The sequence below is a fragment of the Aliiroseovarius sediminis genome (genome assembly GCF_022678485.1).
In the GTDB taxonomy this organism is placed as follows: Bacteria; Pseudomonadota; Alphaproteobacteria; order Rhodobacterales; family Rhodobacteraceae; genus Aliiroseovarius; species Aliiroseovarius sediminis.
The window spans coordinates 230687-285808 of the sequence record NZ_JALBYP010000038.1 but is presented as its reverse complement, the minus strand read 5'-3'; the positions used below and the strand labels follow the sequence as shown (position 1 = coordinate 285808).

Below are 55122 nucleotides of genomic sequence, written 5' to 3'. Positions count from 1 at the left end.
AACTGGTCGAACTGATCCGCGGTATCGCGACGGACGAACCGACCTTCAAAGCCTGCCACGAGGTCGTCGAACGTCTTGGCAAGACCGCCGCCAGCGCCGAGGACTTCCCCGCCTTCATCGTCAACCGCATCCTGATGCCGATGATCAACGAGGCGGTTTACACACTCTACGAAGGGGTTGGGTCCGTCAAAAGCATCGACACATCGCTGAAACTGGGCGCCAACCATCCAATGGGGCCGCTTGAACTGGCTGACTTCATCGGGCTGGACACCTGCCTTGCGATCATGAACGTGCTGCATGACGGCCTGGCGGATACGAAATACCGCCCCTGCCCTTTGCTGACCAAATATGTCGAAGCGGGCTGGCTGGGTCGTAAATCGAAGCGCGGATTTTATGACTATCGCGGTGAGGAGCCTGTGCCGACGCGCTAGGTCCGTCCGTTTTCACCCAGCGCCAGCGTATGCGCCCTGAGCCATGTCATGAAACCGCGCGGGTTAGTGTGCAACTTCTCCATCTGCTCATCGCTCAAAGCTTCGCCGACAATTGGTTTCTGCGGCCGGTTACAGCTTCGCACGATCTCGTGCAGCAAAAGGGCCTGCCGCATCGTCGCCGACAAGCGGTTGGCCATTTGATACCAGCGCGAATTCGCACCGGGAAAGAAAATCGGTACGACTTTCGCGCCTGAACGACGGATCAGTTGGGCGGTAAAGACGTTCCATTCCCGCTCGATCGCGGGGCCGGTCAGGCTGTCAGATGACGCGACCACGCCCGACGGAAATAGGGTAACAAGCCCCCCCGCCTTCAAATGCGTCATGGTCTGCGCGCGCATCTGAACCATCTTGGTCTGCGCGTCGGGGTCATGGGGAAACGGCACCGGGATCATGTAAGACGATGCCACCTGATCCAGCCCATCCAGAACCGAGCGGCTGAGGATGCGATAATCCTGTCGCCGCCGCCCGATCAGTTCGGCCAGAACCATGCCATCGACCAACCCGTGGGGGTGGTTGGCCACCACGATCACAGGGCCATCGGGTGGGATATTGTTCAACTGTGCCTTGGGCGTGTCGACGCGGATGCCCATCACATCCAGACACGCGCCCCAGAACGCCTGCCCCTTTGGCGCGCCGCGCCGTTCCAGCTTGCGCACCATTCGCAGGATCGAAATCTTGCCTGTCAGCCATTCAACCACGCGAATGACCAACGATTGCACCGGATTGTTCAGCGAGTTGGCATAGGTCAGACTGCGGCGGTCATAATGGTCATGGGACAAGTCATCCTGTCCCCTATCGGCCATGTCGCGGTCGACGTTGTTCACTACATCCTGTCCCATTCTCACCACACGACCTCATCAAACCGCGCACGTTACATGCCTTCGCCGAATTTGCTGGCGACAAGGTCGCTCAGGGCGTTCATCAACTCAGCCGCCTGCGGGCCAGATGTCTCGACCTGGATCGTCGTGCCTTGCGACGCGGCCAGCATCAGCAACCCCATGATCGAATCCCCCTCGGCATCAATGCCATCCTTCGAGACGCGCGCCATGGCGTCATGGTTTTCGACAGTATCAACAAATTTTGCGGATGCACGTGCATGCAGCCCTTTGACATTTTTGATCTCAAGCTCACGACTGGTGCTCATGCATTACAACTCCTGTATACCATCGATACAGTCGATGTATTTTCGCCCAGCCGCAAGCGCCTTGCGCGTCGACATGTCAACCGGAAGGTGCCGGGTCTTGGCAAGCTTGACCAGCATTGGCAGGTTGGCACCATAAAGAATTTTGCGCTTGGGCTTTGCGCAAGCCGGCAGCGACAGGTTCGCAGGCGAGCCGCCAAACATATCAACCACAACGACGACACCGTTGCCTTGATCGACCGCGTCCGCGGCTTCCGAGATTTCGGCCCGCTTGTCATCCCGGTCACAATCCGCCGCGGTCGAAATAGCGCGCACACCTTCTTGCGGGCCGACGACATGTTCGACCGCAGCCAGATATTCCCTCGCAAGCCCGCCATGCGCGACGATCACGATGCCGATCACGCTCGTTACCTCGATTGCTTCGACGCCTGCCCCGCTTCGGCCCGGCGTTCCAGTTCCCTATGTCTAATTGACACCTGCCAGCCCTTGTGTGCAAGCGTCTTTGCCAACCTTTCCGTAAGGGTAACCGAGCGGTGTTGCCCTCCGGTGCATCCAAACCCGATCGCAAGATGGGATTTGCCTTCATCGCCATAGGCGGGGATCAGGAAATCAACCAATTCCGCGACGCGGGTAAAGAATTCATCAAACCTGTCGTCTTGCGCGACATAGTCGGCAACCGCTTGGGCGCGGCCATCCAAGGACCGCAATGCAGGTTCCCAATGGGGATTACGCAAAAATCGAGCGTCCAAAACCATGTCCAGCCCCCGCGGCACGCCGCGTTTGTAAGAAAACGAATGGACCGACACAGCCAGGTTTTCCGCACCCGACTGCGACAGCCAGCGCATCAGTTCTTCTTTCAGGTCATGCGGCGACAGCTCGGACGTGTCGATCAGAACATCGGCCCGCCCGCGCACGGGTTGCAGCAACTCGATCTCACGCGTGATCCCATGATCGGGCGTTTCGGCAGGCGCCAAGGGATGCCGCCGTCGCGTTTCCGAATACCGGCGGATCAACACATCGCGCGAGCAATCCAGATACAACACATCAACATCGTGACTATCGTCTTCGCGCAAATCCTCGATCACCTGCAACATCATCTCGGTCGAGAAGTCGCGGTTGCGCACATCCACGCCCAACGCCAGCGGATGATCCAACGCAGGCCCGCCCAGCACCCGACCAATCAGCGACAGGGGCAGGTTGTCGATGACCTCGTATCCGATATCCTCAAGCACACGAATGGCAGTCGTCCGCCCGGCGCCCGAAGGCCCGGTGACCAGAACAAGCTTCTGCCCGGTGTTGTTTTGTTCATCCGTCATCACTGTTGCCTATGTGGTGTCAGAATACCTGCCATGGTGAAGCAGGTTATAGATAGCACTAGGGAAATAGGCCGCATCAACCCGTAAAACAAGGTCGATGTCGCATCCGGCAACGGTTGTGAGCCTCCGTGATCGCGGGTGACGGGCGACTTCGTCCTTGGACATGTCAACGACAAGTTGAAGCGTGGCCGTTTGCATCCAAGGGACGTGTATCAGGCCCACGCCGCGCGCCTCGATCACACCTTGCAATCTGTCGGGGGCATGGACCGTCACCACGTCACCTTCTACCGATACGCGCGTCAGATCATCAGCCACCAGCCGGGCACCAAGCCCGATCAGTTGCAGCGCCAACGAGGATTTTCCAGACCCTGACGGGCCAACAATTAACGCGCCCGCATCACCAACCGCGACCGAGGTCGCATGGAACCGCTCCGCACCCTGCTGGCTGCCCCCCGTCACACCGGCAAACCAACCACAAACCGCGCTCCCAACGGGTCCGAGGTTACATCGGCATCGGTGGGCCGGATGTTCTCGGCCCAGATCACACCGCCATGCGCCTCGACGATCTGTTTTGAAATCGCCAGCCCCAAGCCCGAGTTGTTGCCAAACTGTTTTTCGGGACGTTCGGAATAAAAGCGTTTGAAAATATTGCTCAAAGCCTGTTCGGGAATGCCCGGCCCGGTATCTTCGATCACCACCAGAACGCGGTTTTCACGCCGGCGGACCCAGACACGGATGGCATCGCCTTCGTCGCAGAAGCTAAGCGCATTGGTGATCAGATTGACGAAAACCTGCGCCAGCCGCGCCTCAAGCCCGCGAATGACGATGGGATCAGGGGGCATGTCGGTGATGAACTCAACCCCTTTGTCCCGCCCCTCGTTGCCCAAATAGTCGGACAGGTTGCGCAGCATTTTCAGAAGGTCGAAAGCTTCTTCTTCCTCCTTCACCAATTCGCTGTCCAATCGCGACGCATTCGAGATATCGCTGACCAGCCGATCCAGACGGCGCACATCATGCTCGATGACTTCCAGAAGCTTTGTCCGCTGTTCATCCTTGCGTGCAACCCGCAGCGTGCCAATGGCGGACCGCAGACTGGCTAACGGGTTCTTGATTTCATGCGCCACATCGGCTGCAAATTGTTCGTTTGAATCGATCCGGTCATAAAGCGCAGCCACCATGCCTCTTAGTGCGCCGGACAGGCGTCCGATTTCATCGGGGCGAGCCGTCAGATCAGGAATGCGCACGCGCCCGGTTCGCACGCTGTTGGTGTCTTTGTCGCGCCCCAATTCGGCGGCGGTGGCTAGGTCTGCCAGTGGGTTTGCAATGGTCGACGCCAGAACAAGGCTCAGGCCAATTGACACAAGGATCGCAATGACGAACATCTGCAACAACTGCTCGCGTTCAGCCCGGACAAGCTGGTCCAGCTCGCCCGCTGCACTGGTGATTGCGACCACCCCCGCAGGCCGTCCGTCTTGCAGGATCGGCGTGGCCACGGAAAACACCGTTCCGCCGTTTTCATCGACCCCGTTGGACACCCGCGTCTTTCCTTTCATGGCACCCGGATACAAGGTGCGTGCCATGACCTCGGGATCCAGCGGCAGATTTTGCCCCGCGCCCTTCGCGACGATACCTGATACGGCCTCCCATACCGAATTCAGAAGGTCGGTGATGACGGTCGATCCAACACCGCGCCGAAGCTCGTCTGTGGGGTCAGGCTCAGTTTGCGGCACCCCGACCGAACGCGCAATCAGCCCGTCGTTTGCATCAAAGACAAAGACTTCAAGGCCAACGGGCAGTTGCAAATCCATCAGCGTTTCGGAAAAATCGGGCTCTACCGCTTGGGCGGGAACAATCGGCTTGGGATTATCATCCGTACTGGCAGTTGGCGCGTTACCCGCACCTCCGGCCGCTTCAGGCTGTTCGGTCGCCGCCTGAATATCACTTGCTTGCTCTAACTGGGCCTCAAACACATCGGCGATCAGTTCCGCCTCGACGACCAATCCACGCTCTCGCTGAATCAAAAGGCTGTCGCGGAAAGGGTTTAGATACAGAACACCAGCAACCAAAACCACCAACCCAAGCAGGTTGAAGGTTATGATCTTGCGGGCCAGAGGCGAGCGGTTGATCGAGATCAGGTTGCGCTGCGCCCGCGTGGCGCGCATTTCGTGATCCATCTCGCCGGTTGGCGAAACCCAGTCTTCCCCTAGAACCAGATCGCCTTCGGATGCGGTCTTGGTGTCCTTCACCCTTTTCACCATATTCTCAGGCGCACCCGGCGCTATTCCTCGTTATACCGATACCCGATACCATAAAGCGTTTCGATTGCCGAAAACTCATCATCCGCCGTCCGCATCTTCTTGCGCAGGCGTTTGATATGGCTGTCGATCGTGCGGTCATCCACATAGACCTGATCGTCATAGGCCACGTCCATCAACTGATCGCGGCTTTTGACAAAACCGGGGCGCTGCGCCAGTGCCTGAAGCAGCAGAAACTCGGTCACGGTCAGTGACACGTCCTTGCCCTTCCACGACACCGCGTGGCGCAAGGGGTCCATCGTCAGATCACCGCGCACCAGCGATTTGCTTTCCTCCACATCGCCCGCGTCGTCGCGCGCGATCACCTCTTGCCGGCGCAGCAGCGCGCGGATGCGTTCGACCAAAAGGCGCTGGCTGAATGGCTTGGTCACGTAATCATCCGCGCCCATACGAAGGCCCAGCACCTCGTCGATTTCATCATCCTTCGAGGTCAGGAAAATCACCGGCATCGTGCTGGTTTTCTGGCGCACACGTTGCAACAGATCCATCCCGTCCATTCGGGGCATCTTGATGTCCAGAACCGCCATATCGGGCAATCGCAGCATAAACGCGTCATACGCGCTTTGACCATCGTTATAGGTTTCCACTTCGAAGCCTTCGGCTTCCAGGGTCATTGCAACGGACGTAAGGATGTTTCTGTCATCATCCACCAGAGCGATTCTTGACATTGTGTCTCCTTGCGCTGCTTGTTTCGGCAAATTTCCGGCATTGTCCTGTTTTAAGCCATGCGAATCAACAACGAACTGCGAATTGCGCGTCCTGACGTTAACAGCGGCAACGTTTCGCACCGAAAGTTGGCGAAATTACGGCAGGTTGGCGCAACCGGCTGCGCAACATGATTGCGCAAACAGACGCTTGGTTGCGCTAACTGCGTTAAAGCGGCCTGTTCCATCTGAAAGGCACCATGCTATAGCGCGACTATCGGCCCTCGTTCACATGAGGGTTGGCGCGCGCGGTGGGTGCCGCGCGCTCGCATGTGAAACCAAAACACGCCGGACGCAGACGGACCGGCGACTGGAGCATAAAATGACCACTGGACGGGTGAACCCAGAACGCCGCTTGGAAGATCAAGGCATCAAGGGGCTGGGCAATGTCTATTACAACCTGATGGAGCCTGCTCTGATCGAGGCCGCGCTTGCGCGGGGCGAAGGGGCGCTGGGTCAAGGCGGTGCGTTTCTGGTATCGACCGGCAAACACACGGGCCGGTCCCCCAAGGACAAGTTTGTCGTCAAAACCCCGAATGTCGAGCCGCATATCTGGTGGGAAAACAACCCGCCGATGGACCCTGCAAAATTCGATGTTCTGTATGAAGACATGCTGGAACACATGAAGGGTGGCGACTACTATGTTCAGGATCTGTTCGGCGGCGCCGACCCCGCATACCGACTGGACGTGCGCCTGATAACGGAATTGGCCTGGCATAGCCTGTTCAATCGTCACATGCTGCGCCGCCCCGACCGTGATGAACTGGACGAGTTCGAGCCCGAATTCACCGTCATCAACTGCCCGACCTTCAAAGCCGACGCCGAACGTCACGGCTGCCGGTCGGAAACGGTCATCGCATTGAACTTCGACCGCAAGATTATCCTGATCGGCGGCACCGAATATGCGGGCGAGAATAAGAAATCCGTGTTCACCTTGCTGAACTATATCCTGCCGGGAAAAGGCGTGATGCCGATGCACTGCTCGGCCAACCACGCCAAGGGCAACCCCGTCGACACCGCGATCTTCTTCGGCCTGTCCGGCACCGGCAAAACCACTCTGTCCGCCGATCCTGATCGCACGCTGATTGGCGATGACGAACACGGCTGGTCGGACACAGGCACCTTCAACTTCGAAGGTGGCTGCTATGCCAAGACCATCAACCTGTCTGCCGAAGCCGAGCCCGAAATCTACGCCACGACCACCAAGTTTGCGACCGTGATCGAAAACATGGTCTATGACGAAGAAACCAAAGCTCTGGATTTCGAGGATGACAGCCTGACCGCCAACATGCGCTGCGCCTATCCGCTGCATTATATCGCGAACGCGTCGAAATCGGCCATTGGTGGGCACCCAAAGAATATCATCATGCTGACCTGCGATGCGTTCGGCGTGCTGCCCCCCATCGCGCGGCTGACACCTGCGCAAGCGATGTATCACTTCCTGTCCGGCTTCACGTCCAAAGTCGCCGGCACCGAGAAGGGCGTGACCGAGCCGGAACCCACATTCTCGACCTGTTTCGGCGCACCCTTCATGCCGCGCCGCCCGGCCGAATATGGCGCGCTTCTACGTGACAAGATCGCCAAGCACGGTGCGACGTGCTGGTTGGTCAATACCGGCTGGACCGGCGGCGCCTATGGCACCGGGTCACGCATGCCGATCCGCGCCACGCGCGCCCTGTTGACCGCAGCACTGGACGGATCGCTTGCGAAGTCCGAGTTCCGCAAAGACGACAATTTCGGCTTCGAAGTGCCCATCACGGTCGAAGGCGTGCCGGATCTTCTGCTGGTCCCCCGCCGCACATGGCATGACGCAGACGCCTATGACGCTCAAGCGCAAAAACTGGTCGATATGTTCTCAGAAAACTTCGTGCAGTATGAAAGCGATATTGATGACGATGTGAAGGCCGTGGCACTCGGCTGACACCGGTAAAACAGATTGAAAACGCCTCGGCCTCGTGCCGAGGCGTTTTTGCATGGCCTCTACGAAAAACGCCAACAGCCGCCGCTAACCCACCAGCCCCTTGCGGATCAGGTTCAGCCCGGCAACTGTCAATACGATCAGTGTCATGCGTTTGAACGTGGCTTGCGGCATCTGGTCGTGCACCAGCCCACCCAGAACCATCCCCGCCAACGACGGTACCAGCATCGCAACGGATAACGGGATCGTCTGCGCGTTCAGCACGCCGGATTTCAAATGCGCCAGAAACAGCGCAGCCGCCCCCAGCCCGTAAATGACCCCCTGCACGCGCATTTGTTCCGTCTTGGGCGTGTTGATCGCGGTCAGATAGGCAATGGTGGGCGGTCCCCAGACACCCGACATGCCCCCGGTCATCCCAGCAAAAGCACCGATCAGGCTTTCGTCCCGAACGCGGTTCTTTTGCTTCAACTGCGGGTTCCACGCACTCAGCTGCAGCAGGCAGAACGCCACGACAGGCAGACCGATGATGATGAACAGCAGCTCTTGCGACAACACGCTGACCAACTGGGCACTGATCACCAGGAAAATCAGCAGGGCGATCAGGAAAACGCGGAATTTCGCGACCGCCTCCCACGCGGCATGCACGCCGTGGCGAAATGCCTGATAGCCGTTCGTGACCACGGTCGGCACGATCAACGCGGCCAGCGCCACATCGGCAGGCAGCACCGTCGCCAGCCCCGAGATCATGATCAGCGGCATTCCAAAACCCACCGCCCCTTTCACGAACCCTGCAAACAAAGCGACCGAAACGATCAGCAGCAGCGCGATCTGCGGAAGCTCAGTTACTATTCCCACGGGCTTTCCCCTTGCGTCGCATCCTGTTACCCCGTTCTAACGAAGCGGCGCGGCGGCTGCACCATCAAATCGCTGCGTCACATTTGTTCGCTCACGGTTGTTTTTGTGTATTTTTATTGCGCTGCGCGTGCAAAGTGATTATCTCTCTGCAGGTGCATAATGCCTTACCGAATCCCGGCCACACCGTGACAGGAGACAGCGATGACAACCCCCCTGATCGACAATCTTTTGACCGTGACCGCAGACGCGCTGCCTCCGGTTGATACCGTGTTTACCGCTGCCAAATCGGCGGTCCGGGACATGGTTATTGACGGCGAAAAGATCTCGGCGGCGAAGCTCGAAGACCATCAGGCCGCCGCCCATGCCCTGTCTTGGTTTGCCACCTATGCTGAAAGCCTGCGTCAGATGCACGCCTGGGCCAAAGGTCTGAACGACGCCGGCAAACTGGGCGAGATGGAGCAATTGATCCTGCAAATCGCCTTCGGCGAATACCTGACCCAGATCAGGGGCGGCATCATGATGAGCCAGAACGAATTTGCCCGCCTGTCCGATATGGACGTGGATGGGGCCGCACTGGATACCGACGCTGTCAACACCCTGATCGCTGGTGGCAACACCCAAGCCGCCCGCACAAGGTTGGTGGACCTGATGCGCGACAACGCGGGACATGCCACTTTCGGCGCATCCGGCCTTGATGACGAGCTTGAGATGATCCGCACCCAATTCCGTCGCTATGCCGATGACCGCGTTGCCCCGCACGCGCATGACTGGCATCTGAAGGATGACTATATCCCGATGGAAATTCTGGAAGAGCTGGCCGAAATGGGCGTTTTCGGCCTGACCATCCCCGAAGAATACGGCGGGTTGGGGCTGTCCAAGGCCTCAATGGTGGTGGTGTCCGAAGAGCTCAGCCGTGGCTATATCGGTGTCGGCTCGCTGGGCACCCGATCGGAAATCGCGGCCGAGTTGATTTTGGCGGGCGGAACCGACGCACAGAAGGATCATTGGCTGCCCAAGATCGCGTCCGCCGAGATCCTGCCGACCGCCGTGTTCACCGAACCCAACACCGGATCTGACCTTGGCAGCCTGCGTACCCGCGCGGTCAAGACCGCCAATGGGGATTACGAGGTGACGGGCAACAAGACCTGGATCACCCACGCCGCGCGAACCCATGTCATGACGCTTCTGGCGCGCACTGATCCCGCATCCACCGACCACCGCGGCCTGTCGATGTTTCTGGCCGAAAAACAACCCGGCGATGATGACAATCCCTTCCCCACCGAAGGCATGACCGGCGGCGAGATCGAGGTGCTGGGCTATCGCGGCATGAAGGAATTCGAACTGGGGTTCGACAGCTTCAAGATCAAAGGCGAAAACCTATTGGGGGGCGAAGAAGGTCAAGGCTTCAAACAACTGATGAAAACGTTCGAGGCCGCCCGCATCCAAACCGCCGCACGTGCCATCGGTGTGGCCCAGAATGCGCTGGAAATCGGGATGCAATATGCCGAAGACCGCAAGCAATTCGGCAAGTCGCTAATCAATTTCCCGCGCGTTGCCAACAAACTGGCGATGATGGCGGTGGAAATCATGGTCGCGCGGCAACTGACCTATTATTCGGCTTGGGAAAAGGACAACGACCAACGTTGCGACCTTGAAGCAGGCATGGCGAAACTGTTGGGCGCGCGCGTCGCCTGGGCCTGCGCAGACAACGCGCTGCAAATTCACGGCGGCAACGGCTTCGCGCTGGAATACCAGATCAGCCGCGTGTTGTGTGATGCACGTATCCTGAACATCTTTGAAGGAGCGGCCGAGATTCAGGCGCAGGTCATCGCCCGCCGTCTTCTGGGCTAAGTCGCGCGACGGGGTGACGTCGCGGCAATGACCCGCTCACTCGGCACAATTACACAGGATGCCCTTGCACATGCTTCACGCTCAACCCAAAGGTTAGACAGCCTCCCCAAGATCAACAAATGAGGCCTTGTATGTCACAAGTGCAAACACGTCTGAAAGCGGAAGACTGGATTGATGCAGGTTTTCGCGCCTTGGTTTCGCAAGGACCACAAGCGTTGAAGGCCGAACCCCTTGCCCGCGCCCTGAACACAACGAAGGGGTCGTTCTATTGGCATTTCAAAGATGTGCCAGATTTTCACGCCCGGCTGCTTGCCGCGTGGCAGGACCAGACGGCGGACGCTATCGCGCAAACCATCGCGCAAGAGGATGATCCGGTAAAGCGGTTGTATCGAATTGGGGACAGTGCCGGATCGGTCAGCCGTAAACGCGCCGCAGCAAAGGCCGAACCCGCCATCCGCGCCTGGGCCTATGGTGATGCGCGGGTCGCCAAGACGGTGCAACATGTTGACGAAAAGCGGATGACGGCCCTTCAAGACATTCTGAGCGACCTTGACCTGACCAACCCCGATTTTGCGCACATCATCCACGGGGCTTGGATCGGGCTTGCCGCCCGATCCACCGGACCCAAGGACAACCGAAACGCTATGTCGACCCTGATGGCCGCCATTCTTGCCCTACGGGACGCATAGTCGCGTTGGCAACCGGTGCCATCATCCATAAGATGGCCGCATGAAAAAGACACTGTTGATCACCGCCACGTTTGCTGCCCTGTCACTGATGGCGTGCAAAGATGAAACAATCTCGGGGTTTGCCGACCGCAAGGCTGTTTGGAAACTGCTGGAACTTGACCGAAAGCCGTTCGATGCTGACGCGACAATCGCGTTTCCCAAACCGGGGAAGATCGTCGGCCAGGCGCCCTGCAACAGCTATTCGTCCGAACAGAAAGCCCCCTATCCATGGTTTGAGATCGGGCCCATCACCGCAACCCGCATGACCTGCCCTGCGCAGGCTGAAGAAACGCGGTATTTCAACGCCCTGACTAAAATGCGCCAGATCGAGGTACAGGGCGACATGATGATCATGTCGAACGAAGCCGGGCGGCAGATGGTGTTTCTGGCGCAGCGCTGATCGTCACCCCACCCTGTCCTGAACTTCCCGCTTTAGCCTGTCGATCAGGCGCGCGCGCGCCTCGGGCAAGGGCTTGTTTCCCAGCGAATGCGCCAACCAGTGGGTCATAAAAAAACCTGTCGTCCGAAGCCCCGCCACGACGTTGTCGCGCCCGCCGGTGCCGGCGCCCAGCAAGTCGGGCGGTAAAGGCAACAGGCGGTCGGCCCAGTCTCCTGCGCCTTCGACGGACACCGCCCGCCCGGTCTTGGGCGAGACATAGGCAAGATCATCCATCCCCCCCGTCACCGCGCAGGCGCTCAGATCCAGCCCGAACCCCAACTCATCCAGTACGGCAAGTTCCCATTTCAGGTAAGCGGTCGGCCATGCCTCGTTCGCCCCCAACAGATCCAGCATGGCTTGGGTTTGGCGGTAAAGGATCGGGTGCGCCTCGCGTTCGGGCAGGGCAAAGGTCAAAAGCGCGGTGATGGCGTTCAGCCCAGCAAGGGCCGTGCGGTCAGACAGAACCGTTGCCCGACTACGCAGGGGTTCGACGCTATAGCTGCCGATGTGCTCTTCCAGCCGTGCCCGCCACGCAACATCCAACTGCGCGCCGGGTTGCAGGATCGGCGCGATTTTGCGGCTGGTGCCACCACGCACAACACCCGCATGACGACCGTGCTTTTCCGTGAACACATCAATGATAACTGACGTTTCGCCGTGTTTGCGCACGGACAAAAGCGCGCCTTGATCCCGCCAATCCATGCCTGTCACCCTCCTGCGGTCAGACTAGCGCGCGGGGCGCTGTTGGCAATGGGGTCAGTCGGACAGGCCGGGTTCATCCAGCAGATGCCGCCCGGCACGATCTTCGACCTCGATCACCCACAGGTCGGGGTCAAAGCCCTTCTGGCGATTCAACGCCGCGTCAACCTCGGCCTCATCCCCTTCGGCCAGAGCGATCCAACGCCGATCCCCGGTCATCAGGTCGAAACTACGCTGATAGGCCACCGCCTGCCCGTTCAGCGTGTTCAGCTTGACCAGCACCGCACCGGCGGTCGCATCGCCTTTTTGCGTGATGAAGGCGGGGATGTCAGACAGGCGCAAGCGCGTCAGATAGGCCGCGACCCACAGTTCAGCGGTCAGTCGCGTCAAGCGTTCCCGTCCTTGAAGTTAAGGCCCATTTCCGAATACCGCTCTTTTTCATCCAGCCAGTTGGGGCGCACTTTCACTTGCAAAAACAGGTGGATCTTGCGGCCCATGAATTCTTCCAACTCGGCGCGGGCGGATTGGCTGACGGCTTTGATCGTCTCGCCCTTCTTGCCCAGAATGATGCCCTTATGGCCGTCGCGGGCGACATAGATCACCTGATCGACACGGGCCGAACCATCCTTGCGTTCTTCCCAGTTCTCGGTTTCGACCGTCAGCTGATAGGGCAGTTCCTGATGCAGACGCAGGGTCAGCTTTTCGCGCGTCATTTCGGCGGCGATCATGCGCATGGGCAAATCCGCGATCTGGTCTTCGGGATAGAGCCACGGCCCTTCGGGCAGTTGATCGGCCAGCCACTCTCGCAGGGCCTGCACCCCGTGACCCTTTTCAGCCGAGATCATAAAAGTTTCGGCAAAATCAAATCGGTCATTCAGGTCTTTCGCCAACCCCAGCAAAGTTTCGGCCTTGACCCTGTCAATTTTGTTGATGGCAAGGGCGACAGTGCGGCCTTTCCCAATTTCATCCAGCCCCTCAAGAATGCGTTTCACGCCCTCGGTCACGCCGCGATGCGCTTCGACCAACAGAACGGTGATATCAGCATCCGCAGCCCCACCCCAAGCCGCAGCAACCATCGCGCGGTCAAGGCGGCGGCGCGGCTGAAACAGGCCGGGCGTGTCCACGAAAACGATCTGCGCGTTACCCTCGATTGCCACGCCACGAATGCGCGCGCGGGTCGTTTGAACCTTGTGCGTCACGATCGAGACCTTGGCCCCCACCATCTGGTTCGTCAGCGTCGATTTCCCGGCATTGGGCTCACCGATCAGGGCAACAAAACCGGCACGTTGCGGTTGGTCTGTCATTGTTTGCTCTCCAACTGCTTTAGCAGTGTGCGGGCAGCTGCTTGTTCAGCGGCGCGTTTTGAATTGGCTTGGGTTTCTGCTGACCGTCCGTTGGACAGTTCAGCCTTAATGGTAAACATCGGTGCGTGATCCGGCCCTTCGCGGCCGGTTTCCACATAGCGCGGCGGCGGCATCTTGCGCGCTTGCGCCCATTCCTGCAACGCCGTCTTGGGATCGCGCGCATCGTCTTCGACCCGGTCGATCCGGTCGCCCCATAGGTTGCGTATCATGGTCTGAGCGGCATTCAGCCCCCCGTCCAGATAAACGGCTGCGATCACCGCCTCCATTCCGTCGCCCAACAGGGCCAGCTTGCGCCGCCCACCGGTTTTCATCTCGGACCGGCCCAGCTTCAGAACCGCGCCCAGATCGACCTGACGGGCCACATCGGCGCAGGTTTCTTTGCGCACCAGTGCGTTGTAACGCGGCGCCAGCGTACCTTCGGGGGCGTTGGGGTCGGCCCGCAACAATGTTTCCGACATCACCAGCCCCAAGACCCGGTCGCCCAGAAACTCCAACCGCTGATTGTCAGGCCGCGTGGCAGACGAAAACGAGCCATGCGTCAGCGCGCGGATCAGCAGTTCGGGGTCTTTGAACTCATACCCGATGCGGCCCTGAAAGGCGCGAAGATCGCCGGACAGTTTCACTCGATCGCCTTAAAGAACCGGTCAGAGCGCCAAGTCCAGAAATAGAACAACCGCTTACCCGCCGCCGAAAACATGATGCGATCCGCGCGACCCAGCAAGTATTCAGCAGGCACAAAGCCCACGCCACCCGCGTTCGGGCTGACACGGCTATCAGTCGAGTTGTCGCGGTTGTCGCCCATGAAGAAATATTCGCCCGCCGGAACGGTGAACACGTTGGTATTGTCCAACCGCGTGTTGCGCACATTCAAGACCGAATGGGTGACGCCGTTCGGCAGTGTCTCAATCGTCTTTTCCTTGATGCAGTTGCCGCCCTCGCCGACTGGGCTGTTGGCGCATTGCGGGAAGGTGGCGAACCGGCCTTGCGCGCGTTTGATTTCCTCAAACGTGCCGTCGGGAACCTGCGTGGCCTCTTCGCCATTGATAAACAGGACGCCATCCTTCATCTGGATCTTGTCACCAGGCAGGCCGATCAGACGTTTCACGTAATCGGTGCCAAGGGACGGGTGACGGAACACCACGACATCGCCGCGTTCAGGTTCCGAGCCGAACAACCGGCCCGAGATCGGACAGGACGAGAACGGGCAGGAATGCCGCGAATAGCCATAGGCCATCTTGTTCACGAACAGGAAGTCGCCGATCAGAAGCGTGTCTTTCATAGACCCGGTGGGAATCCAGAAGGGCTGGAAGAACAGCGTGCGGAACACGCCCGCGATGATCAGCGCCCAGAAGATCGTCTTGATCGTTTCCCAGATGCCGTCTTGTTTCTTTTCAGCCATGTTCACGTCTGCCTCTTTCATCGGACCGATCTATGCCAGCCCATTGGGGGTGTGTGGCGATATGAGCGGATGCGCGGGCAGTGTCAAGTTTCGCAGGGCGCATCACGCCTTTGCAGGCGCCTTTTCGATGGGCCGCGCCTCGATCACCACGAAGGCCTGCGCCCAGGGGTGATCGTCGGTCAGGGTGACGTGGATGATCGCCTCGTGCCCGTCCGGGGTCATTTCAGCCAGCCGGTCGGCAGCCCAGCCGGTGACGGCCATCACGGGTTGCCCGGTGCGCAGGTTGCTGACCGCCATATCCCGCCAGCTGATCCCCATCGCAAGCCCAGTGCCCAGCGCTTTTGAGCACGCTTCCTTGGCGGCCCAGCGCTTGGCCAGAGTGCCAGCCTCGTCACGGCGGCGGGCGGCTTTGGCCAACTCAATCTCGGTGAACACGCGATTGCGGAACCGGTCGCCAAAGCGGTCCAGCGTGCCTGCGATACGCTCGATATTCGCAAGATCGGTGCCGATACCAAGGATCATCCAGACCTCCTGCGGCGGCGGGCGCGAGTGTCAGCCACGCGCGTCATCCATCAAGCGACGCATTTCGGCAATGGCGTCGGGCAGACCGCGAAAGATCGCTTCGCCGATCAAAAAATGGCCGATGTTCAACTCCATCACCTCGGGCATGGCCGCGATGGGGGCGACGGTGTCATAGGTCAGGCCGTGGCCTGCATGTACCTCAAGCCCCAGCGAATGCGCCAGCGCCGCGCCTTCGCGCAGACGCGCAAGCTCGGCGTCACGTTCATCAAACCGACCCTCGGCGTGCAGGTCGCAATAGGCGCCCGTGTGCAGTTCGATCACCGCTGCACCAACACGGGCCGACGCGTTGATCTGGTCGGGGTCGGGTGCAATGAACAAAGACACGCGGCACCCCGCGTTCCGCAAGGGGGCGATGTAGTCGGCAAGCCTTTTGTCCTGCCCTGCGACCTCCAACCCACCTTCGGTGGTCAGTTCCTCGCGCTTTTCGGGCACAAGGCAAACGGCGTGGGGTTTGTGACGAAGCGCGATGGCCTTCATTTCATCCGTCGCGGCGCATTCGAAATTCAGCGGTGCCGACAGTTCCGCAACCAGCCGGTCAATATCGTCGTCCCGAATATGCCGCCGATCTTCACGAAGATGTGCGGTGATGCCATCGGCCCCGGCCTTTTCTGCCAGCTTCGCGGCGCGCACCGGATCAGGGTAAGCCGAGCCGCGCGCATTGCGCACCGTTGCCACGTGGTCAATGTTGACGCCCAAGCGCAGTTTTCCGGTCTGATCGTTCATGTCGCGTCCCTTTTGTTCATTCGGCCACCTGTGAACCCCAGTCTTACGTTTTTTCGCGCGGTGTGCCAGCCTCGTCAGGGCCTGCCTTCAGACGTTTCTCATACCGCTCTTTCAGCTTCTTGATACGGCGGCGTTGATAGGCATGGATGACGGGGTTGGACAGCGCATAGCCAGCGAAGGCCGCTATCGTGCCCGGAATGATGCAGCCCACAAGATAGGGCAGGAACACGCGGTCGTAAAAAACGGAAAAACGCGCCCAATCTACGTCCTTTCCGGTAATCGGCGCCGTGATATTGGACCAAAAATCCGACGTGGCAGCAGCGATTTGCGTGATGATTTGCGGCAGGTGGATACTGGACGGCTGCCCCAGAATATAGTTGCCCAGATTGACTGACACTTCAGCGATCAGCGGGAATGTCAGCGGGTTGCCGACAAAGGTCGCCAGAAGCGATGCCAGCACATTGCCCCGGATGATCCATGACAAAATCGCTGCGGTCAGAAAATGAAGCCCGAAGAACGGCGTAAAGGACGCGAATATCCCCGCCGCGATGCCGCGCGATATCCGGTGCGCGGGGTCCGGCAGACGCCTGACGCGATAGATCACATAGCGTGACGCCCGATACCAGCCGCCCCGTGGATAGAAGAATTCCGCAATAGCACGCAGGTATGAGCGCGGATTTCTTTTGAACACGGATGATCCCTTTCGGCCAGAATTGGCAAGTTACGGTTTGCGTGCGATATCCCTGTGCCTGTGCACTTCGGCAACATTGGTATCTGCTTCCAATGTCAGCATGATGGCATGGAAATGTTCTATATCGCGCAAATCGACATCAATAAGAAGGCGGTAAAAATCAGGCTTTCGGTCAAGGAATTTCAAATCCGAGATGTTGGCCTTTTGCTCGCCAATCAGCGAGCAGATGCGCCCCAGAACCCCGGCATCGTTGGAGATCGTCAATTCGATACTGACTGTGTGAATGGCCGGATGTTGGCCGGAATGCCAATGCAGATCAACCCAACGCGCACTGTCTTCGTCCACATCCGCCAGCGCGTCGCAGTCGATTGTGTGGACCATCACGCCCTTGCCACGATACGTAATGCCGACAATGCGTTCGCCCGGCACCGGCTGGCAACAGTCCGCGCGGGCGAAATCCTGCCCCGTTTCCAACCCCACCACGACCGAGTCACTGTCGACCTCTGCCTTGGCCTCGACGCTTTCAGGATAGAGGGCGGCGACCACATCCCGCGCCTGCAATTCAGCAGACCCCAGCCGGGCCAGCAGTTCGTCGACATCCTTCAGGCGCAGTTGTTTTGCGGCAGTGGCCAACGCCTTGTCGGTCGCTTTGCGCCCTACATGTTCGAACGCAACCCGCGCCAGTTCGCGCCCCAGACGGACGTATCGTTCGCGGTCGACACTGCGCAAACGTTTGCGGATCGCGGCCTTGGCCCGCCCAGTGACAACAATATCCAACCATGTCGCCTGAGGGCTTTGGCCTTCAGCGGTCATGATCTCGACCGATTGTCCGTTTTTGATGCGGGTCCAAAGCGGCACGCGGATGCCGTCAACCTTGGCGCCCACGCAACTGTCACCGATCCGGGTGTGAATCGCATAGGCGAAATCCAGCGGCGTTGCCCCCCGCGGCAGCTTTTCAACCTCGCCCTTCGGAGTGAAACAGAAGACCTGATCCTGGTACATCTCAAGCTTCACATGCTCAAGAAACTCGTCGTAATCCTCGGCGGTATCGAACCGTTCGGTCAGCGATGAAAGCCACTTGGCCGGGTCAACCGCAAAAGGGTTTTCCGTGCGAATACCGTCCTTGTATGACCAATGCGCGGCCACGCCGGTTTCGGCCACATCGTTCATTTCCTGCGTTCGGATCTGCACCTCGACCCGTTTGCCATCGCGCCCGGATACCGTCGTATGAATTGACCGATAACCGTTGGATTTCGGCTGACTGATATAATCTTTGAACCGCCCAGGAATGGCCCGCCAGCGTTGATGAATGACGCCCAGCACACGATAGCAATCCGCCTCGTTTTCCGTGATGATGCGGAAACCATAGATATCGGACAGGCGCGAAAAGCTCTGGCTTTTTTCCTGCATCTTGCGCCAGATCGAATGAGGTTTCTTGGCGCGCCCGAACACCTCGGCATCTATTTCGCCCTTATCCAGCTCAAGCCGAATGTCGCTGGTGATTTTCTCGATCACATCGCCGCTTTCCTTTTGCAGTCGCAAAAACCGCCGCATGATCGAGTTACGGGCTTCCGGGTTCAGCACCCGAAACGCAAGATCTTCCAATTCTTCGCGCATCCATTGCATACCCATGCGACCGGCCAGCGGGGCATAGATATCCATCGTTTCGCGCGCTTTCTGCACCTGCTTGTCAGGCCGCATCGCGCGGATCGTGCGCATGTTGTGCAGGCGGTCGGCCAGCTTGACCAGGATCACCCGAAGGTCCTTGGACATGGCCATAAATAACTTACGGAAGTTTTCGGCCTGCTTCGTCGCGGACGAGCTTAGCTGAAGATTGGTCAGTTTGGTGACGCCGTCGACCAGTTCGGCCACCTCGGGCCCGAACACTTGCGCAACATCGCCATAGGTGGACCGGGTGTCCTCGATCGTGTCGTGCAAAAGGGCGGTGATGATCGTGGCGTCGTCCAACTGCATGTCGACCAGAATTTCAGCCACCGCAAAGGGATGGGTGAAATACGGTTCGCCGGAATGTCGGGTCTGTCCGTCATGCATGCGCGCGCCGTATTCATACGCCGCACGCAGCAAATTGCTGTTGGATTTAGAATTATACCGACCGATCCGTTCGATCAGCCCATCAAGATCAAGGTCCAGATCAGGAAGGTCGTGCATCCGGTCCGCCACCCCGCGGAGGTCAGAAATCGGCTTAGCCCTGACCCTGTGCTTCCATCAAAGCCCGAAGAAGTTTTTCTTCCGACAGGTCATCATCGGCGGGTTTGTCAGCCGCTTCAGCCCCCATCAACAGCGCCATGCTGTCTTCTTCCGGCTCGTCAACTTCGATCTGGGTCTGGTTGCTTTCGATCATGCGCTCGCGCAGCTCGTCAGCCGTCTGCGTTTCGTCCGCAATCTCGCGCAATGCGACGACGGGGTTCTTGTCGTTGTCGCGGTCTACGGTGATCTGGGCACCCGCCGAAATCTCGCGGGCGCGGTGCGACGCGAGCATCACAAGCTCGAACCGGTTCGGGACTTTATCTACGCAATCTTCAACCGTCACGCGGGCCATAATCAAACTCCATTCCTTGCAAGGGGATGTGAACCGCTTATCTAGGGCCGTTGCCCGGCAGTTACAAGCGAAAACACCGCCCCGTCAGGGCGCAACATAGGGCTGAACCCCCTTTTTTTCAGCGTCCGGCAGCGCGGCAACCATTTCGCGCACCGTTTTGCCGATGATCGGATGGCGCCAATCGGGCGCGATGTCGGCAAGGGGAATCAGTACGAAAGCACGATCCTGCACACGCGGGTGGGGCAAGATCAACTGTTCGGGCGCCAGTTTCTTCTGATCCTCCAGCGGCATATCCATCCAATGCTGCAACAGCGCCCGGTCCGGCAACACCACGTCGCCACACGCGATCAGGTCCATATCCAGCGTGCGGGGCGCCCAACGCGAGGGGCGCTCACGCCCAAACCGCACCTCGGTTTCGTGTAGGAATTGCAGCAGATCATGGGGCAGCAAATCGGTCTGAACTTCAATCGCTGCGTTCACAAAATCGGGACCAGCGCCGGGGGGGAAACAAGGCGTCTTGTAAAAGTCGCTAATTTTGGTGATTCTCAGATTACTTTGCGCTATAAAATCAACTGCGTCGTGTATTATTTTAGCCGATTCTCGTGTAGTTGACGTTGCGTTACTTCCGAGTGAAACTAGTCCTTTTGGACAGGTTGTTTGTATTTTATCTGCTTGCGGCATCGCATTGATTCCCTAAATTGCGAATCTGCTTCTTCGTTGATTAGTTTCTTAATTACCACTCACGGGATTTTTCGGCGAAGCGAATTGGAAAGGAATTATTATGTTCTACCGGGACGAACGGCTTGCGCTGTTCATCGATGGTTCAAACCTTTATGCAGCTGCCAAATCGCTGGGTTTCGACATCGACTATAAACTGCTTCGGCAGGAATTCATGCGGCGCGGAAAGCTTCTGCGCGCATTTTACTACACCGCCCTTCTTGAAAACGAAGAGTATTCCCCGATCCGCCCCTTGGTGGACTGGCTGAATTACAACGGCTTCACGATGGTCACGAAGCCTGCCAAGGAATACACCGACTCGATGGGGCGGCGTAAGGTCAAGGGCAACATGGATATTGAACTGGCCGTGGACGCGCTGGAACTTTCCCCGCATATCGACCACGCGGTTCTGTTTTCCGGCGACGGTGATTTTCGACCCCTGATCGCGGCGATGCAACGTCAGGGTGTGCGCGTATCGGTCGTGTCGACCATTCGCAGCCAACCGCCAATGGTTGCCGACGAATTGCGCCGTCAGGCCGACAATTTCATCGAGCTGGAAGAACTGAAAGATGTCATCGGACGCCCCGCCCGTGACATGGATCGCAGCGACCGCGCCGACGACTAGACCATCACCCGCGATCAACGCAAAAAGGTCGGGGCAGGTCCCGGCCTTTTGCGTTTATCCGCCGATTTCCGCTTGGGACTGGACCTTGGGGCGCAAAATGCGTACCCATCCCGGCATCGGAGGACACGATGACCAAGCCTGCTCTCACACTCTATCTTGCTGCACCCAATGGCTTCTGCGCCGGGGTGGATCGCGCCATCAAGATCGTCGAAATGGCGATCGAGAAATGGGGCCCCCCGATCTATGTGCGCCACGAAATCGTGCATAACAAATTCGTGGTCGATGGGCTGCGCGCCAAGGGGGCTGTCTTTGTCGAGGAATTGGACGAGGTGCCAGATGATCGCCCCGTCATCTTCTCGGCCCACGGCGTCGCCAAAGCCGTGCCCGCCGAAGCGAACCGCCGCCAGATGGTCTATGTCGACGCCACCTGCCCGCTTGTCTCCAAGGTGCATATCGAGGCCGAGCGGCACCACCAGAACGGCCTTCAGATGGTCATGATCGGTCATGCAGGCCACCCCGAAACCATCGGCACGATGGGGCAACTGCCCGAAGGCGAGGTGCTGCTGGTCGAAACCGCAGAAGATGTCGCGACCTTGACCCCGCGCGACCCCGCGCAGCTTGCCTATATCACGCAAACGACGCTGTCTGTGGATGACACTGCGGGCGTCGTTGCGGCGTTACGCGCCCGTTTCCCCCAGATCGTCGGCCCGCACAAGGAAGACATCTGTTACGCGACCACAAACCGGCAAGAGGCCGTGAAGGCTGTCGCCCCCAAGGTCGACGCGCTTCTGGTGATCGGCGCGCCCAACAGCTCCAATTCACGCCGCTTGGTCGAAGTCGCGCGCGCCAATGGCTGCGCTTATGCCATGCTTGTTCAGCGCGCGGACGAGATCGACTGGCGCGCCATCGACGGCATCCAAACGGTCGGCCTGACGGCCGGGGCGTCGGCCCCGCAAGTGCTGGTGGACGAGGTCATCGACGCGTTCCGCAACCGTTACGATGTCACCGTCGAACGGGTGGAAACCGCGCAAGAAAATGTTGAATTCAAGGTGCCCCGTGCCCTGCGCGAAACCGCATGACAGACGACCGAACAACGCTGGACGTCTATGACGCCGAGGCTGCGGCCTATGAGGCCCGCATAGCCGAGAAATCGTCCCCCGGCCTGCGCACTTTTCTGGACCACCTGCCCCCCGCCGCGCATGTGCTGGACCTTGGCTGCGGGCCGGGCTTGTCCGCCGTTGCCATTCAGGCAGCGGGCCATACGGTCGATGCTGTCGACGGATCGGCTGCAATGGTTGTCCGCGCCCAACTGAACGGCGTGAACGCCCGACAGGCGCTGTTCACCGATATCGACGCGACCAGCGCCTATGACGGCATCTGGGCCAATTTCAGCCTTCTGCACCTGCCGCGCCCCGATTTTGCCCCCACCCTTGCCCGCCTGCACCGCGCCTTGCGCCCCGGCGGGCTGTTTCATATCGGCATGAAACTGGGCGACGGCGAGGGCCGCGATGGTTTGGAGCGGTTCTATTGCTATTACCAACCCGACGAGCTTGAACAGGCATTGACCAGCAGTGGCTTCACCCTGATCTCGTGCACCCCCGGCACGGGGCGCGGGTTGGACGGAACCCTTTCAGACTGGATGGTGATATTGGCACATGGCTGAATTCTTCGCATTCACAGACGGCGCTTGTTCAGGCAACCCCGGCCCCGGCGGTTGGGGCGCGTTGTTGCAGGCCCACGAGAACGGCGCGGTCATCAAAGAACGCGAGCTGAACGGCGGCGCGGCCGGGACGACAAACAACCAGATGGAGCTGATGGCCGCCATCATGGCGCTGGAAACCCTTGGCAAACCCTGCGCAATCACCGTTGTCACCGACAGCGCCTATGTGAAGAACGGTGTGACCGGGTGGATACATGGATGGAAACGGAACGGGTGGCGAACGTCGTCCAAGAAGCCCGTGAAAAACGTCGAGCTTTGGCAGCGGCTGGACGAAGCCCAAGCCCGCCATCATGTGACATGGAAATGGGTCAAGGGCCACGCTGGACACCCCGAAAACGAACGTGCCGATGAATTGGCCCGCGCGGGGATGGAGCCATTCAAGGGCTGACCTGCCCTAGAATTCCAACCACAACCCAACCGCCACTTGGTCTTTAACCGCGCCTGCAATTGCGTGGGTCCATTCAACGCTCAGATGCTGGCCGGGCATGTATTGCCAGGCAAGGGACGGAATGACATCCGCCTGCGGGCCGCCCTGCGCCGCGCTGACATCCAGCGCCATCATCGTCATCAGCCGCTTGAAGGGCTTGACACCGAACAGGCCAAAAGCGCCAAAATCGGCCTGCGCATTCAGGATCGACGTCTTGGCCGTCATCTGCACATCCAGCCAGCCGGGGCCAAGCGGCGTGTCAACCCCCCGCCCCAGATGCATCGACGGGGTCACGAACGGCGCATCCGGCGTCCCTTCGACCGACACGCCCAGCGCCTTCTGCCATGGCCCGTCTTGATCCGGCACATGCCAACGCCCGAACGCCTTGATATCCGTGATGTTCTTGGTGGCCCGTTCATATTCCAGCTTGCCCCCCACCGTCCATTGATCGGTCAGGCCGTATTCGCCGTAAACCGACAGATCGGGCGGGCGGTCCGGTTGGTGGGCGTCGATACGAAGCTGACCCGACGCGAATGCATCCCCCTTGTCGCGCGGCCATGCGCCTGCGTGGGCCAGATCGCCGGTTGCGATCAACAGTGCCAGAGCAAAAACGGGAAGGCGCGCCATCATGATGGTCAGCTTGGCGGTGAATGGTTAACCAATGGTTAATAAAGTACTGTAAAATAAGGACGTTTCGCGGCGAAACCCTTTTCGGACATCACGCCGACGGCTCTATGATCGCCCGCTATATTTCTGCCACACCCAGATGATCAGGATCGCACCGACCAACGCCCCGACAAAACCGAACGCCAGCCCGCCGATCATCGCAATGAAACGCAGCACGAAGCTGCCAAGCAACGCCCCCGCGACACCAATTGCAATGGTGGTTGGCACGTCGGTGCGCAAGTCCATGATCCGCGTCGCCAGAAACCCGGCGGCCGCACCAAATATGATCAGCATGATAACAGGCATGCTTGGAATATGGGCTTGGGCGGGCCGGATTGTAAGGGCTATTTCACGATCTCGGGCATCTTGAAGCCGCGCAGGAAATCATCTGTCTCCATCGCGCGTTTACCGGGGCGTTGGGCGCGCAGCACCTCGACCGCGCCATCCCCGCAGGCGATGGTCAGATCGTGCAGAACCTGCCCCGGCGCGCCCGCCCCTTCGGCAATGCGCGAAGCGAGCAGTTTCACCTGTTCGCCCCCCATATCGCATTTCGCACCGGGAAACGGCGACAGCCCGCGGATCAGGCGATCCACCTCGACGGCCGGTCGGCTCCAGTCGATTTGCGCCTCGGCTTTGTCGATCTTGTGGGCATAGGTGACGCCATCGTCAGATTGCGGCTCGGGTGTCAGGTCCGGCAGCCGGTCCAGCGCCTGCACAATCAGACGCGCGCCCATGGTGGACAGCCGATCATGCAACTGGGCGGTGGTTTCCTCTGCGCCAATCGGTGTCGCCTCGCGCAGAAGAACGGGACCGGTATCCAATCCGGCCTCCATCTGCATGATGCAAACGCCGGTTTCCGCGTCGCCCGCGATAATCGCGCGATGGATCGGCGCCGCACCGCGCCAACGGGGCAGAAGCGACGCATGGATGTTCAGACATCCCCGCGCTGGCGCATCAAGGATCGGCTGCGGCAGGATCAGGCCATAGGCCACGACCACCGCAACATCGGCGTTCAACGCCGCAAACGCCGCTTGTTCTTCAGCACCTTTCAAAGACACCGGATGGCGCACGTCCAACCCCAGTTCGTCCGCACGGGCATGAACCGGGCCGGGGCGATCTTTCTTGCCACGACCCGCAGGGCGGGGCGGCTGACAGTAAACGGCGGCGATGTCGTGACCGGCATCTACCAGAGCCTCCAGCACCGGCACCGAGAAATCGGGCGAGCCCATGAAAACAACTCTCATCGCGCGAGCTTCCTTGCCTTCTTGATCAGCATGTCCCGCTTTACCTTGGACAGGTTGTCAAAGTACATCCGCCCGTTCAAATGGTCGATCTGGTGCTGGACGGACGTGGCCCAGATGCCGACGAAATCCTGTTCCTGCTCTGCACCGTCTTCGTTAAGAAACCGCACCGTCACCGCGCGCGGGCGGCTGATCACGGCCGAGACACCGGGCAGATTCGGGCTGGCCTCTTCATGGTCCCGAAACTCGATCGAGCGGTGCAGGATTTCGGGGTTCGCCATGCGCACGGCCTTGCCGCGTTCGTCCGAGGCATCGACGACGGCCAGACGCTGCATGATCCCCAACTGAGGGGCCGCCAGACCAACGCCGGGCATAGCGTCCATCGCCTCGATCATCTCGTCCCAGATGGCGCGGGTATCATCGGTGACTGCGTCAACCGGATCGGCAGCCGAGCGCAGACATTTGTGCGGATATCTCAGAAACGGGCGATGGGTCACATGCGCGCCATTTCACGTTTCAATTTCTGCATCTTTCGCGTGATCATCTGACGCTTCAACGGTTTCAGATAGTCGATGAACAGCTTGCCGTTCAGGTGGTCAATCTCGTGCTGCACGCAGGTTGCCCACAACCCGTCGAAATCGCGCTCCTGCACGTTGCCATCCCGGTCAACCCAACGAACCGAGACCTCTTTCGGGCGCGTCACCTCGGCATATTGTTCGGGGATCGACAGACAACCTTCTTCGTAGGTGTTCAGATCGTCGGACGACAGAATGACCTCGGGGTTGAACATGATCATGGGCTGGGGCGGCTCATCCTCGTCACGCACGCAATCCAGCACGATCAGCCGGGTTAAAATACCCACCTGCGGCGCGGCCAGACCGATGCCTGGCGCGTCATACATGGTTTCCAACATGTCGTCGGCCAATTGACGCAAGTCATCGGACAAATCAGGCACCGCATCAGCGACTTTCTTGAGCCGCGGATCAGGATGAATAAGGATAGGTTTAATGCTCATGCGGTCGATTTAGGGTATGGGCTGGGTTGGTGCAATGGGGCGGATGTTCCCGGGCGTGCAACAGGACACCAAAGGGTGCGGGAAATATTCCCAAATGAGGAGCTTGTATTAGACACCATTCCCATTATTAAACTAAATACCAGAAAAGCATTGCGATACCACCCCTATTTCTGGAACAATTACCTCGCAAACCACAACATTTGGGCCGCTTGCATCGCATCCCCAAACCGCTACCGTGCCGTAAAGAAGGAAACAACATGAATTTCGACCCGATCATCGACCGCCGCGGCACGAACTCGGCCAAATGGGACAAGATGCAGGACCTGTTCGGCGTGTCGCCGGATGATGGGCTGGCGATGTGGACCGCCGACAGCGACTATCCGACCGCGCCTTGTGTGATTGACGCAGTAAAACGCGCCGCAGATCACGGCGTCTTCGGCTATTCGTGGGAACACCCTGATTACCTGAACGCCGTGGCGTGGTGGATGAAAAACCGGCATGGCTGGGACGTGGACCCTGATTGGGTGCTGACCAGCCAAGGTTTGGGCAACGCAATTGCCCTGTGTCTGGATGTATGGACCGATCCGGGCGACGGCGTGGTGATCTTCACGCCCGTCTATCACGAATTCGCGGTCAAGATCGGCAAGAATGGCCGCAGGGTGGTGGAGTGCCCGCTGGCCTTGAACGGCGACCGGTACGAACTGGATCTGGACGACGCCCAGTCGCGCCTGACCGGGGATGAAAAGATGATCTTGTGGTGTTCACCGCAAAACCCGTCGGGCCGGATTTGGAGCGATGATGAACTGCGCGCCGTGACAGAATTTGCCCAGCGTAATGACCTGTTGCTGGTGTCGGACGAAATTCACCACGACCTGATCTATCCCGGCAACATCTTCCGGCCGACAGCGCTGGCCGCGCCGGATGGCTTGGCGCGTCTGGTGACACTCACCGCAGCGTCAAAGACGTTTAACATTGCAGGCCAGCGCACCGGCAACATGATCATCCCCGACCCGGACCTGCGCGCCGCGATGCGCAAACGGTTGAACACGCTGGACTATGGTCCCGGCATGATCGCGGTCGCGATGATCACCGCCGCCTATTCGCCAGACGGGGCCGTATGGGTTGATCAGCAGATGCAGCATCTGGCACGCAACAAGGCGGTGTTTGACGAAGGGATCAACAGCATCCCCGGCCTTTCATCGATGCCTTTGCAGGCGACGTATCTGGCATGGGTCGATTTCTCGGCCACCGGGATGTCCCATGACGAGGTGACGGCCCGTATTCGCGACGACGCCCGGATCGCCGTCAGCCCCGGCCCAAGCTTCGGCACCGGCGGTGACGGGTTTCAGCGGTTCAACCTGGCCACCCAAGGCGCGCGCATAGAAGAGGCCGTGGCACGCATGAAACACGCTTTCGGCGACCTGCAATAACGCCAACCGGCAGAGCTTTGCCGACAACCACAATCCCTACTTGAACACCTGCGCGAAGCACAGCACATGCGCGGGATGAATGGATTGTTTCGACTTTTCTCACGACTCGCGTTGCTGGTGTTTATAGGGGTGATCAGTATGATGCTGTGGGATCGTTATACACCGCCTGCACCGGCCCCGACGCTTGATCCGATTACAGGCCAGATCGACCGTATTCTGGTCGAAAAATCCAACCGGAGCCTGACCGTATTTCGAAACGGCGAGCCTTTGCGCAGATACAAGATCGCTCTGGGCTTCGCGCCGGTTGGCGACAAGATGATCCAAGGCGATGGAAAAACGCCCGAGGGGCTGTTTCAAATCAACCGTCGCAATCAGGAAAGCGCCTTCCACCTGTCGCTTGGCCTGAATTACCCAAGGCCGCAGGATACCGCCCGGGCAGAGCTTGATGGTGCCGATCCGGGGGGCGATATTTTCATTCACGGATTACCGAACAACCAGCGGGATACGGGTTCGTTTGACCGCGACTGGACCGAGGGTTGCATCGCCCTGACCAATACCGAGATCGAAGAATTGTGGGCCATCACGCCCATTGGCACCGAAGTCGAGATCAGGCCCTAACGCTTGCCGCGCGGCGTTCTGGCGGTTTCGCCTTCGATCAGCGCGACGGGGGCGTTTTCATCGGGTGCGAAATCCAATGGCACGCGGTCATGCGCCTCGGCCCTGCGTTTGAAATCGTATTTCATCTGTCCGTCTTCTTCCTCGGACGCGATGATCAGGCATTGGTACAGGTGGCGCGATCCGTCATACAGGTCGACAAGTCCGCGCAGATGCGGCGCGCGTTCAGCATCCAGCGCAAACCCCGTGTCCCAAAACTTGAGGATCGGGAACACCTCTTCATTCACGCGAATGCGCAGACGGCTTTTTTTCTTGAGGTCTTTCTTGCGCGCGGCTTCCAGCCCCTCGCGCACCTCTTTCGGCAAGAATTCCAGCATATCCACCTCCAACCCGGTCCTTATGATGGCATGGAATAGGTTTCGGTCAAGTAAAGCTTTCTGGCCGTTGGCAGCCCCTAGCCGTCAATTTCATCTGGCGAGGGCAGATTTTCGAACGCATCCAGCGCCGCGCGTCGCGCGTTGGCATGGTCGACCATCGGGGCGGGATAGGTCTTGCCGATCTTGACACCCGCCTTGTCCAGCACGTCGTCGGGTGCCTTCCACGGGGCGGCAAGGTGGCGGTCGGGCAGGTCGGCAATCTCGGGAACATATGTGCGGATATAGTCGCCGTCGGGGTCAAATTTCTCGGCCTGGGTCATCGGGTTGAACACGCGGAAATAGGGGGCCGCGTCAGCCCCGCAACCCGCCACCCACTGCCAACTGGCCGCGTTCGAGGCCAGATCACCATCCACCAGCGTATCCCAGAACCAATCGCGCCCCGCCCGCCAGTCAAGACGCAGATGTTTCACCAGAAACGATGCCACAACCATACGCACCCGGTTGTGCATGTGCCCCGTCTGCCAAAGCTCGCGCATCCCGGCGTCAACGATGGGATAGCCGGTTTGGCCCTGTTGCCAAGCAGCCAGATCGTCTTTGTCATAGCGCCACGGGAAGTCGCGGAACTTGGGTTGGAACTCGGTATCTTCGAAGTCGCGGTTGTGGAACAGAAGATAGGCCGCGAAATCGCGCCAGCCCAGTTCGGCGCGGAACTTCTCGGCGTCGCGGCCGGACATCTGGCCCAGATGCTCGGCGCGGTCGACGGCGGCCCAGACCTGCCGGGGGCTGATATTGCCCGATTGCAGGTAGGGCGACAGGCGCGAGGTATGGGGTTCGGCGGGAAAATCGCGGCCCTTGGCATAGCCATCCGCGCCACCGTCCAAAAAATCATCAAGCCGCGCCATCGCGCCATCTTCGCCGGGTTGCCACAGGGGTTCGAACCCCTTGGCCCAGTTGGGCGCGGTTGGCAGCAGGTCGAGATCATCGAGGGACTCCGATGGCGCATCGTCCGCAAACGCGATCCCGTCAGGCACGGGCAACGGATCGCCCAGCCCGGCGGCGCGGATTTGTTCGCGGCTGGCCCGCCAGAAGGGGGAAAACACTCGAAAAGGCGTGCCCGCCTTGGTCGAAACCTGCCACGGCTCCAATAGATAGCGCCCTGGATGGCTGTGGACGGTGCAGCCCTGCGATGTCAGATCGGCTTTCAGATTGGTGTCGGCCTCGACCTCGTCCGGGGTGTAGCGGCGGCTCCAATACACATCACACGCACCGGTTTCATCGCGCAGGTCGGCCAGCATATCGGCGGTGGCGCCTTGGCGCAGGACCAATGAGCCGCCCAGCGCCGCGAGCTTATCGGCCAGCGCCGCCAAGGCGTGGTGCAACCACCATTTCCGCGCACCGCCGGGGGGATAGGGCGCGTCGGGGTCATGAATGAAGGCGCAAGTCAGCCGGTGCCCGGCCTTGACCGCCGCGCACAGCGCATGATGATCCGACACGCGCAGATCATCGCGAAACAGAAGGATCGCATTCGAGGCTTGGGCTTTTGTCATCGCTTGTCCTTGGGCCGGGGCGGGTCATGTCTTTCTTACGCACCCCGTTTGCATTTGGATCAGATCGCAACCGCTATCGCTTGATCAAGCTCCACTGGGTCACGGGCGGCAAAGGGGTCCACGTTTGCTTCGCACCCGGCGGGGCGGCGCGGTCAACCGACAGCGTGACCAACTGCCCGCCATGCTTGTGATAAAGCGCGCCCAGCAAGGACTGGCTTTCAGCGGTTTCGACATTCACCACCATCCGACCCAGCGGCTTCAGCGCGTCCCACGCGGCACCGAACACCTGTTCCGACAGCCCGCCACCGATGAAGATCGCGTCGGGTGCGGCCAGCCCGGCCAGCCCGGCCAGCGCATCGGGCACTTTTCCGTCCACAAGGTCAAGCTTTGGCACGCCCAGCGCCAGCGCGTTGGCGGCAGCCATCGCGCGGCGGTCGGCGCGCGGCTCGATCCCGATGGCGCGGGCATAGCGGGCGCCGCGCATCCATTCGATCGCGACCGACCCGCAGCCGGTGCCGATATCCCACAACAGCGCGCCGCGCATCGGCATCAGCTTGGCCAGCGTGATCGCCCGCAGTTCTTGCCGGGTCAGGGTATCGTCGCTTTGAAACAGCGCATCAGACAGGCCGGGCACGCGGGGCAGAAGGGCAGCATCGGGCGCGGCGACGCAATCGACCGCCAAGGTGTTGAAGGCCGGGACCACATGATCCCAGCTTTCCGCATGGCCTTCGAACCGCGCCTCGTCCGCGCCGCCCATATGGGCCAGAACGGTCATCCGCGACTTGCCAAAGCCGCGTTCTGTCAGGAACCGGGCGATCTGGGCCGGTGTTTCCTCGCCGGTGGTCAGGATCAGCAGGCGCACGTCGGGTTGGATGAAGGCGATCATCTGCTCGACCGGGCGGCCATGCACGGTCAGCGTCTCAAGGTCGGCCATCGACCACCCCATACGCGCCGCCGCCAGTTGAAACGCGCCCACCTGCGGGTGATAGACGATCTGCGCGGGATCAATATGCCGCCCGATCTTGGCCCCGACCGAGAACCAGAGCGGATCGCCCGTCGCCAGCATCACAACACGTTTGCCATTGCGTTCGGAAAGCGCCTGCATCAGATCGCTGAACCCTGACGGCCAATCAAGCCGCTCGGCGTTGCCGTTGATCTGATCGTGATGGCGCGCGCCGCCCACGATAACCTCGGCGGCCTCGACCACGGCGCGGGTGGCGGGGGTCAGACCCGCGATGCCGTCTTCACCAATGCCGACGATGTGAAGCCATGGGGTGTTCATGATGCCTCCTCAGACTGGTCCGCGGCCTTTGCATCGGCGGCGGCGACCGTCGGGGGGGGCGCCACGGCTCGGGCCATGTTCAGCCGCCGGTGCAGCCGCGAATATCCACGCCGCGCCCAGCCGCCAGCACGGTCATACGCAGATCGGCGCGGTTCAACAAGAAGGGCTTGCCTGCGCTTGGCACCAGTTCGGTCACTGTGGTCAAAGCGCCGCCCTTGCGCGAGGTCGACCGCTCGGACACCCAGACCGAGGGATCGGCGATCTCGACCACCACAACTTCGTTCGGACCCACGGCGGGCATGTCCAAAGTGACGGTCACACGCAGCCCGTCCGCCATCGGCTCGACCTTGCAGACCGCGCGGCGCAAGCCGGCCTCTTGCGCAGTGTCGGGCCGTTGGCGCAGGGCGCGCTGGATGGGGGCCTTGGCTCCGGCCTTGTCCACCGGAAGAACGAGCGAGATGCGGGCGTCCATCGGCATACACACGTTCAGGCAGACCCCCAGATTAAGCTGGCCCGACAAGGTGATCGGCTGGTCCGCGACCCGCGGCACCAGCGTCATCGGCAGCACCAGTTCATCGGCGTACCCGATGGTCTGCATCCCGCTTGTGTCAAACACCACGGGAACCGGCCAGTGGAACTTGACGCCCGCCAGATTGTCCGAGCCTTGCCAGTTCAGCGTCGGGGGGATGCCGGCCTCGCCCGGTGCGCGCCAGTAGGTTTTCCAGCCCTCGGCCAGTCGAATGCGCAGGGCCGCCACATGGTGCCCGTCGGCGTCCCGCCAACCGGGCAAAACGTCGATCTTGACCACATCTTCGGGCGCTGGCGGCATGGCACCCCCTGCCTGCGCGTCGGTGGCGGTTATGGCAAGCGTGATCAGGCACGCGAATAGGGCGATGGTCTTCCTCATGCGTTGATACATAAATGCGGCCCCCATAAAGGGAAATCACTTTTAGGGGAGAGATCGTGACACCATCCCCCATTTCCGACCTTGCCTTTCCCGCGCAGCGGCGCTTTTCTAAAGGCATGAGTACAACCGACGACATAAAAATGGACCTGAGCGGCAAGCTTCTGATCGCGATGCCCGGTATGGGCGATCCGCGGTTCGAACACTCGGTCGTTTTCATGTGCGCCCATTCGCCCGAAGGCGCGATGGGTCTGATCGTCAACAAGCCCGCGCCAGACGTGTCGCTTGGCGATATTCTGACCCAGCTTGATATCGAGCCAATCGGCACCAGCCACACGGCGCATGTGTTCTTCGGCGGCCCGGTGGAAGGCGCGCGCGGCTTCATCCTGCATTCGGGCGAATACGACAACGATGCCTCGACCCTGAAGGTCAACGATGCGTTTTCGATGACCGCGACGCGCGATATTCTTGAAGCGATGGCGAATGATGAAGGGCCGGAAAACACGCTGGCCGCGCTGGGATATGCCGGTTGGTCACCGGGTCAGTTGGAGGCCGAGATCCAGCAAAACGCCTGGCTGACCTGCGATGCCGAACAGGCCATCGTGTTTTCAGATGACAGCGACGGGAAATGGAAAGCCGCCCTGGCGAAGCTGGGGATCGACCCGCTGCTTCTGTCGGCGGAAGGCGGGCACGCCTAGTCGCACCCTAGTCGCGGGGGGCTGCCGCCCTGCGCAAACGGTCATTGATCGCCCGGCCCATCCCGTGATCGGGGATCGGTGACACGGCAATCGGTGCATCCCCTTCGGCGTCCAATTGGTGCAGATACCGAAACAGGTTGGCCGCGGCCTCGACCAGATCACCGGATGGGGACAGGTTCAGGTTGGCCTCGACATGACCAAACCCCAGCAGGCGTTCGCCCGGTCGCGCGGTCTCGGCGTTCAGACGCAATGCCGCGTCCGGCGCGTAATGCGAGGATAGCTGACCGGGCGCGTTGATGCCTGCGTTGATCTGACGGGTGGCGATGGGGCCGCCAAGGGCTGCCTCGATCGCCTCGGTTGGCAGGCCGCCGGGGCGCAGCAAAACGGGCTCGGGATCAAACCCGACGATCGTGCTTTCCAACCCGACCTCGCAGGGGCCACCGTCCAGCACCGCCTCGACCCGACCTGACAGACCGTCCAGCACATGCTGCGCGGTCGAGGGGCTGATGCGGCCCGACGGATTGGCAGACGGCGCCGCTATGGGCCGACCCGTGGCCATCAGAAGCTCTTGTGCAAGCGGATGGGCAGGCACGCGCACCGCCACGGTGGGCAGGCCCGCCGCGACAAGTTTGGACAAGCCCCCACCGGGCTTCATCGGCAGCACAAGCGTCAGCGGCCCCGGCCAAAACGCCTGCGCCAGATCCTGCGCGGCCCCGTCAAGGATGGCAAAATCTGCCACCGCCTCGGGCGTCGGCAGATGGATGATCAGCGGATTGAAACGGGGGCGGCCCTTGGCCTCGAATATCCGGGCCACCGCGCGATCATTGGTGGCGTCGGCGCCCAGGCCATACACCGTCTCGGTCGGGAAGGACACAAGGGCGCCGTCGCGCAGCAGACTTGCCGCCCGCGCGATACCGCCCGCGTCTGCGGACAGGGTTTCCGTTTTCAGTCCATCCACGCTCATGACGCTGCGTTTTCCTTTGCCGGCCCCGTGACCTTCGGTAAGGGGAATGAAGGCCCAGTTAATGACCTATTGCCCCGTTGCCAAGAGATTTGCCCGAGAGATTTGCCAAGGACCGACCATGACCTACCGCGCGACAACTGACGATTTCCAGTTCCTGTTTGACCATGTCATCGGCTATGACCAGCTGCCCGAAACCGAGCTGTTTGCAGACGCAACCCCCGACGTTGCGATGGCCGTTCTGACCGAGGCCGGAAAGATGTGCGAAGACATACTGGCCCCCCTGAACCGCAACGGCGACCTGTCGCCTGCGGCGTTGGAAAACGGTGTGGTGCGGACGTCGCCGGGGTTTGCGGATGGCTACAAGGCAATTGCAGAAGGTGGCTGGATCGGCATGGCGGCTGACCCCGAATTTGGCGGCATGGGCTTGCCGCTGACCCTGCAAACCGCCGTGAATGACATGATGTCGGCCAGTTGCCTGTCGCTGCAACTTTGCCCCTTGATGACGCAAGGCCAGATCGAGGCATTGGAGCATCATGCCTCGGACACCTTGAAAGACCTGTATCTGCCGAAACTGATTTCCGGCGAATGGGCGGGCACGATGAACCTGACTGAACCGCAGGCCGGGTCGGATGTGGGCGCGCTGTCATCCAAGGCCGAGGATAATGGCGACGGCACCTACTCGGTCACTGGGCAGAAGATCTTTATCTCGTGGGGCGACAACGACATCACCGGGAACGTCTGCCACCTTGTGTTGGCGCGTTTGCCCGATGGGGTGCCGGGGACCAAGGGCATCAGCCTGTTCCTCGTCCCGAAGCTGATCCCCGATGCGGACGGCAATCCGGGCGAGCCAAACAGCCTGCGCGTCGTCAGCCTTGAACACAAGATGGGCCTGCATGGCAGCCCCACCGCCGTCATGTCGTTCGAAGGCGCCAAAGGCTGGATGGTGGGCGAGCCCCATAAAGGCATGGCCGCCATGTTCACCATGATGAACAACGCCCGCATGGGTGTTGGTGTGCAGGGCTACGGCGTGGGCGAGCGCGCTTATCAGGAAGCGCTGGCCTATGCGTTGGAGCGCAAGCAGGGCCGCACACCATTGGGTGAGGCGGGCACTGGCGCAATCATCGACTTTGCTGACGTGCGGCGCATGCTGACCCAGATGCGCACCGAACTTTTTGCCGCCCGTTCGATGGGGATGTCGCTGGCGCTTGCGATTGATATGGCCCGCGCGACGGGCGACGAGGAATGGAAGGCGCGCGCCGCCCTTCTGACTCCCATCGTCAAAGCCTATGGCACCGAGGTCGGGATGCTTGTCAGCCATCTTGGCGTGCAGGTGCATGGCGGCATGGGGTTCATCGAAGAAACCGGCGCCGCGCAGCATTCCCGCGACGTGCGCGTGACCGCGATTTACGAGGGCACGAACGGCATTCAGGCGATGGATCTTGTCGGCCGCAAGATGATGGACGGGGGCGAGGCCGCCTTCCGCCTGCTGGACGAGATCGAAGCGCAGGCCGAAGCCGCCCGCGCCGATTTCCCCAACATGACCGAAGCGGTCTGGTCGGCGGCCGAGGAATTGCGCGAAACCACCGAATGGATGGTCGAGCAATCCGACATGCAGGACCGCTTTGCAGGGGCAGTGCCGTTCCTGATGGGTTTTGCACGTGTTCTGGGCGCGCATTACCACTTGCGCGCTGCGATTGCCGAAGGCGGCAAAGGTCCGCGATCCGCGCTTGCGCGTTTCCACATCAACCGCCTGTTGCCGGAACACACCGCGCAGTTCGCGCAGGCACGCGCGGGGGCGGCAGGGATTTATGCCCTCAGCCCGGAAGATCTGGCGTTGTGAACAAACCGACCACAAACGTGCTGCGCTTTCCGTTCCCCGACGCACCCGGCGAAGGCGAAGCGATCGAGGTGGCGAAGGGCGTGTTGTGGATGCGCCTGCCACTGCCGATGGCGCTGGATCATGTCAACGTCTTTGCCTTTGACGATCCCGACGGCTGGACCATCGTGGACACCGGTTTTGACACCGGCAAGACGCGCCGCATCTGGGAAAAACTGTTGGCGGGTCCGTTGGGTGGCAAACCCGTGGTGCGGGTGATCGTCACGCATCACCATCCCGATCATGTCGGGCTGGCCGGGTGGTTTCAACGCGACCACGGGGCCGAGCTTGTGACCACGCGCACCGCTTGGCTGTTTGCCCGGATGTTGCTGCTGGACGAGCAAATGGTGCCGGTGGATGAAACACTCGCTTTCTGGCGGGCGGCGGGCATGGCACCCGAGGTCTACGAAAAGCGGCTGACCGAACGGCCCTTCAACTATGCCGACATCGTCGCTGACATGCCCCTTGGCTTCAAACGCATCAAGGAAGGCAGCCGAATTCAGTTTGGCGGGCGGGATTGGGACGTGCGCATCGGCAACGGCCACGCGCCCGAACATGCAACCCTGTGGTCCACCGATGGCGCGCTGGTGATTGGCGGCGATCAGCTTCTGGCCACGATCAGCCCCAATCTTGGCGTCTATGCCACCGAGCCCGAGGCCGACCCGGTCGGCGACTGGCTTGAGGCTTGCGAACGCCTGTCCCAATTCGCAACCGCCGAACAACTGGTTCTGCCGGGTCACAAATTGCCATTCGCCGGCCTGCCCACGCGGATGCGGCAGTTGATCGGAAATCATAACAGCGCACTTGACCGGCTTGAGGCATTTCTTGAAACGCCGCACGTCGCGGGTGACTGCTTTGCGCCACTGTTCAAGCGCCAGATCTCTGGCGGTGAATATGGGCTGGCACTGGTTGAAGCGGTCGGCCACCTGAACCACCTCCTGCATCAGGGGCGGGTGACGCGCGGCCAACGCGCCGATGGGGCGTGGCTGTGGCAGCGGGTCAACTGATCTTCGCACCCGATCACATGATCGCTAGGTGACGCCAACCCGCGTCTGTGCCACAAATGACTTCACCGCCCTAAATCGAAGCGAGGTCAGATGACCAAGGAAACCACAGGCACCACCCCCACCCCCCCACGCGGGCATTCCGCCAAATGTCGCGAAGATGGTCCCGTGATCGTCGAGGACCACCCCTTGCCGAAGAAAGTCGCAGACACGCCGCTGGAACAGAAAAGCCCGGCCCAATGGGCTTATGAGCGGCTGATCCTGTATATCAAGAACTTCGAAGAACAACTGGACAATGAACACGAGGTCGCGATGGGCTTCACCGGCGGCGATGCCGGGGTGCTTCGCATCGAAGGGATAGGCTATTTCGACCCCGATGTGCTGACGTTTTATGGCGCGGACGGCACAGGGGCGAAAACCCAGCTGATCCAGCATATCAGCCAGTTGTCGGTCATGTTGCGCGCCCTTCCCAAGCAGGTGGACAGCGCGGCCCCCAAGCGTATCGGCTTCCGTCTTGCCGCGGAACTTGAAGGGGATGACACACCCACAACTTAACACGTGTCGGAACCCGTGACAGACGGTTTCAAATCGGATATGCGAAAGGGAATGCACTATGTCGGAACAGGGAAAAACCAAAATGGATGATCACGTTGTCGGAACAATGGACACAAGCGAACACGAAAAAACCTTCGAAGGGTTTGTGAAGATCTCCGCGCGCGCCGTTGCAATCTTTCTGGCGATTCTTGTGTTTCTGGCGATTTTCAACGCCTGACCTCTTCCTTTTTGCCCCTAAATTCGGAATGTTCCAATGTTGCGATTGATCATGGCATTGTCACTGTTGCTGACCCTTGCTGCCTGTGGCGCGGCTGACAATATTTGGGCCAGCGACAAGGCGGTTGCGCAGGCCTCTTATCGCCACCCCGGCCCGCCTACGATCACGTTGCTTACGGTGATCTCGAACAAGACCGGCGCGGGAGCACATTCCGCCCTGTTGATCAGCGGGTCCGAGCGGGTGGTTTTCGACCCCGCGGGGTCGTGGCATCACCCCAACCTGCCGGAACGTCACGACGTGCATTACGGAATGACCGACAAGGCGGTGGATTTCTATATCGATTACCACGCGCGGGTGACCTATCACATGGTGCAGCAGGACATTGTCGTTAGCCCGCAAGTGGCCGAAATGGCCATTCGCGCGGTCGAACGCTATGGTGCAGTGCCCAAGACGCAATGCGGCACAGCGGTCAGTTCGATTCTGAACAGCCTGCCGGGGTTCCAGTCGATCTCGACCACCATGCTGCCGAAGAAAATCATGAGGCAATTCGGTGCTTTGCCGGGCGTGACCGAGCAGAAGTTCTTTGACAACGATCCCGAAGAAAACGGCGAGATTCTGACGCGCGGCATCTGACCGCGCGCCTACCCCAGCAAGAACAGCAAACCGTAAAGCGTGACCGCGCCCGACAGGATCGCGGTCAGCACATTGCGGCTGAAATACCCCACCGACAACGTGACGAGCGCCGCCGCCAGCCGCGCCGGGTCCGGGATGCCACCTGTCGCGGCGGGCCACAGCACCAGCGGGGCCACCAGCCCCGGCAAGACCGCGACGGGCGTATAGCGCAGATGGCGCAGCACCCATTCCGGCATCGGTCGATCGCCGATCAGGCCCAGAAAGCTGAACCGGATCAGGAAGCTGCCCACCGCAAGTGACACGATGACAAGCCAGACGGTGCCGTGATCCATGCTCATCGGGTCGCCTTTCTTGCCAGAAATACCTCGACCTGCGCGCCGACAACCATCGCCCCGATCGCCGCCACCAGAAGGCCCGAGCCATAGGGCATCCACGCCATCAACAACGCCAACCCGACCGAGGTCACAGCCGCAGCCACATGCGCCAGCGTGCGAAGCGCCGGGGCGATCATTGCCAGAAACGTGATCGGCAGCGCGAAATCCAGCGCAAAGCTGGCCGGAATTTGCGTGCCCGCCACCGCACCGATATAGGTGGCAGTGAACCACAACGGCACCAGCGGCGAGACAGAACCGACGTAATAGGCGACACGTTCGGGCACGGTCAGGTCCGGCTCCATCTCGTACTTGATCTGTGACAGGGCATAGGCCTGATCGACCATCAAGTATGCGGCAAGCGCACGCTGCCACATCGGCGCCTTGCCCAGATAGGGGGTCAACGACGCGCTATACATGGCCATACGCATGTTCACCGCCAGCGCCGTCAGGATAACGATCACCGTCGGCGCGTTTTCCGACATCATCTGCACCGCGGTGAACTGCGCGGCCCCTGCGATGACCAGAACGGAAAAGCCCATGACCTCGGCGACGTTCAGCCCAGCCTCGGACGCGACCACGCCAAACAAAAGCGCGAATGGCACGATCACCAGAACGAAGGGCAGCGCGTCACCGGCACCGCGAAAGAAGTGTCTTTTGGGGTTGGACGAAGTCATCATCGGGTCCTAGATTGTGCCACACGCATACGGTTTCGCGACAGGAGTTGCAATTGACCACGAACGACATTTCTTCCCAATACCTGATCGCACCGGATCCGTTGGCCACGCGCCTGACCCGCGCCGTCGATGGGCATGACGAGACCGGCGCGCCGGTCACGATTTCCGTGGTAGAGGAACGCCCGCTGACCATTTTCCTGAACAAGCGCGAGATCGTGACCGCAATGACCATCGGGGATTACCCCAAATACCTGGCACTTGGGTTTCTGCGCAATCAGGGGATGCTGTCGGACGATGACCGGATCATCGGCGTGGACTATGACGACGACATCGACACGGTCGTGGTGCGCACCGCGGTCGAGACGGACTACGAAGACAAGCTGGCCCGCAAGACGCGCACCTCGGGCTGCGCGGTCGGCACCGTTTTCGGCGACATGATGGAGGGGTTGGAAGGGCTAACCCTGCCCCCTGCGCCATTGAAAACCTCGTGGCTTTACGCCTTGGCGCAGACGATCAACCGCACCCCGTCGCTGTATCTCGAAGCGGGTGCCATCCACGGCACGGTCCTGTGCCAGGAAGACCGCCCGCTTGTGTATATGGAGGATGTGGGCCGCCACAACGCGGTCGACAAGGTGGCCGGCTGGATGCTGTCCGAAGCGGTCGCGGGCGCGGACAAGATCCTTTACACCACCGGTCGCCTGACATCCGAGATGGTGATCAAGACGGCGCAAATGGGCATCCCCGTACTGGTCTCGCGGTCCGGCTTCACCGCTTGGGGCGTCGAGATTGCGCGTGAGGTCGGCCTGACCCTGATCGGGCGGATGCGCGGACAGCGCTTCACCTGCCTATCCGGCGAAGACCGCCTGATCCGCGACATCGACCCCGCGCATGTTGTCCACGAGGATCGCAAGCACCGCCGCAAAGGAGCGAAGGCATGACCAAGCCTGTCGGCATTATACTGGCGGGCGGTTTGGCCACGCGCATGGGGGGGGGCGACAAGGGTTTGCTGCCTTTGGGGAATGGAACACTTCTGTCGCAGGTCATCGACCGGCTGGCGCCGCAAGTGGGGGCCATCGCTTTGAACGCCAACGGCGACCCGTCGCGGTTTGCAGATCTGGGCCTGCCCGTTTTGCCCGACAGCATCGACGGCTTTGCCGGGCCTTTGGCCGGTGTCCTGGCCGGGCTTGATTGGGCAGCGGCGCAGGGCGCGACCCATGTTGTCTCGGTCGCCGCCGACACGCCGTTCTTTCCACGCGATCTTGTGGATCGGCTGACGCAGGCGGCCCATGACGCCCACGCCCCCATTGCCCTTGCCGCCACGCTTGACCCGCAACGCGGCCCGATGCGTCAGCCGACTTTCGGGTTGTGGGACGTCAGCTTACGCGATGACCTGCGCGCGGCCCTTGAAGACGGTTTGCGCAAAGTGGTCCAGTGGACCGACGGGTACGGCGCGGCACAGGCCGTCTTTGGCCCTGACCCGTTCGACCCGTTTTTTAACGTGAACACCCCCCAAGACCTGACCCGCGCTCAATATCTGTTGGAGTCCGCACCATGAAAATCTTCGGCGTCACCGGCTGGAAAAACTCCGGCAAGACCGGGCTGATGGAACGCCTGATCGCCCATTTCACCGCCAAGGGACTGCGGGTTTCAACCCTGAAACACACCCATCATGGTGTTGATCTGGAACACCCCGGCACCGACACACACCGCCACCGCGAAGCCGGCGCGCAAGAGGTTGTGCTAACCTCGTCGGCTCGCGTGACAATCCTGCACGAGCTGCGCGACACGGGTGAGCCGCCGCTAGATGATCTGATCGCCCGGCTGACCCCCTGCGATCTGGTATTGATCGAGGGGTTCAAATCCGCCCCCCACCCCAAGATCGAAGCCCACCGCGCGGCGACGGGCGCAACGTTGCTGGCGCCGGAAAACGACACCATCCGCGCGATTGCCAGCGACACCCCCCTGCCGGATCTGAAACTGCCGGTGCTCGACCTTGATGACACCGCCGCCATCGCCGCATTCATCGAGGTCGCAACCGGCATGACCCGACGATCGTCGGCCAAGCTGGCAAATGACTGCTTCGCCCTGCCCCCCGGCGTGCACTGGACCCCGGTCGACGAGGCGCTGAAGACCCTGCAAAGCCGCCTGTCCCCGATCACCGGCACCGAAACGATCCCGGTGGCAGATGCCCGTGACCGTATTCTTGCCGCCGACCACATGGCCGCCCGCGCCAATCCGCCCGGCGCCAACGCGGCGGTCGACGGATACGGCTTCGCCTATGCGGGCCTGCCCGATGGCGACAGCGTGCAACTGCCCCTCGTCGAAGGCCGTGCCGCGGCGGGCGCACCCTTTGCAGGCAGCGTGCCAATGGGCCATGCCATCCGCATCCTGACAGGCGCTTTGTTGCCCGATGGGGTCGATACAGTGATCATGCAGGAAGACGTGCAAGTTGACGGCTCAACCCTCAGCTTCCCGGCTGGCGTGAAACCCGGCGCAAACGCCCGCGCCGCTGGCGAAGACGTGGCAGCAGGCAAGCTTGCCCTGCCCGCAGGTCACAAGATGCGCGCACCGGATGTGGCGCTTCTGTCAGCGCTCGGCCTGCCAAAGGCAGAGGTCCACACCCGCCTGCGCGTCGGTGTCCTGTCCACAGGCGACGAATTGGCAGAGCCCGGCACCACGCTGGACGTTGGCCGCACCTATGACGCCAATCGCCCCATGCTGCTGTCGCTGACTGAGAACTGGGGCTATTTGCCTGTCGATCTTGGCCATGTCGCCGATGACCGGGACACGCTGCGCCAAGCCTTTGACGATGCAGCAGCAAAAACCGATGTCATCCTGACCTCCGGCGGCGCATCGGCGGGCGACGAAGATCATGTCTCGGCCCTGCTTGAACAGACCGGATCGCTGCACCACTGGCGCATCGCGATCAAGCCGGGCCGCCCCCTGGCGCTTGCCCAATGGAATGGCACGCCCGTCTTTGGCCTGCCGGGAAACCCTGTTGCCGCCCTGATCACCACGCTGATCTTTGCCCGTCCGGCTTTCTCGAAACTCGCCGGAGGCCCATGGCTCACCCCACAAGCCTTTGACCTGCCCGCCGGCTTCTCGAAATCAAAGAAAGCCGGACGCCGCGAATACCTGCGCGCGCGGATCAACGATGAAGGCCAAGTTGAGGTGTTCAAATCCGAAGGCTCAGGCCGCATCTCCGGCCTCAGCTGGGCCACGGGACTTGTCGAACTGCCAGACGAGGCGCTGAAGATCACACCGGGAACATCAGTGCGCTTCCTGCCCTACACGGGCTTCGGACTGACCTGACCCACTGTTTCTTCTGGCCTAAAATATCCTGGGGTGAATGCGCAAAGCGCAGAGGGGCAAAGCCCCTAATCCCCGTGCCGCAACAACCGCTGCTTCTGGCGGCCCCAATCCCGCTTGGCCTCGGTCGCGCGCTTGTCATGGGCCTTTTTGCCCTTGGCGATGCCGATCTTGATCTTCACCAAACCCTTGTGATTGAAATACATCACCAGCGGCACCAGGGTCATGCCCTTGCGCTGGGTCGCGTTCCACATCTTCGCAATCTCGCGCTTTGACGCCAACAACTTGCGCTTGCGACGCTCAAGATGGCCCCATGTCACAGCCTGTTTATAGGGCGCAATATAGGCGTTGGTCAGGTAAAGTTCGCCATCTTCAACCGCCGCGTAGCTTTCTGCGATATTAGAGCTGCCTTGGCGCAGGGATTTGACCTCGGACCCCATCAGAACGATGCCGCATTCGACATCTTCTTCGATCGCGTAATCATACCGCGCGCGCCGATTTTCGGCGATCACCTTATAGTTGGGGTCGTCTTTCGTCTTGGCCATGACGCGGATGTAGGGCTTTGCCCCGACACTGTCCAGCCCGGCACCTGCAAATCGCACGTCGCCGGGCCGGTATTTCAGTCCAGCAAACCGGCGTGCCGAAGGGCCGCGTCGATTTGCGTCTTGGTGTCGTCACCAACTTCAAGCATCGGCAACCGCAGCTCTCCGCCACACATGCCAAGCTTGGACAGCGCATATTTCGCGCCGGATACACCCGGCTCGGCAAAGATGGCGCGGTGAAGCGGCATCAGCTTGTCGGACAATTCAAGCGCCGCTGCAAAATCGCCCGCAAGTGTCGCCTCTTGCACCTGACTGCACAGTTTCGGCGCCACGTTCGCGGTGACGGAAATACACCCGACACCGCCCATTGCGTTATAGCCAACCGCCGCCGGATCTTCGGCACACAATTGGATGAAATCCTTGCCACAGGTCATGCGCTGCATGGCGACCCGTCCCGGATCAGCCGAGGAATCCTTTACCCCCACAATCATGTCCAGCTTCGCCAGTTCGCCCATCGTATCGGCCGACATATCCACCACGGACCGCGGCGGGATATTGTAGATGATGATCGGTATGCCAACCTCGGCCACCGCGGTGAAATGCGCGATCAGCCCTTTTTGCGTCGGCTTGTTGTAATAGGGCGTCACGACCAATGCCGCATCTGCGCCCACGTCTTTGGCATGTTCCACGAAACGCAGGGTTTCGGCGGTGCTGTTGGACCCCGCCCCAGCAATTACCGGCACACGGCCCGCGACAGTTGTCACCACAGCCTCGACCACCTGTTCATGTTCCTCGTGGCTCAGCGTTGGGGTTTCACCGGTTGTGCCCACTGGCACCAATCCGTGCGAGCCTTCAGCGATATGCCATTCGATCAAGCGTTTGAGCGTGTCGAAATCCACTGCGCCGTCCTTGAACGGCGTGACCAGGGCAGGAAGAGATCCTTTGAACATGACACGCTCCAATTCTGTTAAATTCGATTACTGCGGCGCAGGATTTGAATCGCCCCGCAAACGCGGCGGAAACTAGCCGGGTTCGCGACAAATGCCAAGTTTGTGTGTTGCGTATTGCGCTGGCGAAACTAGTTTTTCGCCATGAGCAGAAAAATAAGACACACTTTCGGGGCCTTGACCCTGTCCCTGTTGCCCTTCATCGCCGCACCTTCGGGGGCATTTGCCCAAGACGCGGGCGCGGTCAGCGCATTACAAAAGGCCGTTCAGCACGCCCGGTCTGATAATTGGTCCGAAGCGCTTGCCACTGCGAAGGTGGGCGGCGGCCTTGTGCGCGACATCGTCGAATGGCACCGCCTGCGCCGCGGCGAAGGCAGTTTCGAGGATACGCGCACCTTCTTGGCCAGACATCCCGACTGGCCGGGCCTGAAATATCTTCGCAAACAGTCCGAGGAGACGATCCCGCATCGCTATGACCCTGAAAAGGTGCTGGCCTTCTTCAAACCGCAGCCACCGCAGACCGGTCGTGGCGCCCTGCGCCTGGCCGAAGCCCGCACCGCCACAGGCGCCTCCGGTTTGGCGCGGGACGGAATCATTCTGGCGTGGACTACGCTTTCACTGGATGAAGAAGAACACGACGCATTTGTGGCGCGCTATGGCGATGCGCTGAAATCCTATCACTGGGATCGGCTGGACATGCTGCTGTGGCGCGGCGAGACCACGGAAGCCACGCGTATGTTGCCGCTTGTCGGAAAAGACCAGCAGGCGCTGGCAAATGCCCGCCTGGCACTGCGCAAGAAAAAGAATGGTGTCGATGCCCTGATCGCGGCTGTCCCGGACGCGCTGGCAAGCGATCCGGGCCTTGCCTATGAACGATTCCTGTGGCGGGCGTCGAAAGGACGCAATCAGGATGCGGTTGATTTGCTTTTGGAACGCTCGAAGAACGCGATGACGTTGGGCCATCCTGAACGCTGGGCCAGTTGGCGCCGCGTTCTGGCGCGTTGGTCGATGCGCGAAGGCAAGGCGCAGCAGGCTTATCAACTGGCGGCGTTCCATCATCTGTCGGGCGGCTCGAACCAGAATGATCTTGAGTGGATCGCGGGCTATGTCGCCCTGCGCAAACTGGATGACCCGATCACCGCGCTTGAACATTTCCGGACCTTCCGGCTAAGCGTCGACACCCCCATCAGTATGGGGCGCGCCGGCTATTGGCTGGGTCGCGCGCATGAAGCCGCAGGTGACGCGGTGGCAGCCAAGGCCGCCTATGAACTGGGGGGCGACTATCAAACCAGCTTCTATGGCCTTCTGGCCGCCGAACGCGCCGGGATGGCGATGGACCCGTCTCTGACCGGGGCCGAACCCTTCCCCCCCGTCATACAGGCCGGTTTCTGGGGGGGCACGGTGATGGAGGCCGCACGTCTTCTGCAAGCGGCAGGCGAGCGTTATTGGGCCGAACGTTTTGCCGTGCATCTGGCCGAAAGCCTGAACCGCGAGGAAATCGGGCAACTTGGCGCATGGGCCGAAAGCGTGGACGAGCCGCATTTGCAGTTGATGATCGCCAAGCAGGCCGCCCGCGTCGGTATCACGATCCCGCGTCCCTATTACCCGACGCCCGACATTGGGCGCGGCAACCGCACCGTGCCCCGCGCGCTTGAGCTTGCCATCGCGCGGCGGGAAAGCGAATTTGACCCCGGCGTCATGTCGGGCGTGGGCGCGCGTGGATTGATGCAGTTGATGCCCGGCACCGCGTCGGACATGGCCAAGCGTCTGGACATGCCCTATTCCAAGTCGCGCCTGATCACCGACCCGGAATACAACACAAGGTTGGGGTCGGAATACCTTGCAAAGTTGATCGAGGATTTCGGCATGAACCCGGTTCTGGTCTCGGTGGCCTATAACGCGGGGCCAACCCGTGCGACGCGGTGGACCAAACAATTGGGCGACGTGCGCGCGAGCGAAACTGATATCGTCGACTGGATCGAGCATATTCCGTTCCGCGAGACGCGAAACTACGTCATGCGGGTGGCCGAAAGCCTGCCTGTCTATCGCGCGCGGCTGACCGGCAAGACCGAACCCTTGTCGCTGTCAAAAGAGCTTAAACAATAGGCCGGATCGCGCGTCGGCTGCGGATCAGTGTGAATATCCCCGCGCCGACCACGATGGCCGCGCCGATCACCACGTTTGTCCGAAGCTCTTCGCCGAACAGGGACACGCCAAGGATCGAGACGAAGACGAGTTGCAGATAGGCGAAGGGCTGCACGGTGCTGGCCTCGGCAAATTCATAGCATTTGATCAAGAGCCAATGCCCCAGCACGCCGGTCACGCACAAAAGGGCCATCCACGCCCAGTCGCGCGCGATCATCGGTTCCCAGAACGACGCGCCGATAGCAGTCATCACGACCGCGCCGACAATGCCGGTCCAGAAAAAGCTGGTCTGGGTGCTGTCGGTTTTCGCGGCCAGCCGAGTCAGAAGCCCATAAAGCGCGAACATCAGCGCGCCGATCAGGGGCACGATTGCCTCGGGGGCGAAAACGCCAACGCCGGGTTGCAGGATCACCAGAATGCCAATGAAACCGATGCCGATTGCCAGCCACCGCCGCCAGCCGACGGTTTCGCCCAACACCGGACCCGAAAACGCCGCGACGAGCAACGGGTAGCAGGCGAAAATCGCATGGCTTTCCACCAGTCCCAGCAGCACGAAAGACAACACCGTGACGCAGATTTCCAGCGCCAGAAGCGCGCCGCGAAAGACTTGCAGATACGGGCGGGCAGGCCGCAGGGCGTTCCTTAGACCGCCATTTCGGCGGGTCAGCCAGATGACGAAGGCCGCGAAGAACCAATACCGGATCATCACGATCATCCAAACGTTATAGGCGCCGCCAAGATGACGTGAAATGCCGTCCTGCATGGCGAAAACGAAAGTCGCACCAATCATCAGCAGGATACCGGCGCGGGTGTTCTGATCCATCTGGTGGCTCCTCAACGGCGCAGGGTGCCGCGGCTCATATGCCGCTTGCGCCCGTATCCCGGTGCGCGTTCCACGTCAAAGCCAGCCGCGTCCAGCGCCCGGCGCACAAAACCGGCGGCGGTATAGGTCGCGAATGTGCCGCCGGGGGCGGTATGCGCGCCGACCTGCATCATCAGGCCATCGCCCCAAAGCTCGGGGTTTTTGGCGGGCGAAAACCCGTCCAGAAACCACGCATCGGCCTTGCCTTGCCACGCGGCCAAGGTCTGACGGGCATCTCCTATGATCACCTCGACGGCAAAACCGTCCAGATCGAACTCACGCACGCCATCTGCCCATGCCGACAGGAATGGCGCAGCAACGGCGCGCGCTTCCGGAAAGGCGTCCAGCGCCTTGGCAATGTCGTCCGCGGCCATGGGAAAGGCCTCGAACGAGGTGAAGCGCACGCCCTGTGGCGCCCCCGCATCCCGCCATGACAGGAACGCCGCCAGCATGTTCAACCCCGTGCCAAAACCCAGTTCGGCCACGTGAAACCCCGGCGCGAACCGGGCAGGCAGGTCATTGCCGCTCAGGAACACATGACGCGTCTCGGCCAGTCCATCCTCAAGCGAGAAATACGGGTCATCGAACCGCGTCGCCACCGGCACGCCATCAGGTTTCCACGCGATCTTTGCAATCTGGCTCTTCGTCATGACATGCCCTAGACGTTGGATTAACGCGCGTGACCATGAAGAAGGACCGATGTTTTGGCAATCAGGGATGTTACCATTTACGGCGCAGGGATTTTTGGTCTGTCCGTGGCGTGGAGCTGTGCTGCGCGCGGCGCAAAGGTGCGGGTGATCGACCCACACGGCGTTGGGGCCGGGTCATCTGGCGGGTTGGTCGGCGCGCTGGCCCCGCATGTGCCGGAACGCTGGAACGCCAAGAAAGCGTTTCAATTCGACAGCCTGATCATGGCGGAAGGCTATTGGAAGATGGTCGAGGCGACCTCGGGCCAATCGTCGGGGTATGGGCGCACAGGGCGGCTGCAACCCATCGCGGACGACCGCGCCCTGACCCTTGCGCGCGACCGCAAGGCCGAGGCCGCGAGTTTGTGGCAAGGGAAAGCGGAGTGGGACGTTCGGCCCGTCTCTGATTTTTCGGGCTGGGCACCGGACAGCCCGACTGGATACCTGATCCACGACACGCTGACCGCACGGATGAACCCGCGACTGGCCGCAAAGGCACTGGCTGGCGCCGTGTGCGCCAAGGGTGGCGAGGTCGTGGTCGAGGGACGCGAAGAAGGCCGCATCGTCTGGGCGACCGGCTGGCAAGGGTTGCTGGCACTGTCGGACCAGCTGGGCAAGCCCGTCGGCAACGGCGTGAAGGGGCAAAGCGCCCTGCTGCGCCACGACGCTGCGACCCTTCCGCAGATCTTTGCCGATAGTGTGCACATAATCCCTCATGCGGATGGCACAGTCGCGGTCGGGTCCACCAGTGAACGCGACTTCGACGATCCTGCAAGCTGCGATAACGCTTTGGACGATGTGATCGCCCGTGCGCGCGCGGTTTGCCCGGCCATCGCGGAGGCGCCTGTCATCGAACGCTGGGCTGGCGTGCGCCCGCGCGCGAAATCCCGGGCGCCAATGCTGGGACATTACCCCGGCAGGCCGGACCATTTCATCGCCAATGGCGGCTTCAAGATCGGCTTTGGCATGGGGCCGAACGTAGGCGAGGTCATGGCGGATCTGGTGCTGGACGACCGCGACACCATCCCCGAGGATTTCAAGGTCGCAGCCAGCCTTTAGCCGCGATCAGCCTCGGTGCGGAGTTTTTCCATCAAAGCGGCCAGCGCCGCCTCGTATCTTGGGCTGGTCAAATGCCCGTTTTCATCGAATTCCTGACCGCTTGCGGCGATCGCCACTTCGGGGCCGACAACCAGACGCGGCTGGAAGGGCGTCATCGCAGACAAAAGCGATGTTTGCGCACGGTCACCCCCCGCCCTTCCACCAGCCGCCGACATCACCGCCACAGGTTTGCCGACCCAGGGCTGGGGCTTGACCCGGCTGACCCAATCCAGCGCGTTTTTCAGGACTCCAGACAGCATCTTGTTGTATTCTGGCGTTGAGATAACGACCGCATCCGCCGCCGCGATCTGGTCCACCAGACGCGCAACGGGGTCGGGAATACCCTGCTCGGCCTCGTCATCGGCATTGTAGAGTGGCAGGTGAAGATCAGCTTCGGCAAACTCGGCGTCACCATACAGGCGTGCCGCGTTTCGGATCAAAAAACGGTTGGTTGCGTCTTTACGCAATGCCCCGGACATGCCAAGCAAACGATGTGTGGACAATTCGACCTCCTGTTTTGCGCGCGCAAGGTGCTGTGTGTAGAACCGAAGGTCAACGGCGAAATCCCGTGCTGGGGGGCATAATCATGCGGCATGGCGGACAAATACTGGTCGATCACCTGAAAAGCGAAGGGGTGCGCCGCGTGTTCTCGGTGCCTGGTGAAAGCTTCCTTGCGGCGCTGGACGGATTGCACGACAGCGGGATCGAAAACATCGTCTGTCGTCAAGAAGGCGGTGCCGCGATGATGGCCGAAGCACATGGCAAGTTGACCGGTGACCCAGGCGTTCTGTTCGTCACCCGTGGCCCCGGCGCGACCAACGCAGCCTCCGGCATTCATGTGGCCCAGCAGGACAGCACGCCGATGGTGATCTTCGTGGGTCAGATTGCGCGCGGCCACCGTGACCGCGAGGCGTTTCAGGAAGTTGATTACCGCGCCGTCTTCGGCTCGCTTGCCAAATGGGCGTGCGAGGTCGACCAGACCGATCGCCTGCCGGAGTACCTTGCCCGTGCGTTCCACATGGCCCGGTCGGGTCGCCCCGGTCCAGTGGTGGTCGCCCTGCCTGAAGATATGTTGAGTGCGCGTGCCGATGTGCCGGATCGCCCGGCGATGGCGCGCACGACCGGGCATGTGACCGCGCAGGACGCGCTGGCGATCACGGAAATGCTGGCCGAGGCAAAGACGCCGCTGATCATTGCAGGAGGGCCGGGCTGGACGCAGGACGCAGCCAGCAATCTGGCGGACTTCGCTAACGCCCATGATCTGCCTGTCACCTGCGCCTTTCGGCGGCAGGATGTCATGGACAACCGGCACCCCAACTTTGCCGGTGATCTGGGCGTCGGAATGAACCCGAAACTCGGCGCGCGCCTGCGAGATGCCGACACGCTGATCGTGTTGGGGTCGCGGTTGGGCGACAACGTCACGGGCGGATACGAGCTTCTGGACCCCAAAGCGACGGGCAAGCGCATCGTGCATGTCTATCCCGACCCGGACGAGCTGGGCCGGGTCTATCACGCCGATCTGGCCCTTGCCGCCACCGCACCCGATGCGCTTGAGGCGCTGGTGAAGGCGGGCGGCACCCAATCGCCGCGTTGGGCCGATTGGAGCAAATCAGCGCGGCAGGATTACGAGGCGTTTCAGGCCCCCGCCACCACGCCCGGCAAGGTCAAGCTGGAACAGGTCGTGCTTTGGCTGACGGATAACCTGCCCGACGATGCCATTGTCACCAACGGGGCGGGGAATTATGCCACTTGGCTGCATCGCTATTTCCGCTTCAAACAGCACGGAACGCAGCTTGCCCCAATCTCAGGCTCCATGGGATACGGCTTTCCCGCTGCGGTTGCCGCCAGCCTTGAACACCCCGATCGCACGGTGGTCGCATGGCTTGGCGATGGCGAGTTTCAGATGACCCTGAACGAGTTGTCGACCGCCGTTCAGCACGGCGCCAAGCCCATCGCGATCATTGCCAATAACGGACGTTACGGCACGATCCGGATGCATCAGGAACGCAGCTATCCGGGCCGCGTATCGGGCACTGACATGGCAAACCCCGACTTCGCGGCACTGGCGCGGGCTTACGGCGGGCATGGGGAAACGGTCACGGATGGCGCAGATTTTGCGGCAGCGTTCGGACGCGCGCGAAAGGCGCAATGCCCTGCTGTCATCGAACTTGTGCTTGACCCGCAAGTCGCGACCCCCGGCCTGACCCTTGATGCCTTGCGCGCTCAGGGCGAGGCGGCGCGGGGTAAAACGTAAAAGGGGCGCATCGTTTCCGACGCGCCCCCCTTAATCGAGTTTGAGCTAGATTATTCAGCCGGCACGGCCTGCACCGTGGTCCGCCCAAAATGCTGTTTGTTCAACCGAACCACCAGCGCGATCATGGCGACTTGGAAGGCAAGTGCAATTGCGGTCACAGCCCAATACGCGACCGAGAACTTGGTCAGCACACCAGCCTCCACCAGTCCCGAGTTGATGAAGAACTGCAACAACACCGACAGGGCAACGCCGGGACAGACCAACGCATAGGAACCCGGCGACGTCTCGGACCCGAACACAAAGCTTTTCCAGTAATCGTGCCGGGCCAGCATCACCAACCCAAGAAGTCCGAACAGGACCTGCACAGCGACCAAACGCGCCAGGAAAATCATGGTCTCACCAGCGGCGGCTTGAACTTCAAACGTTTCGTGCAGACCGTGGTTCTGGCGCATGGCCATGATGCCCAGAATGGTCATCAACGGGATCACGATCAGAAGCGTGGGTGCAGTTTCCTTGGATGTGCCGTAATGCAGCATCGAGTTGAAGGCGGTGAACAACGCCAGCACCGCATAGGTCAGGGACGCGACACCAAAGAACGTCGATCCGACCAGCGCGACGCCGACCACGACGGTATTTGTGCTCATTGCAGCAGGGGCAGAAAAGCCAACGGCGGTCATCGCCAGCGCAAAGGCGGGCAGCATCTGCGCAAAACTGTTGTGCGCCGTGACATCAAACACCCCGCCCTTGGTCAGCACGCGTCCAAGGAAATCGCCGATCTGCATCAGCGCAAGAATACCGATGGCCAGAAACGCCGCCATCGCGAAGGGAAACAGGTATTCGACGATTGACCACAGCCCCGGCACAAAGACGATGCCGGCGACGAACAGGGCGTTCACGCTCATCGCCAAGGCCAGTGGCATGGCTAGGATGGTTGTTTCCGCGTTGGTGGTTTTCAGCTTGGTAAATGCCTCGGTCTTGCGGAAGGCCGAGAACGCTTTGAGGTTCCACACCAGGTATTTCAGGTTCAGGAACACGAAGGTCGCGATCCCCGCCCAAGCCGTGATAATGGCAAGCTTCATGCCAAGGCTGCCCATGGTGAAGGCGGCCAGAATATCCTCGAACACCGGGACGGGCGTGCCGTGCTTGGGCACCCAGAACATGATGTACATGAAAAACGTGACCGACAGGCCACCGGCCCCGACCGAGGCCAGGAAGTAGAGCGGAGAGTACTTGTCCGCCGGACGATTGGGTTGCATGGGATTTCTCCATTCACATTCATATTTGTGAATGTTTATAGACTCGAATTGCCGCTGCGGCAAGCCCTCGGTGATGCTCAAGATGTCGCACCCGGCGGGCAAAACCGTGCCGCGGTTTACCAGTTGTTAACCAATCCCGGCGCACTCTGGGGCAGAAGGGAGATACAGCATGTCACATTCGTCTAAGGTCATCGTGATCGTGGGGCTGAGCGCGTTTTTGGCCGCCTGCGACAGCCCCAGCCCGCAATTCATGACCGCAGATACCACCGTGAAGAAGGCCAGCGTCGATGGCTCAACCTTTTCCGTCCACCGGCGCGAAAACCGGGTCGAGGTTTATCGCACCAGCATCGAAGCTTTGCCGCGTCTTCCGGTGATCCTCGCCCGCTCGGAAAAAGCCATCGAACAGGCGACGGGTTGCCGCGTCGTCGCGGGATCACTATCCGGCGATCAGGCAATACAAAGCGCGGAAATCGACTGTAGGTGAGCCGGACGCACCCATTCAACGCCGTCTTTTCTGCAATATCTTGTGGATAACCCGCCCATTTCGCCTATATATCGACAACCATCGTTGACTCGCCCCCATTCCCCCGAAAAAATCGGCACTTAATGAAGAATCAATGATGAGGCAGACCGCTTGCGGTTTTCAAAACTCCGCCTGAATGGCTTTAAAAGCTTTGTGGACCCGACCGATCTGGTGATCGCGGACGGTTTGACAGGCGTGGTCGGACCGAACGGCTGCGGCAAGTCCAACCTTCTGGAAGCGCTGCGCTGGGTTATGGGCGAAAACCGCCCCACAGCGATGAGGGGCGGCGGGATGGAAGATGTGATCTTCGCCGGTGCGTCATCCCGGCCTGCCCGCAACTTTGCCGAGGTCGCGCTGCTTCTGGACAACAGCGAACGACTGGCCCCATCGGGGTTCAACGATAATGATAACCTTGAGATCGTGCGCCGGATCACCCGCGATGCGGGGTCGGCCTATAAGGTCAACAGCAAGGATGTGCGCGCGCGCGACGTGCAGATGCTGTTCGCCGATGCGTCCACGGGGGCGCATTCGCCCGCGCTGGTGCGGCAGGGGCAGATTTCCGAACTGATCAACGCCAAGCCCAAGTCGCGTCGGCGTATTCTGGAAGAAGCGGCCGGGATCTCGGGCCTGTATCAACGCCGACACGAGGCCGAGTTGAAGCTGAAAGGCACCGAGACGAACCTGTCGCGTGTCGATGATGTGATTGAGCAATTGGCCTCGCAACTGGGGCAATTGGCGCGTCAGGCCCGTCAGGCCGCGCGCTATCGCACCATAGGGGACGATCTGCGCCGCGCCGAAGGGCTGCTGTTGTATCGCCGCTGGAAGGAAGCCGACGCCGCCCGCGCCGAGGCCGAAGCCCAACTGACCGAACGTGTGAAAGCTGCTGCAAGTGCCGAAGGTGCCGCCCGCGCCGCCGCCAAAGCCCGGCAACAGGCCGAAGACCGTCTGCCCCCGCTGCGCGAGGAAGAGGCGGTCGCGGCGGCCATCCTGCAACGTCTGCAAGTTCAGCGCGACCAGTTGTCCGATCAGGAAGCCCAGGCCCGCCAGCGGATCGAAACCCTGACGGCCCGGATCACTCAACTGACCCGCGACATTGACCGCGAAAGCGGGCTGAACAAGGATGCGGGCGAAACGATCGAGCGGCTGGAATGGGAGCAGGCGCAGATTGCCAAAGCCTCAGATGGGCACGATGCGGCGGTCGAGGCGGCAAGCACGGACGCCCGCGACAGTGCGGCGATCTTGCAGGAACGCGAAGGCGACCTGTCACAACTGACCGAAGATGTGGCCCGCCTGTCGGCTCGTCACCAATCGGCCCACCGCTTGCTGGACGACAGCCGCAAATCGCTGGAAAAAAGCGAAGCCGAGGCCGAACGCGCCCGCGCCGCGATGGACGAGGCAAAAGCCGCGCTGGACAAGGCCGGCGTGGACTATGACGCCGCCAAAACCGCCGAAGCCACCGCCGACAAAGCCGCCGAAGACGCCGAAGCTGCATTGGTCGCCGCCGATGACGCGCGCGCCGAGGCGCAAGCCCGCGAGGCCGATGCCCGCGCCGCCCGCTCCTCGGCCGAGGGCGAGGTGAACGCGCTTCATGCCGAGGTTCAGGCACTGGCGCGGTTGGTGGAACGTGATGCGTCCGAAGGCGGGCAGGTTCTGGACGATCTGCGCGTCAAACCGGGATACGAGAAAGCACTGGGCGCCGCGCTGGCCGATGATCTGCGCGCACCTGCGATTGATGGTGACGCACCGTCCGGCTGGGCCTCGTTGCCAGCATACGCGCAGGCGCAATCCTTGCCAGATGGTGTGAATGCGCTGACCAATTACGTCACCGTGCCCGAGGTGCTGGCCCGCCGTATGAGCCAGATCGGCCTGGTCAGCGCCGCTGACGCGCCGCGCCTGCAAGCCGATCTGAAACCGGGGCAGCGGTTGGTGTCGATGGACGGCGATCTGTGGCGTTGGGACGGGTTTCGGGCGGGTGCCGAAGATCAACCCTCGACCGCGGCCTTGCGGTTGGAACAGTTGAACCGCCTGCAAGAGCTGAAGCAGGATCTTGAGGACGCGTCAGCCCGTGCCGACGGGGCCCGTGCAGCGCATGAAACCCTGAAAACCCGGCTGGTTGAAACCACCGAAGCCGACAAGCGCGCGCGCGATGCCCGCCGTGATGCG

At 60.9% G+C, this 55122-nt stretch carries 62 protein-coding genes (2 of these 62 only partly in view); 25 read left to right on the top strand and 37 right to left on the bottom strand.

The window, feature by feature from the left end; genetic code table 11:
• A protein-coding gene (locus MN186_RS15510) for a 3-hydroxybutyryl-CoA dehydrogenase (RefSeq protein ID WP_242115273.1) crosses the window boundary here: on the top strand, positions 1-431 show its 3' portion. It extends 445 nt beyond the left edge of the window; only the last 431 of its 876 coding nucleotides appear in the window; the start codon falls outside the window, past its left edge; its stop codon occupies positions 429-431.
• On the opposite strand, the gene MN186_RS15505 is transcribed toward MN186_RS15510, so the two are convergent.
• From MN186_RS15505 to MN186_RS15475, 7 genes are all read right to left on the bottom strand, one after another.
• A complete protein-coding gene (locus MN186_RS15505) occupies positions 428-1294 on the bottom strand; it encodes a lysophospholipid acyltransferase family protein (protein WP_242115293.1) in 867 nt (288 codons plus the stop codon). The two genes, MN186_RS15510 and MN186_RS15505, sit on opposite strands and share 4 nt — an antisense overlap.
• Positions 1295-1362: 68 nt before the next feature.
• The gene (locus MN186_RS15500) at positions 1363-1635 is read right to left on the bottom strand and encodes an HPr family phosphocarrier protein (protein ID WP_242115272.1); all 273 of its coding nucleotides are present in this window, start codon (positions 1633-1635) and stop codon (positions 1363-1365) included.
• A gap of 3 nt (positions 1636-1638) precedes the next feature.
• Positions 1639-2034, bottom strand: coding sequence for a PTS sugar transporter subunit IIA (locus MN186_RS15495; protein ID WP_242115271.1), 396 nt, complete (start codon positions 2032-2034; stop codon positions 1639-1641).
• Between the two features lie 5 nt (positions 2035-2039).
• A complete protein-coding gene (gene rapZ / locus MN186_RS15490) occupies positions 2040-2948 on the bottom strand; it encodes an RNase adapter RapZ (protein WP_242115270.1) in 909 nt (302 codons plus the stop codon).
• Between the two features lie 9 nt (positions 2949-2957).
• Positions 2958-3407 (bottom strand): HPr kinase/phosphorylase, encoded by a 450-nt coding sequence (locus tag MN186_RS15485; RefSeq protein ID WP_242115269.1) that lies wholly within the window; start codon positions 3405-3407, stop codon positions 2958-2960.
• Complete coding sequence (locus tag MN186_RS15480; RefSeq protein ID WP_242115268.1) at positions 3404-5206, bottom strand: sensor histidine kinase; 1803 nt, start codon at positions 5204-5206, stop codon at positions 3404-3406. Before MN186_RS15480 ends, MN186_RS15485 begins: the two co-directional genes overlap by 4 nt.
• A gap of 20 nt (positions 5207-5226) precedes the next feature.
• Complete coding sequence (locus MN186_RS15475; protein ID WP_242115267.1) at positions 5227-5931, bottom strand: response regulator transcription factor; 705 nt, start codon at positions 5929-5931, stop codon at positions 5227-5229.
• 358 nt (positions 5932-6289) lie between these two features.
• Here MN186_RS15475 and MN186_RS15470 point away from each other — a divergent pair, with 358 nt between their 5' ends.
• Positions 6290-7888, top strand: coding sequence for a phosphoenolpyruvate carboxykinase (locus MN186_RS15470; protein ID WP_242115266.1), 1599 nt, complete (start codon positions 6290-6292; stop codon positions 7886-7888).
• A gap of 84 nt (positions 7889-7972) precedes the next feature.
• On the opposite strand, the gene MN186_RS15465 is transcribed toward MN186_RS15470, so the two are convergent.
• Entirely contained in the window at positions 7973-8740 is a 768-nt protein-coding gene (locus MN186_RS15465) for a sulfite exporter TauE/SafE family protein (protein WP_242115265.1), read from the bottom strand.
• Between the two features lie 201 nt (positions 8741-8941).
• Here MN186_RS15465 and MN186_RS15460 point away from each other — a divergent pair, with 201 nt between their 5' ends.
• The 3 genes from MN186_RS15460 to MN186_RS15450 all read left to right on the top strand — a co-directional run bounded on the left by MN186_RS15460 (position 8942) and on the right by MN186_RS15450 (position 11719).
• Entirely contained in the window at positions 8942-10591 is a 1650-nt protein-coding gene (locus tag MN186_RS15460) for an acyl-CoA dehydrogenase family protein (RefSeq protein WP_242115264.1), read from the top strand.
• A gap of 131 nt (positions 10592-10722) precedes the next feature.
• Complete coding sequence (locus MN186_RS15455; protein WP_242115263.1) at positions 10723-11280, top strand: TetR/AcrR family transcriptional regulator; 558 nt, start codon at positions 10723-10725, stop codon at positions 11278-11280.
• Positions 11281-11320: 40 nt separating this feature from the next.
• A complete protein-coding gene (locus tag MN186_RS15450; protein ID WP_242115262.1) occupies positions 11321-11719 on the top strand; it encodes an META domain-containing protein in 399 nt (132 codons plus the stop codon).
• A gap of 3 nt (positions 11720-11722) precedes the next feature.
• Here the strand turns inward: MN186_RS15450 and recO are convergent, their stop codons facing one another.
• From recO to folK, 11 genes are all read right to left on the bottom strand, one after another.
• Positions 11723-12460 carry a DNA repair protein RecO gene (recO, locus tag MN186_RS15445; protein WP_242115261.1) on the bottom strand — a complete coding sequence of 246 codons (738 nt, stop codon included), beginning with the start codon at positions 12458-12460 and terminating at the stop codon, positions 11723-11725.
• Between the two features lie 54 nt (positions 12461-12514).
• Positions 12515-12847 carry a DUF1491 family protein gene (locus tag MN186_RS15440; RefSeq protein WP_242115260.1) on the bottom strand — a complete coding sequence of 111 codons (333 nt, stop codon included), beginning with the start codon at positions 12845-12847 and terminating at the stop codon, positions 12515-12517.
• On the bottom strand, positions 12844-13761 hold the full coding sequence (gene era, locus MN186_RS15435; protein ID WP_242115259.1) for a GTPase Era: 918 nt from the start codon (positions 13759-13761) through the stop codon (positions 12844-12846). The genes MN186_RS15440 and era overlap by 4 nt, the downstream gene beginning before the upstream one ends.
• On the bottom strand, positions 13758-14444 hold the full coding sequence (rnc, locus tag MN186_RS15430; protein WP_242115258.1) for a ribonuclease III: 687 nt from the start codon (positions 14442-14444) through the stop codon (positions 13758-13760). Before rnc ends, era begins: the two co-directional genes overlap by 4 nt.
• The gene (gene lepB, locus MN186_RS15425) at positions 14441-15241 is read right to left on the bottom strand and encodes a signal peptidase I (RefSeq protein ID WP_420838943.1); all 801 of its coding nucleotides are present in this window, start codon (positions 15239-15241) and stop codon (positions 14441-14443) included. The genes rnc and lepB overlap by 4 nt, the downstream gene beginning before the upstream one ends.
• Positions 15242-15322: 81 nt before the next feature.
• Positions 15323-15742, bottom strand: a complete 420-nt coding sequence (acpS, locus tag MN186_RS15420; protein WP_242115257.1) for a holo-ACP synthase — start codon at positions 15740-15742, stop codon at positions 15323-15325.
• A 30-nt stretch (positions 15743-15772) separates the two neighbouring features.
• A complete protein-coding gene (locus MN186_RS15415; RefSeq protein ID WP_242115256.1) occupies positions 15773-16525 on the bottom strand; it encodes a pyridoxine 5'-phosphate synthase in 753 nt (250 codons plus the stop codon).
• A 43-nt stretch (positions 16526-16568) separates the two neighbouring features.
• The gene (locus MN186_RS15410) at positions 16569-17216 is read right to left on the bottom strand and encodes a DUF2062 domain-containing protein (protein WP_242115255.1); all 648 of its coding nucleotides are present in this window, start codon (positions 17214-17216) and stop codon (positions 16569-16571) included.
• A 30-nt stretch (positions 17217-17246) separates the two neighbouring features.
• On the bottom strand, positions 17247-19385 hold the full coding sequence (locus MN186_RS15405; RefSeq protein ID WP_242115254.1) for a RelA/SpoT family protein: 2139 nt from the start codon (positions 19383-19385) through the stop codon (positions 17247-17249).
• Positions 19386-19419: 34 nt separating this feature from the next.
• On the bottom strand, positions 19420-19776 hold the full coding sequence (gene rpoZ, locus MN186_RS15400; RefSeq protein WP_242115253.1) for a DNA-directed RNA polymerase subunit omega: 357 nt from the start codon (positions 19774-19776) through the stop codon (positions 19420-19422).
• An 84-nt stretch (positions 19777-19860) separates the two neighbouring features.
• Positions 19861-20457 (bottom strand): 2-amino-4-hydroxy-6-hydroxymethyldihydropteridine diphosphokinase, encoded by a 597-nt coding sequence (gene folK, locus MN186_RS15395; RefSeq protein ID WP_242115252.1) that lies wholly within the window; start codon positions 20455-20457, stop codon positions 19861-19863.
• 100 nt (positions 20458-20557) lie between these two features.
• Here folK and MN186_RS15390 point away from each other — a divergent pair, with 100 nt between their 5' ends.
• From MN186_RS15390 to rnhA, 4 genes are all read left to right on the top strand, one after another.
• A complete protein-coding gene (locus tag MN186_RS15390) occupies positions 20558-21118 on the top strand; it encodes a LabA-like NYN domain-containing protein (protein WP_242115251.1) in 561 nt (186 codons plus the stop codon).
• A 128-nt stretch (positions 21119-21246) separates the two neighbouring features.
• Positions 21247-22197: a 4-hydroxy-3-methylbut-2-enyl diphosphate reductase gene (gene ispH / locus MN186_RS15385; RefSeq protein WP_242115250.1), complete on the top strand. Its 951-nt coding sequence runs from the start codon at positions 21247-21249 to the stop codon at positions 22195-22197.
• Complete coding sequence (locus tag MN186_RS15380) at positions 22194-22781, top strand: class I SAM-dependent DNA methyltransferase (RefSeq protein ID WP_242115249.1); 588 nt, start codon at positions 22194-22196, stop codon at positions 22779-22781. Before ispH ends, MN186_RS15380 begins: the two co-directional genes overlap by 4 nt.
• Complete coding sequence (gene rnhA / locus MN186_RS15375) at positions 22774-23226, top strand: ribonuclease HI (protein ID WP_242115248.1); 453 nt, start codon at positions 22774-22776, stop codon at positions 23224-23226. Before MN186_RS15380 ends, rnhA begins: the two co-directional genes overlap by 8 nt.
• Before the next feature lie 6 nt (positions 23227-23232).
• Here the strand turns inward: rnhA and MN186_RS15370 are convergent, their stop codons facing one another.
• The 5 genes from MN186_RS15370 to def (MN186_RS15350) all read right to left on the bottom strand — a co-directional run bounded on the left by MN186_RS15370 (position 23233) and on the right by def (MN186_RS15350) (position 26187).
• Positions 23233-23892, bottom strand: a complete 660-nt coding sequence (locus MN186_RS15370; protein WP_242115247.1) for a hypothetical protein — start codon at positions 23890-23892, stop codon at positions 23233-23235.
• A 105-nt stretch (positions 23893-23997) separates the two neighbouring features.
• Positions 23998-24225 (bottom strand): GlsB/YeaQ/YmgE family stress response membrane protein, encoded by a 228-nt coding sequence (locus MN186_RS15365; protein WP_338024997.1) that lies wholly within the window; start codon positions 24223-24225, stop codon positions 23998-24000.
• Positions 24226-24275: 50 nt separating this feature from the next.
• Positions 24276-25175, bottom strand: a complete 900-nt coding sequence (fmt, locus tag MN186_RS15360) for a methionyl-tRNA formyltransferase (protein ID WP_242115245.1) — start codon at positions 25173-25175, stop codon at positions 24276-24278.
• On the bottom strand, positions 25172-25669 hold the full coding sequence (def, locus tag MN186_RS15355) for a peptide deformylase (protein WP_242115244.1): 498 nt from the start codon (positions 25667-25669) through the stop codon (positions 25172-25174). The genes fmt and def (MN186_RS15355) overlap by 4 nt, the downstream gene beginning before the upstream one ends.
• The gene (gene def, locus MN186_RS15350; RefSeq protein ID WP_242115243.1) at positions 25666-26187 is read right to left on the bottom strand and encodes a peptide deformylase; all 522 of its coding nucleotides are present in this window, start codon (positions 26185-26187) and stop codon (positions 25666-25668) included. The genes def (MN186_RS15355) and def (MN186_RS15350) overlap by 4 nt, the downstream gene beginning before the upstream one ends.
• 257 nt (positions 26188-26444) lie before the next feature.
• Between def (MN186_RS15350) and MN186_RS15345 the strand changes: the two genes are divergently transcribed.
• Positions 26445-27617, top strand: coding sequence for a MalY/PatB family protein (locus MN186_RS15345; RefSeq protein ID WP_242115242.1), 1173 nt, complete (start codon positions 26445-26447; stop codon positions 27615-27617).
• 138 nt (positions 27618-27755) lie between these two features.
• Complete coding sequence (locus tag MN186_RS15340) at positions 27756-28235, top strand: L,D-transpeptidase family protein (RefSeq protein ID WP_242115241.1); 480 nt, start codon at positions 27756-27758, stop codon at positions 28233-28235.
• Here MN186_RS15340 and MN186_RS15335 read toward each other — a convergent pair.
• The 4 genes from MN186_RS15335 to MN186_RS15320 all read right to left on the bottom strand — a co-directional run bounded on the left by MN186_RS15335 (position 28232) and on the right by MN186_RS15320 (position 32345).
• The gene (locus MN186_RS15335) at positions 28232-28609 is read right to left on the bottom strand and encodes a hypothetical protein (protein WP_242115240.1); all 378 of its coding nucleotides are present in this window, start codon (positions 28607-28609) and stop codon (positions 28232-28234) included. The two genes, MN186_RS15340 and MN186_RS15335, sit on opposite strands and share 4 nt — an antisense overlap.
• 77 nt (positions 28610-28686) lie before the next feature.
• Entirely contained in the window at positions 28687-30156 is a 1470-nt protein-coding gene (locus MN186_RS15330) for a cryptochrome/photolyase family protein (RefSeq protein ID WP_242115239.1), read from the bottom strand.
• A 73-nt stretch (positions 30157-30229) separates the two neighbouring features.
• Positions 30230-31438 (bottom strand): precorrin-6y C5,15-methyltransferase (decarboxylating) subunit CbiE, encoded by a 1209-nt coding sequence (gene cbiE / locus MN186_RS15325; protein WP_242115238.1) that lies wholly within the window; start codon positions 31436-31438, stop codon positions 30230-30232.
• Positions 31439-31517: 79 nt separating this feature from the next.
• A complete protein-coding gene (locus tag MN186_RS15320; protein WP_242115237.1) occupies positions 31518-32345 on the bottom strand; it encodes a protein-disulfide reductase DsbD domain-containing protein in 828 nt (275 codons plus the stop codon).
• Positions 32346-32461: 116 nt separating this feature from the next.
• Between MN186_RS15320 and MN186_RS15315 the strand changes: the two genes are divergently transcribed.
• Positions 32462-33040 (top strand): YqgE/AlgH family protein, encoded by a 579-nt coding sequence (locus MN186_RS15315; RefSeq protein ID WP_242115236.1) that lies wholly within the window; start codon positions 32462-32464, stop codon positions 33038-33040.
• A 7-nt stretch (positions 33041-33047) separates the two neighbouring features.
• On the opposite strand, the gene MN186_RS15310 is transcribed toward MN186_RS15315, so the two are convergent.
• On the bottom strand, positions 33048-34004 hold the full coding sequence (locus tag MN186_RS15310) for an L-threonylcarbamoyladenylate synthase (protein WP_242115235.1): 957 nt from the start codon (positions 34002-34004) through the stop codon (positions 33048-33050).
• A gap of 118 nt (positions 34005-34122) precedes the next feature.
• Between MN186_RS15310 and MN186_RS15305 the strand changes: the two genes are divergently transcribed.
• The 5 genes from MN186_RS15305 (at position 34123) to MN186_RS15285 (ending at position 38289) form a co-directional block, all read left to right on the top strand.
• The gene (locus MN186_RS15305) at positions 34123-35844 is read left to right on the top strand and encodes an acyl-CoA dehydrogenase family protein (protein ID WP_242115234.1); all 1722 of its coding nucleotides are present in this window, start codon (positions 34123-34125) and stop codon (positions 35842-35844) included.
• On the top strand, positions 35841-36887 hold the full coding sequence (locus MN186_RS15300; protein ID WP_242115233.1) for an MBL fold metallo-hydrolase: 1047 nt from the start codon (positions 35841-35843) through the stop codon (positions 36885-36887). Before MN186_RS15305 ends, MN186_RS15300 begins: the two co-directional genes overlap by 4 nt.
• 90 nt (positions 36888-36977) lie before the next feature.
• Positions 36978-37439, top strand: a complete 462-nt coding sequence (locus tag MN186_RS15295) for a DUF6173 family protein (protein ID WP_242115232.1) — start codon at positions 36978-36980, stop codon at positions 37437-37439.
• 82 nt (positions 37440-37521) lie between these two features.
• On the top strand, positions 37522-37656 hold the full coding sequence (locus MN186_RS15290; RefSeq protein ID WP_242115231.1) for an aa3-type cytochrome c oxidase subunit IV: 135 nt from the start codon (positions 37522-37524) through the stop codon (positions 37654-37656).
• A gap of 36 nt (positions 37657-37692) precedes the next feature.
• Positions 37693-38289 (top strand): hypothetical protein, encoded by a 597-nt coding sequence (locus MN186_RS15285; protein WP_242115230.1) that lies wholly within the window; start codon positions 37693-37695, stop codon positions 38287-38289.
• 8 nt (positions 38290-38297) lie between these two features.
• Here the strand turns inward: MN186_RS15285 and MN186_RS15280 are convergent, their stop codons facing one another.
• Together MN186_RS15280 and MN186_RS15275 are read right to left on the bottom strand one after the other, a co-directional pair.
• On the bottom strand, positions 38298-38627 hold the full coding sequence (locus MN186_RS15280; RefSeq protein ID WP_242115229.1) for an AzlD domain-containing protein: 330 nt from the start codon (positions 38625-38627) through the stop codon (positions 38298-38300).
• A complete protein-coding gene (locus MN186_RS15275; protein WP_242115228.1) occupies positions 38624-39337 on the bottom strand; it encodes an AzlC family ABC transporter permease in 714 nt (237 codons plus the stop codon). The genes MN186_RS15280 and MN186_RS15275 overlap by 4 nt, the downstream gene beginning before the upstream one ends.
• A gap of 47 nt (positions 39338-39384) precedes the next feature.
• On the opposite strand from MN186_RS15275, the gene MN186_RS15270 reads away from it, so the two are divergent.
• Genes MN186_RS15270 through MN186_RS15260 form a run of 3 tightly spaced genes read left to right on the top strand, consistent with a single transcriptional unit; the run spans position 39385 to position 42649 of the window.
• The gene (locus MN186_RS15270; RefSeq protein WP_420838942.1) at positions 39385-40275 is read left to right on the top strand and encodes a formate dehydrogenase accessory sulfurtransferase FdhD; all 891 of its coding nucleotides are present in this window, start codon (positions 39385-39387) and stop codon (positions 40273-40275) included.
• Positions 40272-40892 (top strand): molybdenum cofactor guanylyltransferase MobA, encoded by a 621-nt coding sequence (mobA, locus tag MN186_RS15265; protein ID WP_242115226.1) that lies wholly within the window; start codon positions 40272-40274, stop codon positions 40890-40892. The genes MN186_RS15270 and mobA overlap by 4 nt, the downstream gene beginning before the upstream one ends.
• The gene (locus MN186_RS15260) at positions 40889-42649 is read left to right on the top strand and encodes a bifunctional molybdopterin-guanine dinucleotide biosynthesis adaptor protein MobB/molybdopterin molybdotransferase MoeA (protein ID WP_242115225.1); all 1761 of its coding nucleotides are present in this window, start codon (positions 40889-40891) and stop codon (positions 42647-42649) included. The genes mobA and MN186_RS15260 overlap by 4 nt, the downstream gene beginning before the upstream one ends.
• A gap of 65 nt (positions 42650-42714) precedes the next feature.
• Here the strand turns inward: MN186_RS15260 and smpB are convergent, their stop codons facing one another.
• Together smpB and dapA are read right to left on the bottom strand one after the other, a co-directional pair.
• A complete protein-coding gene (gene smpB, locus MN186_RS15255; protein ID WP_242115291.1) occupies positions 42715-43191 on the bottom strand; it encodes an SsrA-binding protein SmpB in 477 nt (158 codons plus the stop codon).
• Between the two features lie 74 nt (positions 43192-43265).
• On the bottom strand, positions 43266-44138 hold the full coding sequence (gene dapA / locus MN186_RS15250; protein ID WP_242115224.1) for a 4-hydroxy-tetrahydrodipicolinate synthase: 873 nt from the start codon (positions 44136-44138) through the stop codon (positions 43266-43268).
• Between the two features lie 141 nt (positions 44139-44279).
• Between dapA and MN186_RS15245 the strand changes: the two genes are divergently transcribed.
• Entirely contained in the window at positions 44280-46241 is a 1962-nt protein-coding gene (locus MN186_RS15245) for a lytic transglycosylase domain-containing protein (RefSeq protein WP_242115223.1), read from the top strand.
• Here the strand turns inward: MN186_RS15245 and MN186_RS15240 are convergent.
• Together MN186_RS15240 and mnmC2 are read right to left on the bottom strand one after the other, a co-directional pair.
• Positions 46231-47103, bottom strand: coding sequence for a DMT family transporter (locus MN186_RS15240; protein WP_242115222.1), 873 nt, complete (start codon positions 47101-47103; stop codon positions 46231-46233). The two genes, MN186_RS15245 and MN186_RS15240, sit on opposite strands and share 11 nt — an antisense overlap.
• Before the next feature lie 11 nt (positions 47104-47114).
• Positions 47115-47792, bottom strand: coding sequence for a tRNA (5-methylaminomethyl-2-thiouridine)(34)-methyltransferase MnmC2 (mnmC2, locus tag MN186_RS15235; RefSeq protein ID WP_242115221.1), 678 nt, complete (start codon positions 47790-47792; stop codon positions 47115-47117).
• A 54-nt stretch (positions 47793-47846) separates the two neighbouring features.
• Between mnmC2 and MN186_RS15230 the strand changes: the two genes are divergently transcribed.
• Positions 47847-48887 carry an NAD(P)/FAD-dependent oxidoreductase gene (locus MN186_RS15230; protein ID WP_242115220.1) on the top strand — a complete coding sequence of 347 codons (1041 nt, stop codon included), beginning with the start codon at positions 47847-47849 and terminating at the stop codon, positions 48885-48887.
• On the opposite strand, the gene MN186_RS15225 is transcribed toward MN186_RS15230, so the two are convergent.
• Positions 48884-49429: an NADPH-dependent FMN reductase gene (locus MN186_RS15225; protein WP_242115219.1), complete on the bottom strand. Its 546-nt coding sequence runs from the start codon at positions 49427-49429 to the stop codon at positions 48884-48886. The two genes, MN186_RS15230 and MN186_RS15225, sit on opposite strands and share 4 nt — an antisense overlap.
• Before the next feature lie 83 nt (positions 49430-49512).
• On the opposite strand from MN186_RS15225, the gene MN186_RS15220 reads away from it, so the two are divergent.
• Positions 49513-51180: a thiamine pyrophosphate-binding protein gene (locus MN186_RS15220; protein ID WP_242115290.1), complete on the top strand. Its 1668-nt coding sequence runs from the start codon at positions 49513-49515 to the stop codon at positions 51178-51180.
• 50 nt (positions 51181-51230) lie between these two features.
• Here the strand turns inward: MN186_RS15220 and MN186_RS15215 are convergent, their stop codons facing one another.
• A complete protein-coding gene (locus MN186_RS15215; RefSeq protein ID WP_242115218.1) occupies positions 51231-52436 on the bottom strand; it encodes a TsoY family (seleno)protein in 1206 nt (401 codons plus the stop codon).
• A 169-nt stretch (positions 52437-52605) separates the two neighbouring features.
• Here MN186_RS15215 and MN186_RS15210 point away from each other — a divergent pair, with 169 nt between their 5' ends.
• Positions 52606-52920 carry a hypothetical protein gene (locus tag MN186_RS15210; protein ID WP_242115217.1) on the top strand — a complete coding sequence of 105 codons (315 nt, stop codon included), beginning with the start codon at positions 52606-52608 and terminating at the stop codon, positions 52918-52920.
• A 150-nt stretch (positions 52921-53070) separates the two neighbouring features.
• Positions 53071-55122, top strand: partial view of a chromosome segregation protein SMC gene (gene smc, locus MN186_RS15205; RefSeq protein ID WP_242115216.1) — the 5' portion only. The gene runs 1404 nt beyond the window's last position; the window shows 2052 of its 3456 coding nt (coding positions 1-2052); the start codon lies at positions 53071-53073; its stop codon lies beyond the right edge, outside the window.

Bases quoted from the DNA above. Each gene is read 5' to 3' on its own strand.
- MN186_RS15260 (WP_242115225.1), top strand. From the start codon at position 40,889: ATGAAAATCTTCGGCGTCACCGGCTGGAAAAACTCCGGCAAGACCGGG.
- mnmC2 (WP_242115221.1), bottom strand. From the start codon at position 47,792: ATGACGAAGAGCCAGATTGCAAAGATCGCGTGGAAACCTGATGGCGTG.
- MN186_RS15285 (WP_242115230.1), top strand. From the start codon at position 37,693: ATGTTGCGATTGATCATGGCATTGTCACTGTTGCTGACCCTTGCTGCC.
- MN186_RS15455 (WP_242115263.1), top strand. From the start codon at position 10,723: ATGTCACAAGTGCAAACACGTCTGAAAGCGGAAGACTGGATTGATGCA.
- MN186_RS15475 (WP_242115267.1), bottom strand. From the start codon at position 5,931: ATGTCAAGAATCGCTCTGGTGGATGATGACAGAAACATCCTTACGTCC.
- MN186_RS15215 (WP_242115218.1), bottom strand. From the start codon at position 52,436: ATGCAACCCAATCGTCCGGCGGACAAGTACTCTCCGCTCTACTTCCTG.
- MN186_RS15275 (WP_242115228.1), bottom strand. From the start codon at position 39,337: ATGACTTCGTCCAACCCCAAAAGACACTTCTTTCGCGGTGCCGGTGAC.
- MN186_RS15280 (WP_242115229.1), bottom strand. From the start codon at position 38,627: ATGAGCATGGATCACGGCACCGTCTGGCTTGTCATCGTGTCACTTGCG.
- cbiE (WP_242115238.1), bottom strand. From the start codon at position 31,438: ATGAACACCCCATGGCTTCACATCGTCGGCATTGGTGAAGACGGCATC.
- def (WP_242115243.1), bottom strand. From the start codon at position 26,187: ATGAGCATTAAACCTATCCTTATTCATCCTGATCCGCGGCTCAAGAAA.
- MN186_RS15310 (WP_242115235.1), bottom strand. From the start codon at position 34,004: ATGAGCGTGGATGGACTGAAAACGGAAACCCTGTCCGCAGACGCGGGC.
- MN186_RS15220 (WP_242115290.1), top strand. From the start codon at position 49,513: ATGCGGCATGGCGGACAAATACTGGTCGATCACCTGAAAAGCGAAGGG.
- MN186_RS15340 (WP_242115241.1), top strand. From the start codon at position 27,756: ATGATGCTGTGGGATCGTTATACACCGCCTGCACCGGCCCCGACGCTT.
- rnhA (WP_242115248.1), top strand. From the start codon at position 22,774: ATGGCTGAATTCTTCGCATTCACAGACGGCGCTTGTTCAGGCAACCCC.
- MN186_RS15290 (WP_242115231.1), top strand. From the start codon at position 37,522: ATGGATGATCACGTTGTCGGAACAATGGACACAAGCGAACACGAAAAA.
- smpB (WP_242115291.1), bottom strand. From the start codon at position 43,191: ATGGCCAAGACGAAAGACGACCCCAACTATAAGGTGATCGCCGAAAAT.
- MN186_RS15460 (WP_242115264.1), top strand. From the start codon at position 8,942: ATGACAACCCCCCTGATCGACAATCTTTTGACCGTGACCGCAGACGCG.
- rapZ (WP_242115270.1), bottom strand. From the start codon at position 2,948: ATGACGGATGAACAAAACAACACCGGGCAGAAGCTTGTTCTGGTCACC.
- fmt (WP_242115245.1), bottom strand. From the start codon at position 25,175: ATGAGAGTTGTTTTCATGGGCTCGCCCGATTTCTCGGTGCCGGTGCTG.
- MN186_RS15365 (WP_338024997.1), bottom strand. From the start codon at position 24,225: ATGCTGATCATATTTGGTGCGGCCGCCGGGTTTCTGGCGACGCGGATC.
- folK (WP_242115252.1), bottom strand. From the start codon at position 20,457: ATGCCGCAAGCAGATAAAATACAAACAACCTGTCCAAAAGGACTAGTT.
- mobA (WP_242115226.1), top strand. From the start codon at position 40,272: ATGACCAAGCCTGTCGGCATTATACTGGCGGGCGGTTTGGCCACGCGC.
- MN186_RS15470 (WP_242115266.1), top strand. From the start codon at position 6,290: ATGACCACTGGACGGGTGAACCCAGAACGCCGCTTGGAAGATCAAGGC.
- recO (WP_242115261.1), bottom strand. From the start codon at position 12,460: ATGGATTGGCGGGATCAAGGCGCGCTTTTGTCCGTGCGCAAACACGGC.
- dapA (WP_242115224.1), bottom strand. From the start codon at position 44,138: ATGTTCAAAGGATCTCTTCCTGCCCTGGTCACGCCGTTCAAGGACGGC.
- MN186_RS15320 (WP_242115237.1), bottom strand. From the start codon at position 32,345: ATGAGGAAGACCATCGCCCTATTCGCGTGCCTGATCACGCTTGCCATA.
- MN186_RS15405 (WP_242115254.1), bottom strand. From the start codon at position 19,385: ATGCACGACCTTCCTGATCTGGACCTTGATCTTGATGGGCTGATCGAA.
- MN186_RS15210 (WP_242115217.1), top strand. From the start codon at position 52,606: ATGTCACATTCGTCTAAGGTCATCGTGATCGTGGGGCTGAGCGCGTTT.
- MN186_RS15450 (WP_242115262.1), top strand. From the start codon at position 11,321: ATGAAAAAGACACTGTTGATCACCGCCACGTTTGCTGCCCTGTCACTG.
- MN186_RS15380 (WP_242115249.1), top strand. From the start codon at position 22,194: ATGACAGACGACCGAACAACGCTGGACGTCTATGACGCCGAGGCTGCG.
- MN186_RS15345 (WP_242115242.1), top strand. From the start codon at position 26,445: ATGAATTTCGACCCGATCATCGACCGCCGCGGCACGAACTCGGCCAAA.
- ispH (WP_242115250.1), top strand. From the start codon at position 21,247: ATGACCAAGCCTGCTCTCACACTCTATCTTGCTGCACCCAATGGCTTC.
- MN186_RS15335 (WP_242115240.1), bottom strand. From the start codon at position 28,609: ATGCTGGAATTCTTGCCGAAAGAGGTGCGCGAGGGGCTGGAAGCCGCG.
- MN186_RS15370 (WP_242115247.1), bottom strand. From the start codon at position 23,892: ATGGCGCGCCTTCCCGTTTTTGCTCTGGCACTGTTGATCGCAACCGGC.
- lepB (WP_420838943.1), bottom strand. From the start codon at position 15,241: ATGAAAGAGGCAGACGTGAACATGGCTGAAAAGAAACAAGACGGCATC.
- MN186_RS15245 (WP_242115223.1), top strand. From the start codon at position 44,280: ATGAGCAGAAAAATAAGACACACTTTCGGGGCCTTGACCCTGTCCCTG.
- MN186_RS15480 (WP_242115268.1), bottom strand. From the start codon at position 5,206: ATGGTGAAAAGGGTGAAGGACACCAAGACCGCATCCGAAGGCGATCTG.
- MN186_RS15315 (WP_242115236.1), top strand. From the start codon at position 32,462: ATGAGTACAACCGACGACATAAAAATGGACCTGAGCGGCAAGCTTCTG.
- MN186_RS15330 (WP_242115239.1), bottom strand. From the start codon at position 30,156: ATGACAAAAGCCCAAGCCTCGAATGCGATCCTTCTGTTTCGCGATGAT.
- MN186_RS15390 (WP_242115251.1), top strand. From the start codon at position 20,558: ATGTTCTACCGGGACGAACGGCTTGCGCTGTTCATCGATGGTTCAAAC.
- MN186_RS15240 (WP_242115222.1), bottom strand. From the start codon at position 47,103: ATGGATCAGAACACCCGCGCCGGTATCCTGCTGATGATTGGTGCGACT.
- era (WP_242115259.1), bottom strand. From the start codon at position 13,761: ATGACAGACCAACCGCAACGTGCCGGTTTTGTTGCCCTGATCGGTGAG.
- MN186_RS15295 (WP_242115232.1), top strand. From the start codon at position 36,978: ATGACCAAGGAAACCACAGGCACCACCCCCACCCCCCCACGCGGGCAT.
- rpoZ (WP_242115253.1), bottom strand. From the start codon at position 19,776: ATGGCCCGCGTGACGGTTGAAGATTGCGTAGATAAAGTCCCGAACCGG.
- MN186_RS15500 (WP_242115272.1), bottom strand. From the start codon at position 1,635: ATGAGCACCAGTCGTGAGCTTGAGATCAAAAATGTCAAAGGGCTGCAT.
- acpS (WP_242115257.1), bottom strand. From the start codon at position 15,742: ATGATCCTTGGTATCGGCACCGATCTTGCGAATATCGAGCGTATCGCA.
- MN186_RS15415 (WP_242115256.1), bottom strand. From the start codon at position 16,525: ATGAACGATCAGACCGGAAAACTGCGCTTGGGCGTCAACATTGACCAC.
- MN186_RS15305 (WP_242115234.1), top strand. From the start codon at position 34,123: ATGACCTACCGCGCGACAACTGACGATTTCCAGTTCCTGTTTGACCAT.
- MN186_RS15505 (WP_242115293.1), bottom strand. From the start codon at position 1,294: ATGGCCGATAGGGGACAGGATGACTTGTCCCATGACCATTATGACCGC.